Source organism: Pseudomonas sp. Pseusp16, assembly GCF_047324915.1.
GTDB classification, from domain to species: Bacteria; Pseudomonadota; Gammaproteobacteria; order Pseudomonadales; family Pseudomonadaceae; genus Aquipseudomonas; species Aquipseudomonas fluorescens_CD.
In genome coordinates this window covers 3525490-3581172 of the sequence record NZ_CP168522.1, presented here as the reverse complement: position 1 = coordinate 3581172, position 55683 = coordinate 3525490, and the positions used below count along the sequence as shown (strand labels likewise).

General features: G+C 59.6%; 54 protein-coding genes and 1 pseudogene (2 of these 55 cut by a window edge). 32 read left to right on the top strand and 23 right to left on the bottom strand.

What is annotated here, in order from left to right:
- Nucleotides 1-198, bottom strand: the beginning of a protein-coding gene (locus tag ACEN8Q_RS16270; protein ID WP_413423886.1) for a cyanate transporter. 987 nt of this gene lie to the left of the window's left edge; the window shows 198 of its 1185 coding nt (coding positions 1-198); the start codon lies at nt 196-198; its stop codon lies off the left edge, out of view.
- Between the two features lie 509 nt (nt 199-707).
- On the opposite strand from ACEN8Q_RS16270, the gene ACEN8Q_RS16265 reads away from it, so the two are divergent.
- From ACEN8Q_RS16265 to ACEN8Q_RS16240, 6 genes are all read left to right on the top strand, one after another.
- Entirely contained in the window at nt 708-2090 is a 1383-nt protein-coding gene (locus tag ACEN8Q_RS16265; protein WP_413423884.1) for a glutamine synthetase family protein, read from the top strand.
- Nucleotides 2091-2269: 179 nt separating this feature from the next.
- Nucleotides 2270-3919, top strand: coding sequence for a phosphoethanolamine transferase (locus ACEN8Q_RS16260; protein ID WP_413423882.1), 1650 nt, complete (start codon nt 2270-2272; stop codon nt 3917-3919).
- Between the two features lie 72 nt (nt 3920-3991).
- On the top strand, nt 3992-4642 hold the full coding sequence (locus ACEN8Q_RS16255; RefSeq protein ID WP_413423880.1) for a class I SAM-dependent methyltransferase: 651 nt from the start codon (nt 3992-3994) through the stop codon (nt 4640-4642).
- A gap of 123 nt (nt 4643-4765) precedes the next feature.
- Nucleotides 4766-5899 (top strand): ribonuclease D, encoded by a 1134-nt coding sequence (gene rnd, locus ACEN8Q_RS16250; RefSeq protein ID WP_413423878.1) that lies wholly within the window; start codon nt 4766-4768, stop codon nt 5897-5899.
- Complete coding sequence (locus tag ACEN8Q_RS16245; RefSeq protein ID WP_008015991.1) at nt 5896-6189, top strand: YcgL domain-containing protein; 294 nt, start codon at nt 5896-5898, stop codon at nt 6187-6189. The genes rnd and ACEN8Q_RS16245 overlap by 4 nt, the downstream gene beginning before the upstream one ends.
- Nucleotides 6190-6308: 119 nt before the next feature.
- Complete coding sequence (locus ACEN8Q_RS16240; protein WP_413423876.1) at nt 6309-7241, top strand: D-2-hydroxyacid dehydrogenase; 933 nt, start codon at nt 6309-6311, stop codon at nt 7239-7241.
- Nucleotides 7242-7365: 124 nt separating this feature from the next.
- Here ACEN8Q_RS16240 and ACEN8Q_RS16235 read toward each other — a convergent pair whose 3' ends face one another.
- Nucleotides 7366-7959, bottom strand: coding sequence for a nitroreductase family protein (locus ACEN8Q_RS16235; protein ID WP_007984791.1), 594 nt, complete (start codon nt 7957-7959; stop codon nt 7366-7368).
- Between the two features lie 164 nt (nt 7960-8123).
- Between ACEN8Q_RS16235 and ACEN8Q_RS16230 the strand changes: the two genes are divergently transcribed.
- The gene (locus ACEN8Q_RS16230; RefSeq protein WP_008015986.1) at nt 8124-8573 is read left to right on the top strand and encodes a YcgN family cysteine cluster protein; all 450 of its coding nucleotides are present in this window, start codon (nt 8124-8126) and stop codon (nt 8571-8573) included.
- Nucleotides 8574-8608: 35 nt separating this feature from the next.
- The gene (locus tag ACEN8Q_RS16225; protein WP_413703407.1) at nt 8609-9838 is read left to right on the top strand and encodes a hypothetical protein; all 1230 of its coding nucleotides are present in this window, start codon (nt 8609-8611) and stop codon (nt 9836-9838) included.
- Nucleotides 9839-9954: 116 nt separating this feature from the next.
- Here ACEN8Q_RS16225 and ACEN8Q_RS16220 read toward each other — a convergent pair whose 3' ends face one another.
- The 4 genes from ACEN8Q_RS16220 to ACEN8Q_RS16205 all read right to left on the bottom strand — a co-directional run bounded on the left by ACEN8Q_RS16220 (nt 9955) and on the right by ACEN8Q_RS16205 (nt 12174).
- Complete coding sequence (locus ACEN8Q_RS16220) at nt 9955-10317, bottom strand: DUF2892 domain-containing protein (RefSeq protein ID WP_413423871.1); 363 nt, start codon at nt 10315-10317, stop codon at nt 9955-9957.
- An 80-nt stretch (nt 10318-10397) separates the two neighbouring features.
- Nucleotides 10398-10868: an RNA methyltransferase gene (locus ACEN8Q_RS16215; RefSeq protein ID WP_007911337.1), complete on the bottom strand. Its 471-nt coding sequence runs from the start codon at nt 10866-10868 to the stop codon at nt 10398-10400.
- A 198-nt stretch (nt 10869-11066) separates the two neighbouring features.
- On the bottom strand, nt 11067-11438 hold the full coding sequence (locus ACEN8Q_RS16210; RefSeq protein ID WP_007898702.1) for a YajD family HNH nuclease: 372 nt from the start codon (nt 11436-11438) through the stop codon (nt 11067-11069).
- A 49-nt stretch (nt 11439-11487) separates the two neighbouring features.
- The gene (locus ACEN8Q_RS16205) at nt 11488-12174 is read right to left on the bottom strand and encodes a spermidine synthase (RefSeq protein WP_413703406.1); all 687 of its coding nucleotides are present in this window, start codon (nt 12172-12174) and stop codon (nt 11488-11490) included.
- A 95-nt stretch (nt 12175-12269) separates the two neighbouring features.
- Here ACEN8Q_RS16205 and ACEN8Q_RS16200 point away from each other — a divergent pair, with 95 nt between their 5' ends.
- Complete coding sequence (locus ACEN8Q_RS16200) at nt 12270-12560, top strand: hypothetical protein (protein ID WP_413423867.1); 291 nt, start codon at nt 12270-12272, stop codon at nt 12558-12560.
- Here the strand turns inward: ACEN8Q_RS16200 and ACEN8Q_RS16195 are convergent.
- Together ACEN8Q_RS16195 and ACEN8Q_RS16190 are read right to left on the bottom strand one after the other, a co-directional pair.
- Nucleotides 12557-13030, bottom strand: coding sequence for a cyclic nucleotide-binding domain-containing protein (locus ACEN8Q_RS16195; RefSeq protein ID WP_413423865.1), 474 nt, complete (start codon nt 13028-13030; stop codon nt 12557-12559). The genes ACEN8Q_RS16200 and ACEN8Q_RS16195 overlap by 4 nt on opposite strands.
- 232 nt (nt 13031-13262) lie before the next feature.
- Nucleotides 13263-15317 (bottom strand): S9 family peptidase, encoded by a 2055-nt coding sequence (locus ACEN8Q_RS16190; RefSeq protein WP_413703405.1) that lies wholly within the window; start codon nt 15315-15317, stop codon nt 13263-13265.
- 214 nt (nt 15318-15531) lie between these two features.
- On the opposite strand from ACEN8Q_RS16190, the gene ACEN8Q_RS16185 reads away from it, so the two are divergent.
- Genes ACEN8Q_RS16185 through ACEN8Q_RS16175 form a run of 3 tightly spaced genes read left to right on the top strand, consistent with a single transcriptional unit; the run spans nt 15532 to nt 17392 of the window.
- Entirely contained in the window at nt 15532-16029 is a 498-nt protein-coding gene (locus ACEN8Q_RS16185; RefSeq protein ID WP_413423862.1) for an MFS transporter, read from the top strand.
- Nucleotides 16030-16061: 32 nt separating this feature from the next.
- Nucleotides 16062-16838, top strand: coding sequence for a class II glutamine amidotransferase (locus tag ACEN8Q_RS16180; RefSeq protein WP_413423860.1), 777 nt, complete (start codon nt 16062-16064; stop codon nt 16836-16838).
- An 11-nt stretch (nt 16839-16849) separates the two neighbouring features.
- Nucleotides 16850-17392 (top strand): DUF2937 family protein, encoded by a 543-nt coding sequence (locus ACEN8Q_RS16175; RefSeq protein WP_413703404.1) that lies wholly within the window; start codon nt 16850-16852, stop codon nt 17390-17392.
- Between the two features lie 44 nt (nt 17393-17436).
- On the opposite strand, the gene ACEN8Q_RS16170 is transcribed toward ACEN8Q_RS16175, so the two are convergent.
- The 4 genes and pseudogenes from ACEN8Q_RS16170 to ACEN8Q_RS16155 all read right to left on the bottom strand — a co-directional run bounded on the left by ACEN8Q_RS16170 (nt 17437) and on the right by ACEN8Q_RS16155 (nt 20991).
- Nucleotides 17437-19548, bottom strand: a complete 2112-nt coding sequence (locus ACEN8Q_RS16170) for a TonB-dependent receptor (protein ID WP_413703403.1) — start codon at nt 19546-19548, stop codon at nt 17437-17439.
- A 15-nt stretch (nt 19549-19563) separates the two neighbouring features.
- Nucleotides 19564-19802 (bottom strand): annotated as a pseudogene (locus ACEN8Q_RS16165) (MFS transporter); the annotation flags it as partial.
- Complete coding sequence (locus ACEN8Q_RS16160) at nt 19751-19951, bottom strand: hypothetical protein (protein ID WP_413705531.1); 201 nt, start codon at nt 19949-19951, stop codon at nt 19751-19753. The gene ACEN8Q_RS16160 and the pseudogene ACEN8Q_RS16165, both read right to left, overlap by 52 nt.
- A 110-nt stretch (nt 19952-20061) precedes the next feature.
- Nucleotides 20062-20991: a LysR family transcriptional regulator gene (locus ACEN8Q_RS16155; RefSeq protein WP_413423855.1), complete on the bottom strand. Its 930-nt coding sequence runs from the start codon at nt 20989-20991 to the stop codon at nt 20062-20064.
- Nucleotides 20992-21138: 147 nt separating this feature from the next.
- Between ACEN8Q_RS16155 and ACEN8Q_RS16150 the strand changes: the two genes are divergently transcribed.
- From ACEN8Q_RS16150 to ACEN8Q_RS16135, 4 genes are all read left to right on the top strand, one after another.
- Complete coding sequence (locus ACEN8Q_RS16150; RefSeq protein ID WP_057715993.1) at nt 21139-22425, top strand: MFS transporter; 1287 nt, start codon at nt 21139-21141, stop codon at nt 22423-22425.
- Nucleotides 22426-22498: 73 nt separating this feature from the next.
- Nucleotides 22499-23251, top strand: a complete 753-nt coding sequence (locus ACEN8Q_RS16145; protein WP_413423852.1) for a 5-oxoprolinase subunit PxpA — start codon at nt 22499-22501, stop codon at nt 23249-23251.
- Nucleotides 23248-23952, top strand: a complete 705-nt coding sequence (gene pxpB / locus ACEN8Q_RS16140) for a 5-oxoprolinase subunit PxpB (protein WP_413703402.1) — start codon at nt 23248-23250, stop codon at nt 23950-23952. The genes ACEN8Q_RS16145 and pxpB overlap by 4 nt, the downstream gene beginning before the upstream one ends.
- A complete protein-coding gene (locus tag ACEN8Q_RS16135; RefSeq protein ID WP_413703401.1) occupies nt 23949-24875 on the top strand; it encodes a biotin-dependent carboxyltransferase family protein in 927 nt (308 codons plus the stop codon). The genes pxpB and ACEN8Q_RS16135 overlap by 4 nt, the downstream gene beginning before the upstream one ends.
- Nucleotides 24876-24991: 116 nt before the next feature.
- Here the strand turns inward: ACEN8Q_RS16135 and ACEN8Q_RS16130 are convergent, their stop codons facing one another.
- The gene (locus ACEN8Q_RS16130) at nt 24992-26170 is read right to left on the bottom strand and encodes a vWA domain-containing protein (RefSeq protein ID WP_413423846.1); all 1179 of its coding nucleotides are present in this window, start codon (nt 26168-26170) and stop codon (nt 24992-24994) included.
- Between the two features lie 12 nt (nt 26171-26182).
- On the bottom strand, nt 26183-27028 hold the full coding sequence (locus tag ACEN8Q_RS16125; RefSeq protein ID WP_413423844.1) for an AAA family ATPase: 846 nt from the start codon (nt 27026-27028) through the stop codon (nt 26183-26185).
- A gap of 205 nt (nt 27029-27233) precedes the next feature.
- On the opposite strand from ACEN8Q_RS16125, the gene ACEN8Q_RS16120 reads away from it, so the two are divergent.
- The 6 genes from ACEN8Q_RS16120 (at nt 27234) to ACEN8Q_RS16095 (ending at nt 31538) form a co-directional block, all read left to right on the top strand.
- Nucleotides 27234-27464, top strand: a complete 231-nt coding sequence (locus ACEN8Q_RS16120) for a DUF4160 domain-containing protein (RefSeq protein ID WP_413423930.1) — start codon at nt 27234-27236, stop codon at nt 27462-27464.
- On the top strand, nt 27452-27952 hold the full coding sequence (locus tag ACEN8Q_RS16115) for a DUF2442 domain-containing protein (protein WP_413703400.1): 501 nt from the start codon (nt 27452-27454) through the stop codon (nt 27950-27952). The genes ACEN8Q_RS16120 and ACEN8Q_RS16115 overlap by 13 nt, the downstream gene beginning before the upstream one ends.
- A 127-nt stretch (nt 27953-28079) precedes the next feature.
- Nucleotides 28080-29054, top strand: a complete 975-nt coding sequence (cysK, locus tag ACEN8Q_RS16110) for a cysteine synthase A (RefSeq protein WP_413423842.1) — start codon at nt 28080-28082, stop codon at nt 29052-29054.
- 193 nt (nt 29055-29247) lie between these two features.
- The gene (locus tag ACEN8Q_RS16105; protein ID WP_413423840.1) at nt 29248-30186 is read left to right on the top strand and encodes an aspartyl/asparaginyl beta-hydroxylase domain-containing protein; all 939 of its coding nucleotides are present in this window, start codon (nt 29248-29250) and stop codon (nt 30184-30186) included.
- Nucleotides 30187-30413: 227 nt separating this feature from the next.
- Nucleotides 30414-30578, top strand: a complete 165-nt coding sequence (locus ACEN8Q_RS16100) for a hypothetical protein (RefSeq protein ID WP_162842363.1) — start codon at nt 30414-30416, stop codon at nt 30576-30578.
- 96 nt (nt 30579-30674) lie between these two features.
- Complete coding sequence (locus ACEN8Q_RS16095) at nt 30675-31538, top strand: DMT family transporter (RefSeq protein ID WP_413423838.1); 864 nt, start codon at nt 30675-30677, stop codon at nt 31536-31538.
- A gap of 157 nt (nt 31539-31695) precedes the next feature.
- Here ACEN8Q_RS16095 and ACEN8Q_RS16090 read toward each other — a convergent pair whose 3' ends face one another.
- Entirely contained in the window at nt 31696-32604 is a 909-nt protein-coding gene (locus ACEN8Q_RS16090; protein WP_413423836.1) for a DMT family transporter, read from the bottom strand.
- Nucleotides 32605-32785: 181 nt separating this feature from the next.
- Between ACEN8Q_RS16090 and aceK the strand changes: the two genes are divergently transcribed.
- From aceK to ACEN8Q_RS16075, 3 genes are all read left to right on the top strand, one after another.
- The gene (aceK, locus tag ACEN8Q_RS16085) at nt 32786-34498 is read left to right on the top strand and encodes a bifunctional isocitrate dehydrogenase kinase/phosphatase (protein WP_413423835.1); all 1713 of its coding nucleotides are present in this window, start codon (nt 32786-32788) and stop codon (nt 34496-34498) included.
- Nucleotides 34499-34722: 224 nt separating this feature from the next.
- Nucleotides 34723-38634, top strand: coding sequence for an ATP-dependent RNA helicase HrpA (hrpA, locus tag ACEN8Q_RS16080; protein WP_413703399.1), 3912 nt, complete (start codon nt 34723-34725; stop codon nt 38632-38634).
- Nucleotides 38635-38956: 322 nt separating this feature from the next.
- Complete coding sequence (locus ACEN8Q_RS16075; RefSeq protein WP_413703398.1) at nt 38957-40078, top strand: beta-ketoacyl-ACP synthase III; 1122 nt, start codon at nt 38957-38959, stop codon at nt 40076-40078.
- 177 nt (nt 40079-40255) lie between these two features.
- On the opposite strand, the gene ACEN8Q_RS16070 is transcribed toward ACEN8Q_RS16075, so the two are convergent.
- Nucleotides 40256-41587 (bottom strand): putative porin, encoded by a 1332-nt coding sequence (locus ACEN8Q_RS16070; RefSeq protein ID WP_413703397.1) that lies wholly within the window; start codon nt 41585-41587, stop codon nt 40256-40258.
- A gap of 279 nt (nt 41588-41866) precedes the next feature.
- On the opposite strand from ACEN8Q_RS16070, the gene ACEN8Q_RS16065 reads away from it, so the two are divergent.
- Entirely contained in the window at nt 41867-42991 is a 1125-nt protein-coding gene (locus tag ACEN8Q_RS16065; RefSeq protein WP_413703396.1) for a GNAT family N-acetyltransferase, read from the top strand.
- Between the two features lie 18 nt (nt 42992-43009).
- On the opposite strand, the gene aqpZ is transcribed toward ACEN8Q_RS16065, so the two are convergent.
- The 5 genes from aqpZ to ACEN8Q_RS16040 form a co-directional block, all read right to left on the bottom strand.
- Nucleotides 43010-43708 carry an aquaporin Z gene (aqpZ, locus tag ACEN8Q_RS16060; RefSeq protein WP_057400663.1) on the bottom strand — a complete coding sequence of 233 codons (699 nt, stop codon included), beginning with the start codon at nt 43706-43708 and terminating at the stop codon, nt 43010-43012.
- Between the two features lie 298 nt (nt 43709-44006).
- Nucleotides 44007-45839, bottom strand: a complete 1833-nt coding sequence (locus ACEN8Q_RS16055) for an ABC transporter ATP-binding protein (RefSeq protein WP_413423823.1) — start codon at nt 45837-45839, stop codon at nt 44007-44009.
- A 94-nt stretch (nt 45840-45933) separates the two neighbouring features.
- Nucleotides 45934-46497, bottom strand: a complete 564-nt coding sequence (locus ACEN8Q_RS16050; protein WP_413423821.1) for a peptidylprolyl isomerase — start codon at nt 46495-46497, stop codon at nt 45934-45936.
- A 3-nt stretch (nt 46498-46500) separates the two neighbouring features.
- On the bottom strand, nt 46501-47304 hold the full coding sequence (locus ACEN8Q_RS16045) for an alpha/beta fold hydrolase (protein ID WP_008018222.1): 804 nt from the start codon (nt 47302-47304) through the stop codon (nt 46501-46503).
- Nucleotides 47305-47318: 14 nt separating this feature from the next.
- Complete coding sequence (locus ACEN8Q_RS16040) at nt 47319-48242, bottom strand: LysR family transcriptional regulator (protein WP_413423817.1); 924 nt, start codon at nt 48240-48242, stop codon at nt 47319-47321.
- A 49-nt stretch (nt 48243-48291) separates the two neighbouring features.
- Between ACEN8Q_RS16040 and ACEN8Q_RS16035 the strand changes: the two genes are divergently transcribed.
- The 4 genes from ACEN8Q_RS16035 to ACEN8Q_RS16020 all read left to right on the top strand — a co-directional run bounded on the left by ACEN8Q_RS16035 (nt 48292) and on the right by ACEN8Q_RS16020 (nt 52264).
- Nucleotides 48292-48606 (top strand): 3-phosphoglycerate kinase, encoded by a 315-nt coding sequence (locus ACEN8Q_RS16035; RefSeq protein WP_413703395.1) that lies wholly within the window; start codon nt 48292-48294, stop codon nt 48604-48606.
- Nucleotides 48607-48849: 243 nt separating this feature from the next.
- Complete coding sequence (locus ACEN8Q_RS16030; RefSeq protein WP_057400658.1) at nt 48850-49449, top strand: FMN-dependent NADH-azoreductase; 600 nt, start codon at nt 48850-48852, stop codon at nt 49447-49449.
- A gap of 344 nt (nt 49450-49793) precedes the next feature.
- Nucleotides 49794-50660 (top strand): carboxylate/amino acid/amine transporter, encoded by an 867-nt coding sequence (locus ACEN8Q_RS16025; protein WP_413423813.1) that lies wholly within the window; start codon nt 49794-49796, stop codon nt 50658-50660.
- 143 nt (nt 50661-50803) lie between these two features.
- Nucleotides 50804-52264 (top strand): S41 family peptidase, encoded by a 1461-nt coding sequence (locus ACEN8Q_RS16020; protein ID WP_413705503.1) that lies wholly within the window; start codon nt 50804-50806, stop codon nt 52262-52264.
- Between the two features lie 61 nt (nt 52265-52325).
- Here the strand turns inward: ACEN8Q_RS16020 and ACEN8Q_RS16015 are convergent, their stop codons facing one another.
- A complete protein-coding gene (locus ACEN8Q_RS16015) occupies nt 52326-53213 on the bottom strand; it encodes a LysR substrate-binding domain-containing protein (protein WP_413703394.1) in 888 nt (295 codons plus the stop codon).
- 159 nt (nt 53214-53372) lie between these two features.
- Here ACEN8Q_RS16015 and ACEN8Q_RS16010 point away from each other — a divergent pair, with 159 nt between their 5' ends.
- Nucleotides 53373-54017 carry a hydrolase gene (locus ACEN8Q_RS16010; RefSeq protein WP_413703393.1) on the top strand — a complete coding sequence of 215 codons (645 nt, stop codon included), beginning with the start codon at nt 53373-53375 and terminating at the stop codon, nt 54015-54017.
- A 135-nt stretch (nt 54018-54152) separates the two neighbouring features.
- On the opposite strand, the gene ACEN8Q_RS16005 is transcribed toward ACEN8Q_RS16010, so the two are convergent.
- Nucleotides 54153-55451, bottom strand: coding sequence for a mechanosensitive ion channel family protein (locus tag ACEN8Q_RS16005; protein ID WP_413427299.1), 1299 nt, complete (start codon nt 55449-55451; stop codon nt 54153-54155).
- Between the two features lie 191 nt (nt 55452-55642).
- Here ACEN8Q_RS16005 and ACEN8Q_RS16000 point away from each other — a divergent pair, with 191 nt between their 5' ends.
- On the top strand, nt 55643-55683 hold the 5' portion of the coding sequence (locus tag ACEN8Q_RS16000) for a DEAD/DEAH box helicase (protein WP_008018231.1). It continues 1300 nt past the right edge of the window; 41 of the gene's 1341 nt are visible here — the first part of the coding sequence; its start codon is at nt 55643-55645; its stop codon lies beyond the right edge, outside the window.

Genomic DNA, 55683 nt, shown 5'->3' with positions numbered 1-55683 from the left:
AAACATCGCCAGTCCCATGGCCATGACCGGCAACAGGGTCAGCAGTGAAGCCAGGCTGAAGCTCAGGGGGATTTCGACGCGAATTGCCGAGAGCAGAGGCCCGACAGCGGCCATGGAGGGGCGCAGGTTCAGGGCAACCAGGACAATGCTGAACATCAGCCACAGGGCAGGGCGGGCGGTGGCGCGAGTGTTTTCCATGATCGGACCTTGAACAGTAGGGGTCCGATTAGGCGCGCGAGTCCTGGAGGCCGCAAATCAGAAAGTCTGGTGTGGTATTTAGAAATTAAATACAAGTCACTGCAATGCAGCCCCCCACACGGGGGGCATCACTGAACAGCCAAATGTTTAGCCAGACTACATCCAAGGTTCTTCAAATCCTGATTTAACGACTTGATCCATCGTGTGAGGCTGCGGGTCATCTGTTTTCTGCGGTTCTCCCTATGGACGGTTGGCCAGTCGCAATCCACTTCAAGGCATCCACCGACGCTCGAGCGTCGAGCCTTGGTCGTCGATTCACGCCCGCCATCGCCCCCAACCTCTCTGCACTTCCTTCTGAACTGGCCTTCTGGGCGCTGTGGCATTGCCGCCATGCGCGCCCGCCGGATTCCTGCTTTTTCCGCTGATTGTCCCTACCTGTTCCGGTTGATGCCGGGATTGACGATCGGGTGCTTTTGCGTACCCGTCTGACACGGAAAAAGAGAACTCCCATGAGCAGTGCCACCCCCTCGTTTGCCACCAGGCTTGAAGCCCTGACCTTTCTGGAACAGAACCCGGATATCGAAATGTTCGAGCTGTTCATCCTCGACAACAACGGGGTGCCGCGGGGCAAGTTGCTGCACCGTGACGAGTTGCTGGCGGTGTATGAAAGCGGGCGGCCTTTGCCGAGTACCATCCTCGGGCTGACCATCAACGGTGATGACGTGGAAAACTCAGGGCTGGTCTGGGACGTCGGTGATATCGACTGCCGGGCCTACCCGATCAGCGGCAGCCTCACGCGTATGCCGTGGCGTCTGATACCGACTGCGGCCGTGCAGGTGAGCATGCACCCGACGCAAGGAATGCCCGCCACCATTGCCGATCCCCGTCATTTGTTGGCGAAAGTCATCGAAGGTTTGCAGGCTGACGGCTATTACCCGGTCATGGCGGCGGAACTGGAGTTCTACCTGCTGGATCAGCAACGCGACGGCAATGGCCGGCCTCAACCGGCACGGGATGTCGATGGCGGACGTCCGCGCGGCACTCAGGTCTATGGTTTGCGCGAGCTTGAACAGATCGAACCGTTCCTGGCCGATCTTTATAGCGCCTGCAAGCTCCAGGGGATTCCTGCACGCACGGCCATTTCCGAATACGCACCGGGGCAAGTGGAAATCACCCTGGAGCACCGCACCGATGCGTTGCTGGCGATGGACGAAGCCGTGCGCTACAAGCGTCTGGTCAAGGGTGTGGCGCACAAGCACGGCATGACAGCCTGCTTCATGGCCAAGCCTTTCGATGACCTGGCCGGTACCGGGATGCACATGCACGTGAGCCTGGCGGACAAGGACGGCAACAACCTCTTTGCCAGCGAAGCCCCGGATGGAACGCCACTGCTCAAGCAGGCTGTCGCCGGCATGCTCGGTACCTTGCTCGATTCGCTGTTGCTGTTCTGCCCCAACGCCAATTCCTATCGTCGATTCCAGGCCAACAGCTATGCGCCTCTGGCGGCCACCTGGGGCGTGGACAATCGCACCGTGAGCCTGCGCGTACCCGGCGGGCCGGCGTATTCCCGGCACATCGAGCATCGTATTTGTGGCGCAGATGCCAATCCCTATCTGGCGGCTGCGGCGATACTGGCCGGTATTCATCGCGGTATCCGCGAACAACTCGACCCTGGTGCGCCGGTGGAAGGCAATGGCTACGCCCAGGCTGCGAAACTGTTGCCGACAGACTGGCTGACCACATTGCGCTCGCTGGAAGGTTCCGGTTGGGCCCGGGAAGCGTTCGGCGGGGAGTTCCTCGGAGTCTACCTGGCGGTGAAACGCGCCGAATATCGCCAATTCATGGGAGAGGTCGGTGAGCAGGACTGGCGCTGGTACTTGCACCAGGCTTGAGTCGAAGCTGAACCATTCTCAAACAGTCTGAAAGTTTCAGGCTGGTTTTATAAGCCAACTAATTGTTGGCTTCTTTTTCACAAAAAATTGATGGTTGGCTACCTAAAATTAGAGCTGCCTCGGTAAATGAAATTTTCACATTTACCGAAGGCACTTCTTTTCAGGACCCGCCGAACCTCATGCTCAAGATTAAAGCCGTGCGCCCCGAATGGGTGACACTGATTGCCAGCGCATTTTTGTTAGTTGGCTTCAATTTTGTACTCTGGCAACACCTGTTCGAAATCACCGCATCCGATGGTAAAGGCATCGTCATGCGCGTGGCCTTCGGGGTGATGATCTTCGCGGCCTTCAACATTGTGCTGACCCTGCTGGCCTTCCGGCCGGTGCTCAAGCCGGTCCTGACCCTGCTGTTCATGATCAGCGCGGGCGTGGCGTATTTCATGAGCCAGTATGGTGTCCTGATCGACACCGGCATGTTGCGTAACTTTGCGGAAACCAATGCTACGGAAGTGCGCGACTTACTGTCGCTCAAGTTGTTTGTTTATATCGTGCTACTTGGTGTTTTACCGACTTGGCTGTTGTGGAAGACACCGATTGATTACCGTCGTTGGCACCGTGAGCTACTGAGTAAAGTCCTGGTGGCTTTTGCCTCGGCAGCGGTCATTGGTGGTGTTGCACTGGTTAACTACCAGGGCCTGTCCTCGCTGTTTCGCAATCACCACGAATTGCGCCTGATGGTGGTGCCAAGCAACTACATTGGTGCCTCGGCCGGTTTCTTGCGTGAAAAAGTAGCCACTGCACGACAGCCCTTTGTCAAAATTGGGGAAGATGCCCAGCGCAATCTGGCCTGGCAAACCCACGGGCGCAAATCCCTGACTGTTCTTGTCGTGGGTGAAAGTGCCCGGGCAGAGAACTTCGGTATCCTTGGCTATAGCCGTGACACCACGCCGAAACTGAGTAAGGAAGACGGCCTGATCGCCTTCACCGATGTGCACTCCTGCGGTACTGAAACTGCTGTATCGGTGCCTTGCATGTTCTCCAACATGGGACGCAAGGACTACAACGCCAGCAAGGCAAAGAACGAAGAAGGCCTGCTGGACGTGCTCAAGCATGCGGGTATCGACGTGATCTGGCGTGACAACCAGTCAGGCTGCAAGGGTACGTGCGATCGCGTCACCGTTGAAGACGTCAGCAATCTGAAAGATCCGGCGCTGTGTGCCAACAGTGAATGCCGCGACGAAATCCTGCTGCAAGGACTGCAACATTTCATCGATACCCTCGACAAGGACACGGTATTGGTACTGCACCAGATGGGCAGCCACGGTCCGGAGTACTTCAAGCGTTATCCGAAAGAGTTCGAGCGCTTCACCCCGGTTTGCGAGAGCAATGCCCTGAACAATTGCAGTCGCGAAAGTATCGTCAATGGCTACGACAACACCCTGGTATATACCGACCATGTGCTGTCTACCCTGATCGATCTGTTGCGCAGTAACCAGGACAAAGTGGATACCGCGATGCTGTATCTGTCGGACCACGGCGAGTCTCTGGGCGAATACAACTTGTTCCTCCACGGCACGCCTTACATGCTGGCACCGGAGCAGCAAAAGCATGTAGCCATGTTTGCGTGGTTCTCCGACAGCTTTAAGAAGTCGTTTGCGGTAGATACCCACTGCCTGCAACAGAGTCGTGAAAAGCCCTTGAGCCAGGACAACCTGTTCCATTCGATGCTCGGGCTGCTGGAGGTCAACAGCAAGGTCTACAACCAGGATCTGGACATGTTTGCCGGATGTCGTGGTCCAGTGGCCGACGGTGTGTTGGCCAAAGATTGAGTGCTCCGGTTTTGTTTCACGCGGCGGCCGCGGACCTGCGGCCTGTAGAACTTTTATCAAGAGCCATTGCACATGTCCGCTCAACCCCCATCCGCCATCGAGCTTGAGATTGCCCGACGCTACGATCAGGAGCACGCGCGCGTCTGCCTTCAGCCGCAAGCGCCGGGCCTGGCCGGGCGTCTGGCGCTCTGGCGTGAGGAGCGTTTGGTGCGCAATGCACTCAAGGTCGCCGGCGAGCCGGGGTTGATCCTCGACGTGGCCTGCGGTGTGGGGCGTTTCTGGGCGGTGCTGGCCGAACATGCCAATCGGGTGATTCTCGCGACGGATCCGTCCCAGGACATCCTCGATCATGCCCGCACACATCACCCGCAGAGTCTGTTGAAGCGGATCAAGACCTTTCAAAGTTCCGCGTTCTCGATTGGCTTGTCGGAGAACGCGGTTGACAGCATTTTTTGCATGCAACTGTTTCAGTACCTTGCCAATCCGGAACATCGACTGGCGATGCTTGGCGAATTTTACCGGGTCAGTCGCGATACGGTGATTGTCGCGGTGCGCCTCGACAGTCGTTTCAAGGGCGCGCGTTCAGGCGTGGAGGGGCCGTTCCCGAGCAAGGCCGAGGTGGAAAGCGAGTTCAGGCAGGCGGGTTTCCGTTTGCTCAGCCATCAGGACTTTTTGCCCGGCTGTGCGCGGATGCGGATCTACGTGCTGGGTAAGACCAGCTAGCCCGACGTTGTCGGACTATTCTTCATGTCACGCAGTAATTTTCGCTAATGCTCTTGTTCAGTGGATGCGCGGAAATCGCCGGGGGCGATATATACTGCGCGCCATTCTTCAAGGGAGAGCCGTGTGGCCATCGATATTCACTGGATTCGCGACAACGATAGCCTCGGACGGTTGTGTGCCGAGTGGCAGCAGTTGCCATTCGTTGCCCTCGACACCGAATTCATGCGGGTCGACACCTTCTACCCGATCGCCGGCCTGCTGCAGGTCGGTGATGGCGAACGCGCCTACCTGATTGATCCGCTGACCATCGACAACTGGCAACCCTTGGCCGCGTTGCTGGAAAACCCGGCCGTGGTCAAAGTTGTCCACGCGTGCAGCGAAGACCTCGAAGTCCTGCTACGCCTGACCGGCAGCCTGCCGGCGCCACTGTTCGATACGCAGCTGGCTGCCGCTTACCTGAACCTCGGTTTTTCCATGGGCTATTCGCGACTGGTGCAGGAAGTGCTCGGCATCGACCTGCCCAAGGGTGAAACCCGCTCCGACTGGCTGCAACGCCCGCTTTCCGAAACCCAGATCAGCTATGCGGCCGAAGACGCCGTGCATTTGGCTGAAGTCTTCGTAAAGCTGCGTCCAAAGCTGTCTGACGACAAATACGTCTGGGTCCTGGAAGACGGTGCCGAACTGGTGGCCAACCTGCGCCGCGAGATCGACCCTAACGAGGTCTATCGCGATGCCAAGCTGGCCTGGAAGCTGTCCCGCGCCCAGCTCGCCGTTTTGCGTGAGCTCTGCGCCTGGCGCGAAAAGGAAGCTCGCGCCCGTGACCTGCCTCGCAACCGGATTATCCGCGAGCATTCGCTGTGGCCATTGGCTCGCACGCAACCGGACAACCTCGGTGCCCTGGCGAAAATCGAAGACATGCACCCGCGTACCGTGCGTCAGGACGGCCAGTTTCTGCTTGATCTGATCAAGCGCTCTGGCAGTGTGTCGCCTGATCAATGGCCGCCAGCCGTGCCAGAGCCATTACCGGTTGACGCTGCCGTGCTACTCAAGCAGCTCAAAGCCATCGGCCAGGCCGAAGCCGAGCGCCTGAGCATTGCGCCGGAACTGATGCTGCGCAAGAAAACCCTGGAAGCGCTGCTCAAGAGCGGCTTCCCCAATGGTCCCTACCAATTGCCTGATTCGCTGCGTGGCTGGCGCCGCGAATTGATGGGCCAGGCGCTGCTCGACAGCCTGGCCACCGCCGGAGAACAGCCTTGAAACGTATTTGCTCCATCTACCGCAGCTCGAAGAAAAACGAAATGTACCTGTATGTGCTCAAGAGCGATGCTCTGGAGCGCGTGCCGGATGCCCTGATGGCAGCCTTCGGCAAGGCCATCCACGCGTTCGACATGGTGCTGACCCCCGAGCGCAAGCTGTCGCGTGAGGACATCGCGGTCGTACTGGAAAACCTCGAAAAACAGGGTTATCACCTGCAAATGCCGCCTGCCGAAGACGAGTACATCGAGCACTTGCCGGAAGAGTTGTTGCGTCGCAACGATCCGGTGTGAGCGGCAGACAGGCTCTGTTCAGAGTGGTTATGAAACACTGATTGATTTTAGCGATGGCAGCATCGATGGAGCACAGCTCTGTCGGCGGCCGTCTGCACCGTTTTTGAAAGGTTTGAAGCATGCGCGTCCTGATTGCTGAACACGACCACCCTGTGTACGCCCGACTGTTGCGCGAGGCGGCACCGGATCTGGAGGTGCTGACCAGCGGTGACTCCGCCGAACTGGCCAGCCAGGCCGCCGATTGTCCGGTGTGGCTCGGCCAGCCTGATTTACTGGCGACCCTGTTACGCCAGGGCCATCAGCCGCAATGGCTGCAATCGACCTGGGCCGGCATTACGCCGCTGCTGGCCGATGGTTTGCCGCGGCACTATCGGCTGACCCGTGCAGTCGGCATCTTCGGCCAGGTCATGGCCGAGTACGTGCTCACGTATATGCTCGGTCACGAGCGTGAAGTGCTGGCGCGACTGGTCAGCCAGGTCGAGCGCAAATGGGACAGCCGCCATGGCCAGAGCCTGGCGGGGCGCAAGGTGTTGATCGTCGGCACGGGTGACATCGGTCAAAGTGTCGCGCAGTTCCTCGTGCCGTTTGGCGTCGAGTTGTATGGCGTTGCCAGCAGCGCGCGTCAGCAGGCACCGTTTATCGAAGTCGGTTCACTGGCGGACCTGCCGCGGCTGGTCGGTGAGGTCGATTACGTGGTCAATCTGCTGCCGAACACGCCGGACACCCACGATATCTACGATGCGGCGCTGTTCAGGCAATTCAAGCCGACCGGGTTGTTCATCAATGCCGGGCGCGGTGTGGCGGTGGTCGATGCGGAACTGGTGGATGCCTTGAAGGAAGGGCATCTGGCGGGTGCGGTGATCGATGTATGCCGTCAGGAACCATTGCCCCAGCGTCATCCATTCTGGACGGCCTGGGGCCTGCTGCTGACCGGCCACAGTTCGGCACCGACTTCGCCGTCGATGATGGTGAAGCTGTTTGTCGAAAACCTGCGGGCGTATCAGGCGGGAGAGGCGTTGCGCGGGGAAGTGGATTTCGATCGCGGGTATTGATTCGCCGCAATCAAAAATGTGGGAGCGGGCTTGCTCGCGAAAGCGTTGTGTCATTCAACATATCTTTGTCTGACACGGCCTTTTCGCGAGCAAGCCCGCTCCCACATTGGTTTTGCAGTGTGGCTTAGAGGGTGAAGTCGCCTTCAGCCGCCAACTCGCTCAATGGACGACGCGGGCTGGGTTCTTCACGGGCTTGCAGGTAGTCCGCCAGGCTTGCCTTGTCCCCCAGCTTGCCCACCGCGACGGCGGCGTGCAGGGCGTAGCCTTCAGGAATGTTCAGCTCCTTGCGGGTCAGTTCCTGGTCGAAACCGGCCATCCCGTGGGTGTGCCAGCCGCTCAGGCTCGCTTGCAAGGCCAGGTGGCCCCAGGCGGAACCGGTGTCGAAGGTGTGCCACAGGGCCGGGGTTTCTTCGGTGGCGCCAGGCACGGCGAAGGTGGTTTTCGAAATCACGATCACCAGGGCCGAAGCGTGTTGCGCCCAGCTGCGGTTGAACTCGTTCAGCAGGCCCAGGTAACGCTCCCAGTTCGGCGTGTCGCGACGTGCGTAGAGGAAGCGCCACGGCTGCGAGTTGTAGGCCGAGGGTGCCCAGCGGGCGGCTTCGAAGAAGCTCAGCAGGGTTTCCTCCGGAATCGTTTCGCCAGTGAAGGCACGGGGCGACCAGCGATCGGTGAACTGAGGGTGAATGGCGTAATCGGCAACGCGTGGGTTGGCACTCATCAAGAGATTCCTTGCTACGTTTGAAAGTGGGAGCGACGCAAAACCCTACTTGGCAGCGCGAAAACTGACAAGCCCGTTCTACCGACAGTCGCCAATGCTTGGCCCAAGGGGCTTCGGGCACTAGACTGGCGGCCTTTTCACCACCTGATGTCGATGCTCGAACCATGGCCGCCAAAGTAGAACCGTTCTGGATACGCAAAACCCTCGATCAACTCGATCAGGAGGAATGGGAGTCGCTGTGCGACGGCTGTGGATTGTGCTGCCTGCAAAAGCTTGAAGACGAAGACGACAACAGCGTTTATTACACGCGCATCGCCTGCAAATTGCTGGACCTGAAAACCTGCCAGTGCACGGACTATCCTAACCGTCGTGACTCTGTGCCGGACTGTATCCAGCTCACGCCGGGAAAGGCCGACGAATTCAAATGGCTCCCGCCGACCTGCGGCTATCGCCTGGTCAGTGAAGGCAAGGACCTGCCGTTGTGGCATCACCTGGTGTGCGGTGATCGCGATGCCGTACATCACGAGCGGATTTCCCAGTCCGGGCGCATGCTCGCCGAAGGCAGCGTGCCGGAAGACGATTGGGAAGATCACCTGATTTTCCGCGCCGGCTGACAGCCTGACGGTTAACGTTTCACGAAGGAGTGTGTATGGCTGTGGGATGGCGGCAGGCGTGGTTCATTGGATTACTGACCGTGAGTTCGCCCGTATGGGCAGCGAACAAGGTCAATCTGGATTATCACGTGCACCTGTTGCCGCAGAGCGATCAGGCCGAAGTGCGCCTGACGCTCGCCCAGGGTTCGGCGGTGCGCAGCCTGGATTTTGACCTCGGCGATGGCAGCCGCTACAGCGATTTCAAGGCTGACGGCCAATGGCAACTGACCCCCGGCAAAGCGGCGCGAGGAGTCTGGCGTCCGACTGCTGACAAGGCCAGCCTGACCTACCGCGTGAATATCAGCCACGGGCGCAAGAGCGGCAGCTTCGACACGCGCATGACGCCAGACTGGGCGTTGATGCGCGGCGAAGATCTGGTGCCGGCGGCCAAACTCGATCAACAGGATGGCATCGAACTGGTTTCACGCCTTGAGTTCGAGCTGCCCGGTGGCTGGAAAAGCGTTGAAACCGCGTGGCCGCGCATTGGTCAGAACAAATTCCGTATCGATAACCCCTCCCGACTGTTCGATCGGCCCACGGGCTGGATGCTCGCCGGCCAGCTTGGCAGCCGCCGCACGCGTCTGGGCGAGACGGAAGTCACCGTCGCCTCGCCACAGGGGCAGGGGATGCGCCGTATGGATGTACTGACGCTGCTGACCTTCGTCTGGCCGCAAGTGCAGGCGCTGTATCCGCGTCACCCTGGCAAACTGCTGATCGTCGGGGCCAATGATCCAATGTGGCGCGGCAGTCAGTCGGCGCACGAGTCGATCTATCTCAACAGTCACCTGCCGCTGGTCAGCGAAAGTGGCAGCAGTGCCCTGGTCCGTGAGTTGGCCCAGATGTTCGGGCGGATCAACGGCACGCAGCGCAGCGACTGGATCAGTGAAGGCTTTGCCGAGTATTACGCTATAGAACTGGTACGCCGGGCCGGCGGCATGAGCGATGAACGCTACGAGAGTCTGCACGGCAAGCTGGTCATGATCAGCCAGAAAGTCACCACGCTGCGCGGCGAGCGGATCAACCCGGCGCAGCTGGCCAGGGCAGTGGTGTTGCTGCAGGAGCTGGATCGCGAAATTCGCCTGAAAACCCATAACAAGCGTTCGCTGGACGATGTGTTGCGCGGGGCGATGCGGCAGGGGGATATCGATACCAAGGTGTTTGTTCAGCTCAGCGAGAGCGTGATCGGTGGTTCTTCAAAAGTGCTCAGTACCGAGTTGATTCAGTAACACCGCCATTCGCGAGCAAGCCCGCTCCCACATGGATTGCGCTGAACCTGTGGGAGCGGGCTTGCTCCGGGCGGCGTTCCGACGAAGAGGCCGGTTGCCTCAGCGCAAATCCGGATTCAAACCCCGGCTTTCGGCTTGCCGGTAACGTTGGCGGTTTTGGTCGCCGCCTCGGCATTGGCCTTCAACTGGCTCAGTTCTTCACCCGCCCGCTGGATTTTCGCCCGCACGTTGTTCATGTCCTGGCGGCCTTTCTCCAGCAGGCTTTTCGCCGAACTGTGGCCGGTAACGCCGCGCGCCAGGGCGACGCCGCCGATGGCCACCTGGATCAGGCCAAAGATCCCGCCACGACGCAGGCCCTTGCCCACCATCACCACGCCGCCGGCCAGGGAGCCGATGCGTTCCCAGCCCTGCACGTTTTGCCCGGAGGGGCCCTGGAACGGGGTGGATTCGATACGCTCGACGGGTTTGAGTTCGCTCATGGTCTGTCTCCAGGCTTCAGTGATCGATAGACAAGCTGACTGCCCGGGCAGGCAGCTCGTTCAATCGGATGTGCGGCGATTCAGCGGAATTTTGGCCCGGAGCGGGTATTGAGCCCCTTGGCCATGCGGTCGTAGAGCACGACGTTGACCGTGGCGGCCAGGTTCATGCAACCGGTGGTCGGAATGTAGACCACGTCTTCACACCAGTCGCGAATCTCTTTGTCCAGCGATCCGTCTTCCGGGCCGAAGATGTATAGCGCGCGATCCGGGTGGGTGTATTCCGGCAACGGGCGAGCGCCTTCGACCAGTTCCACGGCGACGGGCACACAATTGAGGGGCAGGATTTTCTTCAGGTCGTCGATGCCGATCAGCGGGATGTCGTAGTGCACGCGCTTGGTATCGGTGACGAAGTCGGCGGCGCGCTCATAGCGCTTGCCGGTGTAGAACACCGATGCCACGCCATAACAGCCAGCGGCTCGCATCACCGAACCTACGTTTTCCGGTGATTTGGGGTTATACAAACCAATGCAGCTGTACCGTTTGTCTGCCACGAGCGGGGTGCCTTTCGGGAAAAAAGCGCGATTATACGGGGATTGGGGCGGGGGTGTTCGGTTTGAGATTGGCGGTGTCGAGGCGATTGTTTTCGCGAGCAAGCCCGCTCCCACAGTTGACCGAGGAGCCCATACGGACGCGGATCAATGTGGGAGCGGGCTTGCCCGCGAAGAGGCCAGTTCAGGCGCTGAAGAGTTTCAGTCTTCCTTTTTCATCAACCCGGCGAGCGCCGCAAATGGATTATGCGTGGCCTTGGCGATTTTCGGCGTGCTGAGGGAGCCTTCGTCGAAATACTGCTGGTCGGTATACCGCGAGTGTTCGTTATCGTGGCAGTACAGGCACAACAACTCCCAGTTCGAGCCGTCCTGCGGGTTGTTGTCGTGGTTGTGGTCGCGATGGTGCACCGTCAGTTCGCTCAGGCGCTTGCCGGAGAACTCACGGGCGCAGCGGCCACAGACGTGCGGGTACATCTTCAGGGCCTTGTCGCGGTAGCCCATTTCCTTGTCGCGCTGGTTGTCGGCGAGGATGCGATCCAGCTTGGACGTGTTGGTCGGGGTGGACGAACTCATGGGTTCACCTTTGCAGAAAGACTAATGACGGTATTAAGCGAAGTTTAGCTCAGCCCTTGAGCTTCTCGGCAATCCAGATGGTGTGGCGGGTGCCCTTGTTGCCATGGGCGAAGACCTGCACTTCGTCAGCCTTGAAGCCGGCTTTCTTCAGTTTGTCGGAAAATTGCCGGTCAGCGCTGGCCGACCAGACCGCCAGTACACCTTTTGGTCTCAGGGCCTTGGCGCAGGCACTGAGGCCACCGGCGGAGTACAGCCAGCTGTTGGCTCTCTGGGTCAGGCCTTCGGGGCCGTTGTCGACGTCGAGCATGATGGCATCGAAGCCCTGGGGTTCGGCTTGCAGGACTTTGGCCACGTCTTCCATGCGAATCACCGTCCGCGGGTCGAGCAGCGGATTGCCAGCCTTCTCGCCCAGCGGTCCACGGTTCCACTCCACGACACCGGGGACCAGTTCGGCGACCACCACTTCAGCGGTCTTGCCCAGGTGCTTGAGCGCCGAAGCGAGGGTGAACCCCATGCCCAGGCCGCCGATGAGCACCCGTGAGTTTGGTCGACCGGCGACTTTGCGACACGGGATCTCGGCCAGGGCATCTTCGGAGCCATGCATGCGCGTGTTCATCAATTGTCCGCCATCGCCACCCTGGATCTTGATGACGAAATCCTCGCCGTATTCGAACAGGCACAGGGCACCGCCGTTTTCAGGAATGGGAGTGGTGTCCAGCAGAACGAAACGTTTCATGGGGCTCACTTGAAGAAAATTGGCTGCACAGGGGAGGGCAAACAGACGCAGTTGGGAGTAGCCTGTTCATGACGACAAGGCCAACGGAGCCATTGATGAAGCGCACTATTCTAACGGCCATTGCCCTGGCTGCGCTCTCGATAACTGCAGTGCAGGCTCAACAGTTGCAATCGATTCCCGTAAGCCCCGCACCGGTACCCGGTTCACCCGGCACTGCGACACCCACGCCGTACCCGCAAATCAGCCCGGTGCCTTTGCCTAAAGTCGGCCCTGGCAGTAGCGGTCCGCCGTTGGTGCCGATTGAAATGCCGAGCCCGCCGGCCAAGGACCAGCCGATACCGGGCCTGGAGCCCAATCCGCCGAAAATCAAGTCGCCGGGTGGCTAGACCTGCTGCGAAAGCAGTTGGCCGTCGGCCATGCGCAGGCGTTTGGAAAGGGACACGGCGAGGGCGCGGATGATCTTGGCGGCGATTTTCGGTGCGTCGTTGAGCATTTTTTCCAGCGAGTCCTTGCCCAGGTTGAGCAACTGGCAATTGCTTGCGGCCACGCAACTGGCCGAGCGCCGTTCGCCGTCGAGCACGGCCATTTCGCCGAACGAGCGGCCGCTGCGCAACGTGGCGATGGTGACTCGCTGCCCGTCAGCGGTGGTTTTCTGCACAGCCACCTGACCGGTATGGATGATGCACATGAAACTGCCGGCATCGCCCTCCTGGAAGATCTCCTCGCCCTGGGCAATGCTGCTGATACTGAAGTAGCCCGAAGCCGCGGCAAGGTCCGCCGGCAGCAGTTGATTGAACAGGCCGCAATCCATCAGCCAGTCGCGAATTTCGTTGTTCAGAAAAGTTGGTTCAGACATGTCGTCACGGTCTTTATTGTTGTGTCTGTTACTGGCTCGAATTTGAAGTCACCGCAAATCCCCTGTGGGAGCGGCGGTGCGGCGATCCGACTTGCTCGCGAAGGGGCAGTAACATTCAGCAGAGATGTTGACTGACACACCGCCTTCGCGAGCAAGCCCGCTCCCACATGGGTTTTGTGTTATATCGGCCGCCGGTGTACGCAATTAAGACCGGCACACCGCGCCAGGTTCCTCAGGCAATGCCCAAAACCTTGAACAAAAATGCATATTCGAGTGCTACGTCACGCAATCCCTGATATCGACCGCTCATCCCGCCATGCCCGGCACCCAGTTCTGTCTTGAGCAGTAGTGGATGGCTGTCGGTTTTGGTCGCGCGCAGTTTCGCCACCCACTTGGCGGCTTCCCAATACTGCACACGGCTGTCGTTGTAACCGGCGATCACCAGGGTCGCCGGATAAGCTTGTGCGGTGACGTTTTCGTAAGGGGCATAGGCCTTGATCCGGTCATGGACGTCCGGCTCTTCAGGGTTGCCCCATTCGTCGTATTCCGTAACGGTCAATGGCAGGTCAGGGTCGAGCATGGTGTTGAGTACGTCGACGAACGGCACTTCGGCGATGGCGGCGCCAAACAGCTCCGGCCGTTGATTGAGCACTGCGCCGATCAGCAAGCCACCGGCGCTGCCGCCGCTGATCGCCAACTGCGCTGCAGTGGTAAAGCCTTGGGCGATCAGGTGCTCGGCGCAGGCGATAAAGTCACTGAAGGTGTTGTGCTTGTGCTCCTGCTTGCCGGCGCGATACCAGGCTTCCCCCAGTTCGCCACCGCCACGCACGTGGGCAATGGCGAACGCCATGCCGCGATCCAGCAGGCTCAGGCGCGCATGGGAAAACCATGGGTCGAGGCTTTCGCCATAGGCGCCATAGCCGTAGAGGTACAGCGGCACGGGTTTGCCCAGGTCTGTGCGCTTGATCACCAGGCTGATGGGCACTTGCGTACCGTCCGGGGCGGTGGCCCACAGACGCTGGCTGACGTAGTCGTCGGCATCGAACGGGCCGAGCACCGGGGTTTGCTTGAGAACTTTCTGCTCGCCGGAAGCCAGGTCCAGTTGGCGGATTTGCGCCGGACGGTTCAACGCTTCGTAGCGCAGGCGAATCCGCTGGCTTTCGAATTCCAGGCTGTTTTGCACATGCAGGCTATAGGCCGCATCCGGCAGTTGCACGCGATAAGGCGCCAGGCCTTGCGGATGAACCTCGATGACCGGCAAGCCGCCGACCCGCAGGCTCAGGGTCATGGCCCCGGTGTTCAGGCTGATGCCGTCGATCATCACCGTGTCGCTGTGGGGGATCAGGTTCTGCCAATTGGCTACGGTCGGCGCGGCGCCGGTATCGACGGCCGTGTACAAGGCGAAATTGATACCGTCACGGTTGCTGCGAATGAACCAGGTCGATTGACCGTCGAGTGCACCGTGGTCGACGTCGTACTCATGATCCTCGACCCGTGGTGCCAGGCAGGTGAACGCCTGCTGGGGCTGGGCGGCATCGAGGACCCAGACTTCGCTGGTGGTCTTGCTGCCCACGGACAGCAGCAATTGCTGCTCGGAGCTTGAGCGGTAGCAATGCATGAAGAAGCGACCGTCCGGTTCATGGAACACTTCTTCGGCCGCCGTGCCGTCCAGTCGATAGCGATACAGCTTGTGCGGGCGATGGGTGTCGTCCAGTTCGCCAAAGAACAGCGTCAGGCTGTCGTTGGCCCAGGTCATGCTGCCGTCACAGTCCTGGAATTCCAGCTCGCTGACGCGGCCGTCGGACAGTTCCTTCACGAACAGCGTGTAAATTTCGTCGCCACTGGAGTCGACGCTGTAGGCCAGGCGCTGATGATCCGGGCTGATGCTGAACGCCCCCAGGGAAAAGAAGCCGCCGTTGGCCAGTTCGTTCGGGTCCAGCAGCAGTTGTTCGCGGCTTTCGTCGAGGGTCAGGCTGTCATCGGCCGGACGCGGGCAGCGGTAGTGCCGGGCGTATTCATCGCCCGCCATGGTGCGGGTGTAGTACAGATACGGTCCCCATGGCGAGGGCAGGGACAAATCGGTCTCGAGAATCCGCCCCTTGATCTCCTCGAACAGGGTTTCGCGCAGCCCGGCCTGGTCGGCGGTCTGCGCTTCCTGATAGCGGTTTTCGGCTTTCAGGTAGTCGAGCACTGCATCGGTGTCGCGCTCTTGCAGCCAGGCATACGGGTCGGAGCCATCAGCCTTGTGGGCAATCGGAGCGTCGCAAGTGTTGGCGGATAGGGGCATGAAGGGCTCTCGAGCAGTGTACGGAATAGGGGCTTGGCAACCTGTGGGAGCAGGCTTGCTCGCGAAGGCGTCGGGTCAGTCAATATCATTGTTGAATGATAAGCCGCATTCGCGAGCAAGCCCGCTCCCACAGGGCCGCGCTTAACTGTCAGGCATTGATGCAGCCTGATGGGCGAAAAGCCGTTATCATAAGCGCCTCTTTGCCTGCCTTGCCATGGACACCATGACCGAGAACGACTATCTGATCGCTTGGGGCCTCTACGCCTTTGCCGCTTTGGGCTGCCTGTTGGTGTGGATGCGCTTGACCCGCTGGATGTGGCGTTGGCTGCGTGAGCCGCTGCGGCTGGCGATGGCAGTGTTGCTGTTCAGCCCGACCATCATCGATCCGGTCAAGGATAAAATCGCACCGGCCGTCGCCATTACTGCGCTCGACCTGCTGTTCAAGGTCGGCAATAACGCCTGGCGGGCGATTTCCGATCTGTTCATGTACGGCATGATCGCGTTCGGCCTCTATCTGGTGCTGGTGGCGATCCGTTTCCCCATCGAACGTGCCTCCAATGCCCGCAAGGAGCGCGAGGCTGCCACCAAAGCCGCCGTCCGTGCCGACGAGCCTGAGCATGATCAACCGTTCGGCGGTGCCGGCGATGATCGTTACGGTCGTCCACCCGTGCCGAGCAATCCTCAGCGGATGCGAGTCGAACCCCGTTTGTAACCTTGCCCCTGCGATTGAGCGAGAGTCCGAGCATGTGTGAGTTATTGGGCATGAGTGCCAATGTCCCGACCGATATCGTGTTCAGCTTTACCGGGCTGATGCAGCGCGGCGGACGCACCGGCCCACACCGCGATGGTTGGGGCATTGCCTTCTATGAAGGCCGTGGGCTGCGGTTGTTCCAGGACCCGGCGGCAAGCTGCGAGTCGGAAGTCGCGAACCTGGTGCAGCGTTATCCGATCAAGAGCGAAGTGGTGATCGGGCACATCCGCCAGGCCAACGTCGGCAAGGTCTGCCTGTCCAACACACATCCGTTCGTCCGTGAGTTGTGGGGACGCAACTGGTGTTTCGCCCATAACGGCCAGTTGGCGGACTTTCAGCCCGCGGCCAGTTTCTATCGCCCCGTGGGTGACACCGACAGTGAAGCGGCGTTCTGCGATTTGCTCAACCGCGTGCGTGGGGCATTCCCCGAGCCGGTCGAGGTCGAAGCACTGTTGCCGGACCTGGTCGCCGCCTGCGCCGAGTACCGCAGCAAAGGTGTGTTCAACTGTCTGCTCAGCGACGGCGACTGGCTGTTCTGCTATTGCTCGACCAAATTGGCGCAGATCACCCGTCGTGCACCGTTTGGCCCGGCACGCTTGAAAGATGTCGACGTGATCGTCGACTTTCAGGCCGAAACCACGCCTAACGATGTGGTCACCGTCATCGCCACCGAACCCCTGACCGAAAACGAAACCTGGACCCGTTACGAACCGGGTCAATGGAGCCTGTGGCGACGCGGCGAATGCGTCAGTCAGGGCACGACCGAATAAGGACTCCTTGCATGTTGCTCAGTTATCTACGGCTGGTGTTGTTTGCGGCGGGCCTGTTGATCGGTGTCCAGGTGCCGGGCTTCATCAGCGATTACGCCAAGCGGGTCGAAGCCCATCTGATCGAGGCGCAAGCCGGATTGAGCGGCTTTCAGAGCACCGCCAATCAGTTCTTCAAAGGTGACATGCAGGCCCTGGTGGCCCATTACCGTGCCAGCGAAGACCCGATCTTTCGCAGCGACGCCGACAGCCTGAGCAACCTGCTGACCCGCCAACTGGCGCTGGACAAGCAATTCCAGGCGATGCAAGGACCGTGGTACATCCGCTTCCTGCAAGTGGTGCTGGCCGCTGATCCGGACATCCGCAAGGAAACCTGGAATGGCTACAGCTACCAGATCCTGTTGACGCCCGAAGCGATGGCTTGGGGCATGAGCGGCGCCTTGCTGCTGTCGTTTGGCCTGGAGTGCCTGTTCCGCCTGATTGACTGGGTGGTGCTGGGCGGCAAGCGTCTGCGTCAGAGTCGGCCGATCGAAGAGCGGGATTTGCGGGGGTTGTAACACCGTCGAACGTCAAGGAGCCGGCAAGCCGGCTCCTTGCTTGATTACCAATCTATCGAATAGGTCAGGCTCAAGGTACGGCCTTCGGCGTTGGGGAATGGCGCTTTGGCGTTGGCCTGGGCGAACAGGTTGACGTACGTTCGGTTGGTCAGGTTGTACACCCCGCCTTCCAGGCGACCGACAGGCAAGTACACGGAGCCGAGCAGGTCCACCAGCGTATAGCCTTCAATGTCACGCCCGTTGTTGTCCTTGGCGGCAGCGTCGTAACTGGCCAGGTGCATGCCTTGCAGGCGCAGGCTGTAGTCGTCTTCGGTGTAGCCGACGAACAGCGTGGTTTTGGCCGGTGAAATGCGTGTCGCCGGCAGATCGATCCATTTCCCGTTCTGCTGGGTCTCGCCCTTGGCCCAGGCATAGGTGCCACCCACCGACCAGTGATCGGTCGCGCGGTAGGTCAGGCTGTTTTCGATGCCGCGAACCCGCTCCTTCTGATTGATCAGACGCAAGACACGGCTATTGGCATCGTAGAACTGGGTCACGTCCGAGGTGTTTTCATAGACGGTGACGTCGGCCTGCCATTTGTCCCAGTCACCGCGCCAGCCCAGCTCGTAGCTGTCGACCTTGATGGCCTGGGCGTTGAGGCTCTGGATGTCGAAGGTGCTGCTCACGTCACGCAAGAAGCGCTGGATGTCCGGCAGCGAAAAGCCCTGGCTGTAATTGGCGAAGACGTCCTGATGTTCACTCAGGTGATAGACCGCGCCCAGGTTATAGAGCGTCGCGTCGTATTTGAGGGTGTCCCCGGGCAGGATGGCGCGTACGCCGGTCTGCACGATCTGACCGTAAGCGATGCTGTCGGAGACCTCGCTTTCGATCCATTCACGGCGCACGCCGCCACGCAAGGTCCAGTCTGCGATGTCCCAGGACATCTGCCCGAACAGCGCCTTGGTGGTGGTCTCGATATCCGGGCCCATCTCGTAAGTGGTGCCGGTCTTGGTGTAGGTCAGCCCTTTGAGGGTGTATTGGTCACCGCGTTGGCGGGAGCGTTCGTGATCATAGTCGGCGCCCCAGACCAGGTTGCCTGTGGCACTGCCGATGGCCGGCAACGGCGTGTCGATGGCCGCACGCAACCCATAGACATCCTGCACGCTGTTGTTGTCGGCGATCCCGGCCTTGCCCCGCGAAAGGTCCGGGAAGAACAGCGCGTCGGCCCGGCGCCAGTAGCTTTCCAGTTGCAGGCCCTGGCCGTAGAAGTCGTTATCGGTGTAGTTGAGGTTGGCCGCCTGGTTATGGGTGTAGGGCTGGTCGTCGAGTTTCAGTCCCTTGACCGCCACGGCCTGTTGCAGGTTTTTCGGGTCTTTTGTGTAGCCGGTGTCCTGCTGGTCCTTGTAGTCCTGCAGCGACAGGCTGAGTTTTTTGTCGGCATCCAGTTCGTAACCGAAACGACCTTGCAGGTCATAGGTTTCGGTGTCCATGTTGCTGCCCTGGGAGGTGTCCTGAGGGATGCGATTGCCATTGCCGTCGAACTGATCGTTGCGCTGGGTCAGGTCGGCGGACACGTACCAGTCCAGGGCATCCTTGCGCCCGGTCGCACTCTGAAAGGCCTCGTAGGCGAAACCCTTGCTGTTGAGGTTGTTGCCGCTGGTCAGGCCCAGTTTGCTGCTGTAGGCAAGGTCCTGACCCTGATTGCGCTTGGTGATGATGTTGATGATGCCGCCCGAAGCACCGGCACCATAAATGCTGCTGGCGCCGGAAACCACCTCGATGCGTTCGATACTGGCCGGTGCGATGCTGTTGAGCTGGCGGAAGTTGTCACGCGTGGCGTTCTGCGACACGCCGTCGATCAACACCAGCATGTTGCGCCCGCGCAGGGTCTGGCCGAAGTTGCTCATCCCGCCGCTGGACGGCGCCAGGCCAGGAACCAGTTGTCCCAGGATGTCGGAGACCCGACGTCCCGCGCCACTCTGTTGGCGGATCTGTTGTTCGTCGATCACCTGGACCGAACCTGGGATCGAGGCAATGGTCGCTTCGCTACGAGTCGCGGAAACGACGGTGGCTTGCATGTTCAATGTTCCGGGCTGCTGGTCGGTGTCCTCGGCCCAGGCCTGGACGCTGACGGAGCCGAGCAGCGGAATCAGCAAGGAAAGTTTGGTTCGGGTCATGAGTTGGTCTTTTTTTTAGTCGTGATAAGTGTGGGTAGATACGATTGCCGGGCGGGGTGTGGTGGTGAACGAGCGCACCCGGCGGATCCCGGCGGCGGCCAGTGCGTAAGCGACAGGGAGCAGTGCGCCTTGCCAGATGCCCAGAGCAACCGGCTGATGAGAAAACCCAACTATTCGTTAGCCCGTGCCGTGGCTGCCAGCGTCAGGGGGCAGAGCCAGGCAACGCCCTCGATGAGACGCAAGGTGTAAGCCGGATCAGGCGTTGGAAGCAGCGCTGGGCGGCGGGCTCCAGGGCATTGCTCAAAGGGTCGAGGGTGATGCGGTGGGACTGGAAGGCAGGAGTGCCGAGGGCTTCGCTCCAGTGCGAGAGCAATTGCTGCTGTTTTTGCGTGTAAGCGCGCATCAAGTCCGATTCCTTCTGGACAGTGGTTTAGCTGAATGCGCGCAGAGAATACATTTTCAAAATATTAATGCAAATGATAGTGATTGCTACTTGTGCAGTGAGGGGCCTTTTCAGAGGCTGGCCAGGGGTTTGCTCAAGACCATGTAGTGCTCGCCCACCTTCTGCGCATAGTGCTCCACTACGTGCTGACACAACGTCACGATCTCTTCGACCCACTCTGCGCCGACCCGCCATGACACCACCACTTGCAGGTTGGGCGGGCGTTGCTCAATGTCCAGCAAGGTCAATTCCCCTCGCTCCAGTTCCTCGGCCACCAGCACCGGTGGCAATGCGCCGATGCCGAAACCGTCGCGCAACAAACGGGTAATCGCCGACACCGAATTCACGCAGTTCAACCGTGGCGCCATCACGCCATTGGCCTGCATCAGGGCGAGCACTTCCTGATGCGGATGGGAGTTTTTCGAGTAGGTGATGATTCGCTCGTTCGCCAGATCGGCGACGCCTGAATACTCGCGGTTGTACAGGGAATTGCTGGCGACGATCCAGCCCATGGGGTGGCTGGCCAGTTCCAGGCTGCGCACGCTTTCATGGCGCAGCAGGTCGGTTTGCAGGATCACATCGAGAAAGCCTTTTTGCAGCTGATCGCAGAGGTTGAGCGAGGTATCGGCCACCAGCTCGATTTCCACCAGCGGGTAGTGATCGGTCATCTGCGCCACCAACGGGCTGAGCCAGGTATGGATCACCGTGTCCATCACGCCGATGCGCACCCGTCCGGCCTTGCTCGAACGGGTCTCGATCGACTGCTTGAGCGCCTGCATGGTGTCCATCATCTGCTCGGCGTAATCAAGCACTTTGAGACCTTCGGGCGTCAGGCTCACGCCGCGCGAGTCCCGCAGAAATAGTTTTACCCCGAGCTCACCTTCAAGCACGGCGATGCGGCTGGAGATCGAGGCCTGAGTGGTGAAGAGCTTGTCGGCGGTCAGGCGGAAACTCTTGAGTCGGGCGACCCAGACAAAGGTCTCGAGAAACTTCAGGTTCATGGGATAAGGATTTCTTATGTCTAGGGCGGGTTTTTATTAGTTGGACGCAGCAGGGGCGCGCATCCAAGAATCGACGCATCCGGTTCCCAACGATAGGCGTCGTCGGGGCTCAGAACAATACCAATAAAATCAGCGCGGAGATTTGCCATGAGTGCGCCCGACACCACCGCCATTCCGAAAGCCTCGGCCCGCCCGGGACCTTTCGACTGGTATCGCAACATCAATCAGCAGGAACGCCGCACCTTCTGGAGCTGCAAGATCGGCTATGGCCTGGACGGCATGGACACGCAGATGCTCAGCTTCGTGGTGCCGACCCTGATTGCCATGTGGGGCATCACCACCGGTCAAGCCGGGCTGATTCATACCAGTACGCTGATCGCTTCGGCCATCGGTGGTTGGGTGGCAGGGATTCTGTCCGACCGCATCGGTCGTGTACGCACGCTGCAACTGACGGTGTTGTGGTTTGCGTTCTTCACCTTTCTCTGCGGCTTTGCCCAGAGCTACGAGCAACTGCTGATCGCACGAACCCTGATGGGCTTCGGTTTCGGTGGCGAGTGGACGGCCGGGGCGGTGCTGATCGGTGAAGTCATTCGTGCCAAGGACCGTGGCAAGGCCGTTGGCATGGTGCAGTCCGGCTGGGCGCTGGGTTGGGGGCTTACCGCGATTCTGTATGCGCTGCTGTTCTCGGTATTACCACCGGAAGACGCCTGGCGTGCGCTGTTCATCCTCGGCATCGTGCCGGCAATCTTCGTGATATTCGTCCGCCGTCTGGTCAAGGACCCGGAAATCTATCGTGAAGCCAAGGCCAGACAGGAACCGAGCAACCCGTCGAAGTTCTACGAGATCTTCGCCCCCGGCATGCTGTTCACCACGATTCGCGCTTCGTTGCTGACCACTGGTGCGCTGGGTGGCTACTACGCCATCACTTCCTGGTTGCCGACTTTCCTGAAGAATGAACGCGGTTTGAGCGTACTCAATACCAGCGGTTATCTGGCGATGGTGATTGTCGGGTCCTACGTCGGTTATGTCATCAGCGCCTATTTGACCGACATTCTGGGACGCAAAAAGAACTTCATCCTGTTCGCCGTCGGCTCGTTCACCATTGTGTTGCTGTACACGCAACTTCCGGTCAGCAACGGCGTGATGTTGTGGCTGGGCTTTCCGCTGGGTTTCTTCGCCTCGGGGATTTTCAGTGGCATGGGCGCATTCCTGACCGAGTTGTTCCCTACACGCATTCGTGGTTCCGGCCAGGGTTTTTGCTACAACATCGGCCGCGCGCTGGCGGCGTTGTTCCCGCTGCTGATCGGCTTGCTCAGCCAGACTGTGCCGCTGAGCGTGGGCATCGGTGCCTTTGCGGCGGTTTCCTATGGCGTGGTGATCCTCGCGGCCTTGAGCCTGCCGGAAACCCGTGGCAAGCAACTCGACGCTCAGTAACTGATAACCTGCGGGCGTGTCTTATAGATATGTCCCGCAGCAAAAAAGAATAAAGCCTACAGGAGTGTTCAGCGTGAGCCGCCTGCTATTGAACTGCGACATCGGCGAGAGTTTCGGCAGCTGGACCATGGGTCTGGACGCAGAAATCATGCCCTTCATCGATTGCGCCAACATCGCCTGCGGTTTTCACGCCGGCGACCCGAGCGTCATGCGCAAGACCGTCAGCCTGGCCCTCAGCCACGGTGTGCAAGTTGGCGCGCATCCGGCCTATCAGGATCTGGTGGGGTTTGGCCGCCGCTCCATGGCGTATGCCACCCAGGAACTTCAAGACATTCTGCATTACCAGATCGGCGCCCTCGACGGCATCTGCCGGGCCCAGGGCGGCCGGGTCAGTTATGTCAAACCCCATGGCGCGATGTACAACGACATGATGGCCAACCCGGTGCAGTTGCGCGCCGTCTTGCAAGCGGTGGCGTCCTACGACCGCAATCTGCCATTGATGTTGATGGCGACCAAAGACAACAGCGCCGCCCAACAAGTGGGCGATGAATACGGCATCACGCTGTGGTTCGAGGCCTTCGCCGATCGGGCTTACGACAGCGCGGGCAGGCTGGTCTCGCGCCAACTGCCGGGAGCGGTGCATCACGACCCGGAAAAGATTATCGAGCAGGCGCTGACCATTGCCCGTGGCGATCAGCTCACCGCCAGCGATGGCAGCGCCCTGCTTTTGCAGGCCAACACCCTTTGCGTGCACGGCGACAACGCCAGTTCGGTCGCTGCCGTGCAACGCATCCGTGAAGCCTTGAACCGGCAGAGTGCGTCATGAAGCTGCGGGTGGAGGTGGTGGCGCTGGATTGCCTGATGGTGCGCCTGTTCGATGAAATTGCCGAAGCCAACATGCCGTGGATGCTGGCGGCCAGTGAAAGTCTGCGTACGGCATTCGGTGCGCATCTGATCGACCTGGTGCCGTCCTACACCACACTGATGGTGCATTACGACTTGACCGCACTGAGTCCTGCCCAGGCCCGGGAGTTGATTGCCATGGCGCTGATCGATCTGTCGCCCAATGCGCGTACTCGCGGTACCTGTCATGTGTTGCCGGTGTGGTATGACTTGAGCGTCGGACCGGAGTTGAGCCTGTTGGCGCAACGCAGCGGATTGGCGGTGGAGGAGGTGATCCGTCGTCACAGCGAGCACGAATATCAGGTGTTCGCCCTGGGTTTTGCGCCGGGCTTCGCCTTCATGGGGCTGGTGGAAGAGGTGCTCGCTGCGCCGCGTCTGAGCACGCCACGCAAGAAAGTCGCCGCCGGAAGTGTCGGCATCGCCGAACGGCAAACGGCGGCTTACCCGGTGGTGTCGCCAGGCGGCTGGAATCTGATTGGCCGCACGCCGGCCAGATTGTTCGATCGCAACCGCGACGGCTACAGCCTGATGCAACCCGGCGACACCGTCCGGTTCGAAGCAGTCGGCCATGCCGAGTTCATTAACCTGGGCGGTGACGACACGCCATTGGAGGCGCAGGCATGAGCCGTCTGACGATTGAAACAAGTACGCCGCTGTGCCTGTTGCAAGACGCTGGTCGATTCGGCGTGCGGCATCTGGGCGTGACCCAGGGTGGCGCGGCCGATTGGCGTTCGATGTCCTGGGCCAACTGGCTGTTGGGCAACGGACTGGATGCGCCGGTGATCGAAATCACCCTCGGCGGGTTTACCGTCGTTGCCGAGGAAGAATGCGTGCTGGCCTTGGCCGGAGCGGATCTTGGCGCGCAGGTGGACGGCGAGGCGCTGGCACCGTGGCGCAGTTTCAGGCTGCATAAAGGTCAGCGTCTGCAATTCACTCAACCGTTGCTCGGCGCCCGAGCCTATCTGGCGGCGCCGGGTGGGTTTGATGCACCGAAAGTACTGGGCAGCATCGCGACGGTAGTCCGTGAGGAGCTTGGCGGCCTGGACGGAATGGGTCATGCGCTGGGTAAAGGTGCGTGTTTGAGCTACTCGGGCAATTCGGTGATGTTGCTGCGCGAAATGACCGCAGACCAGCGGCCGGACCTGAACCTTGATACTCCGTTGGACCTGGTCCTCGGTGCACAGATTGGCGAGTTCAGCGGGCAGAGCCTGTTCGATGCGTTCAACAGCGCGTGGAGCCTCGACAGCCGTGCCGACCGAATGGGCATTCGCCTGTTGGGCCCGGCGTTGCAGTACCAGGGCAAGCCGATGATTTCCGAAGGCATCCCGTTGGGCGCGGTGCAGGTACCGCCGGACGGGCAGCCGATCGTGCTGCTCAATGATCGGCAGACCATTGGCGGTTATCCGCGTCTGGGAGCATTGACGCCGCTGGCGCTGGCGCGCTTGGCGCAATGTTTGCCGGGCGCGCGGGTGCGGTTGCGGCCGGTGGTGCAGGAAGTGGCGCATCGCGAACAGGTCGAGTATTTGCGGCGCTTTTTGAACGGCTAAAAGCTTCGTCGGAACGCCGCCCGGAGCAAGCCCGCTCCCACAGGAGTCTTGTGTACAACAAAGATCCAATGTGGGAGCGGGCTTGCTCGCGAAGGCGTCTGAACAGACAGCAGAGATTATTTGGAAAGAAACCGCATCCCTTCCTCAAGCCCGCGCAATGTCAGCGGATACATCTGGTCCTCGATCAAGTCCCGCACGATATTGGTCGAAGAGGTGTAGCCCCAGGTGTCCTTCGGATACGGGTTGATCCAGATGAGCTTCTTGTACTTCTCCTTGAACCGCTGCATCCACACGTAACCGGCTTCTTCGTTCCAGTGCTCGACGCTGCCGCCCGGCTGGGTGATTTCGTAGGGCGCCATGGCGGCGTCGCCGATGAAGATCACTTTGTAGTCGGCACCGTACTTGTGCAGCAGGTCCATGGTCGACGTGCGCTCGGAGGTGCGGCGCATGTTGTTCTTCCACACCGATTCATAAATGAAGTTGTGGAAGTAGAAGTACTCCAGATGCTTGAACTCGGTCTTGCAGGCCGAGAACAACTCCTCGCAAATCTTCACGTGGGCATCCATCGAGCCGCCGATGTCGAACAGCAGCAACAGCTTGACGGTGTTACGCCGCTCCGGCCGCATCTGGATGTTCAGCAACCCCGCATCCTTGGCGGTGTGATCGATGGTGCCATCGATGTCCAGCTCTTCCGCCGCGCCCTGACGGGCGAACTTGCGCAGGCGGCGCAGGGCGACCTTGATGTTGCGGGTGCCCAGCTCGACTGAGTCGTCGAGGTTCTTGTATTCGCGCTGGTCCCAGACCTTGGCCGCCTTGCCCTGGCGCTTGCCGGCGTCGCCGACCCGAATGCCTTCCGGGTTGAACCCCCCGGAGCCGAACGGGCTGGTACCACCGGTGCCGATCCACTTGTTGCCACCGGCGTGGCGTTCCTTCTGTTCTTCCAGGCGTTTCTTGAACTCTTCGATCAGCTTGTCCAGGCCGCCGAGGGACTGGATCGCCGCCCGCTCTTCATCGGTCAGCGAGCGCTCGAACTCCTTGCGCAACCAGTCTTCGGGAATCAGCGCTTGCAGGTGGTCGTCGAGTTTTTCCAAGCCATTGAAGTAGGCTCCGAACGCCCGGTCGAACTTGTCGAAATGCTTTTCGTCCTTCACCAGGATCGTCCGGGACAGGTAATAGAACTCGTCCATATCGGCGAAGGTCACGCGCTTTTTCAGCGCATTGATCAGGTCCAGCAGCTCGCGCACCGAGACCGGTACCTTGGCTGCGCGCATTTCATTGAACAGGTTGAGCAGCATGGCATCAGCCTCTTAGCGGGTGCCGCGCCGGCTCATGAACGCCAGACGCTCCAGCAGTTGCACGTCCTGTTCGTTTTTCACCAGCGCACCGGCCAGCGGCGGGATGGCCTTGGTCGGATCGCGCTCGCGCAGCACCGCTTCGCCGATGTTGTCGGCCATCAGCAGTTTCAGCCAGTCGACCAGCTCGGAGGTCGAAGGCTTTTTCTTCAGGCCCGGCACCTTGCGCACATCGAAGAACACGTCCAGCGCTTCACTGACCAGGTCTTTCTTGATGTCCGGGTAATGCACGTCGACGATCCGCTGCATCGTGGTGCGATCCGGGAACGCGATGTAGTGGAAGAAGCAGCGGCGCAGGAACGCATCCGGCAGCTCTTTCTCGTTGTTGGAGGTAATGATGATGATCGGGCGTTTTTTCGCCTTGATGGTCTCGTCGATCTCGTAGACGTAGAACTCCATCTTGTCGAGTTCTTGCAGCAGGTCGTTGGGGAATTCGATGTCGGCCTTGTCGATTTCGTCGATCAGCAGGATCACCCGCTCTTCGGATTCGAAGGCTTCCCAGAGCTTGCCCTTTTTCAGGTAGTTTCGAACGTCGTGGACCTTTTCCGTGCCCAGCTGCGAATCGCGCAGGCGGCTGACCGCGTCGTACTCGTACAGGCCCTGGTGAGCCTTGGTGGTGGACTTGATGTGCCAGGTGATCAGCCTGGCGCCAAAGGATTCGGCCAGTTGCTCGGCGAGCATGGTCTTGCCGGTGCCCGGTTCGCCCTTGACCAGCAGCGGCCGCTCCAGGGTGATGGCGGCGTTGACCGCCAGCTTCAGGTCATCGGTGGCGACGTAGGCCTGGGTGCCTTCGAACTTCATCTGCTAATCCTCGAACGGTAACGCCGACCTGAACGCGGCAGGGCGGGGGCGCAATAAAAGAGTCAGCCCCGACTATAACGCGGTGTCCGGTCGACTGTGAACGCAGACGGCTTATTCAGTCTCTGAATGGAGCGTCACATCTTGACTCAGTCTCGACTGCTGGCCAGTATGTTGGTATCGCCAAGTTGGCGATACCATGCCAGGCATGTCTACTAAATACCGATTTCGAGATACGTATCGCATTCAGTTGCGTGAAAAGGATCATCCGCCGCCACACGTTCATCTGACGGGTGGCGGGCTGGACGTCATGCTGAGCCTGGAAACTGCCGAAGTGATGGTGGGCAAGGCGCCGCCACTGATTCTCAGGGAAGCTCTGGACTGGGTCAGAGCCCACCAGACTCAATTGCTGGAGGATTGGAAACGATGCTACCCATGAAACGACCACGGCTATCGGCAGTGCAAGCGCTGTCGGATTATCGTTTGGCGCTGACGTTTATCAATGGTCAGCAGCTGATGCTCGATTTGAGCTGCGACCTGCATGCCTATCCAGGCCTCCAACCTTTGCAGGGAGTCGCCTTTGATCATGCTGCGCTGGGTGACGATGGCTGGAGTGTCGAATGGCCTGAGCTTGATATCCAGATTGGCGCGGACACTCTCTACCTGGATGTCTTGGCACAAAATGCCGTCGACGAAAACACCCGGATCTTTATTGATTGGCGTGCTCGCACCGGGTTACCGCTTCATCAGGCGGCTGAAGCACTGGGGGTCAGTACCCGCAGCATCACCCGATACAGCAGTGGTCGCGAAAAGGTGCCGCGATCGTTAGCCTTGGCCTGCCTGGGCTGGGATTTCCTGCAACTGCAAGCGAATTCGCCCCGTGCGGCAGAAGGCGCTGGCCGGTACATCGTCACGCGCAAAAATTAGCCTGCATCCGGCTTCGATCCAAAGCCATAGACCGCACTGATAAGCGGACGTCCGACCTGACTGGACGCCTGCTGGCAAGAGGCTTACCTTGATGCCCTATTTCAATGCTGTCGTTAAGGACCCAGCCATGAGCCGCATTTTCGCTGACAACGCCCACTCCATCGGCAACACGCCGCTGGTGCAGATCAATCGCATTGCGCCGCGTGGTGTGACCATCCTGGCCAAGATCGAAGGGCGCAACCCCGGTTACTCGGTCAAGTGCCGGATCGGCGCGAACATGATCTGGGATGCCGAGAGCAGTGGCAAACTCAAGCCGGGCATGACCATCGTCGAACCTACCTCCGGCAATACCGGTATCGGCCTGGCCTTCGTGGCTGCCGCCCGTGGCTACAAACTGATGCTGACCATGCCGGCGTCCATGAGTATCGAGCGCCGCAAGGTGCTCAAGGCACTGGGGGCCGAACTGGTGTTGACCGAGCCGGCCAAAGGCATGAAGGGGGCCATCGAGAAAGCCGGTGAAATTGTTGCCGGCGACCCGTCGAAGTACTTCATGCCGGCTCAGTTCGACAACCCGGCCAACCCGGCCATCCACGAAAAGACCACCGGCCCGGAAATCTGGAACGATACCGACGGTGCGGTCGACGTGCTGGTGGCAGGCGTCGGAACCGGTGGAACCATCACTGGAGTTTCACGGTATATCAAGAATACCCAGGGCAAACCGATACTCTCGGTGGCAGTGGAGCCGGCGGTGTCGCCGGTGATCACCCAGGCCCTGGCCGGTGAAGAAATCAAGCCGAGCCCGCACAAGATCCAGGGCATCGGTGCCGGTTTTGTGCCGAAGAACCTCGATTTGTCGATGGTCGATCGGGTGGAGCTGGTCAGCGACGAAGAGTCCAAGGCCATGGCCTTGCGCTTGATGCAGGAAGAAGGGATTTTGTCCGGGATTTCTTGCGGCGCCGCCATGGCAGTGGCCGTAAGATTGGCGGAAACCCCGGAAATGCAGGGCAAGACCATTGTCGTGATCCTGCCGGACTCCGGTGAGCGTTACCTGTCGAGCATGCTGTTCAGTGATCTGTTCACCGAACAGGAGAATCAGCAGTAAGTGCTGAACATTGCTGATCTGCATCAGCCCGCGTTCAGGCGTTTTATGTTAAGAAATGCTTTGTTGCACATTCATTAACATTGAATGTTGAAAAGTGCAGGTTTTTCATCGGGTCGGTAGTGTTTATCATGCCAGCAGCCATGTCGGACAATGGACGTGGCGCACGTGTCGCTTATCTTCAAAGGAGTTGTTGATGACCTTATCGTTTGCCGCGAAGGCCTCGTTGTTGCTGCTGTTTCTCGGCAGCACCCTCTATGTGCATTTACGCGGCAAGGCGCGTCTGCCGGTTTTGCGCCAGTTCGTGAACCATTCGGCGCTGTTCGCTCCCTATAACGCCTTGATGTACCTGTTTTCCGGTGTGCCTTCGAAACCGTATCTGGATCGCAGCAAGTTCCCGGAACTGGATGTGCTCAGGGACAACTGGGAGGTGATTCGCGACGAAGCGATGCACTTGTTCGACGAGGGGTATATCCGTGCGGCGGCAAAGAACAACGACGCCGGTTTCGGCTCGTTCTTCAAGAAGGGCTGGAAGCGGTTTTATCTCAAGTGGTACGACAAACCGCTGCCTTCGGCCGCAGCCTTGTGCCCGAGAACCGTGGAATTGGTCAGCAGCATTCCCAACGTCAAAGGCGCCATGTTCGCGCTGCTGCCGGGCGGCAGCCATCTCAACCCGCATCGCGATCCGTTTGCCGGTTCCCTGCGTTATCACTTGGGCCTGTCCACCCCCAATTCCGATGATTGCCGCATCTTTGTCGACGGTCAGGTTTACGCCTGGCGCGATGGCGAGGACGTGATGTTCGACGAGACCTACGTGCACTGGGTCAAGAATGAAACGGAAAAGACCCGGGTCATCCTGTTCTGCGATATCGAGCGTCCACTGAGCAATCGCTTCATGACCCGCATCAATCGCAGTATCAGCGCCTGGCTGGGTCGCGCCACCGCTCCTCAGAACCTGGACGACGAGCGTGTGGGCGGGATCAACCAGGCCTATGCCTGGAGCAAGAACTCCAGCGACAAATTCAGTGGTGTGGTCAAGCAATGGAAGCGGCGCAATCCCAAGGCCTACCGTGTACTACGCCCGGTACTGGCGGTGGCGGTGCTGACGTTGTTGGGGTATTGGCTGTTTGGCTGACAGGCGCTCCTGGAAACAAAAAAAACCGCTCGTAGTGAGCGGTTTTTTTATGATTCTTCACGGAATCCAGAGCCCCCCCAAAAAAAAGCTGCACAATGCGGACTCTGAGCCGACTGTCGTTACTGGCCTGTTGGCCAAGTCGTTGCAATCCATGTCGAACGCTGGTTATAGTCGGCGCACGGTGAGTTCGGACTCACGTTTTTATCCCTCGAGCAAAGATCAGCCCAATGCCTGCATCCCTCATCAACGCGGTAGTCGATTCAGCGGTCAACGCTGGCGTCGTGCCGTGCGGGAATCAGCAGCCCGGGCAGATCAGTCATTACCCCCCTCCTGTCAGTCGCACGCCAGTGTGCGCGGTGGTCTCGCCGCCAGGCGTTGGCATTTCGGGCTGATCAGCTGCTTTCTGCTGGTCCCCTGCCTGCCTGAAAAAAACGACTGAATTTCAGCTTCGGCTGAGTTGGCTTTTTGCCTGACTACAGGTGGTATTCATGCTTGTCCTTTCGAAAAAGTCCGCGCTCGCGGCGGCGTCCACGAGCCTGTTCGTTCTGCTGTGGAGCAGCGGGGCGATTTTCTCCAAATGGGGCCTGGCCCACGCGTCGCCCTTCGCCTTCCTGATGTTCCGTTTCGTCATTGCGCTCTGCGGCCTGGTGTTGCTGGTGCCGTTGCTCAAGCTGAAGCTGCCCAAGGGCGGCAAACCGATGATGTATGCGATGGCCACGGGCGTGGTGTTGCTGGGGGCTTATCAGATTTTCTATCTGCTGGCCCTCGACCTCAAGGTCACGCCCGGGGTGATGGCGACCATCATGGGCGTGCAGCCGATCCTCACCGTGGTGCTGATGGAGCGTCAGCGCTCCTGGAGCCGGATGTTCGGTCTGGCCCTGGGGCTGAGCGGGTTGATCATGGTGGTTTATCAGGGCATCGGACTGGCCGGGATGTCGCTAGCCGGGATGCTTTTCGGTTTGCTCGCGCTGGCGAGCATGACGTTCGGTTCGATCATGCAGAAACGCATCACCGACAATCCCCTCGGCACGCTGCCGGTGCAATACCTCGCGGGGCTGTTGTTATGCGGGGTCTTCGTACCCTTCCAGCCGTTTCACTTCGAACACGGCAGCGGTTTCATCCTGCCGGTGCTGTGGATGGGGCTGGTGGTGTCGGTGCTGGCGACGTTGTTGCTGTACCGCTTGATCGCTCGAGGCAATCTGGTGAACGTCACCAGCCTGTTTTACCTGGTGCCGGCGGTAACGGCAGTGATGGACTATCTGATCTTTGGCAATCGCCTGGCGATGTTGAGCCTGTTCGGCATGCTGTTGATCATCGTCGGTCTGGTATTCGTCTTCCGTAAAACCGCTTAATTGCGGACAAACTTTGTGATTTTTGGCGTCTGATCGGCCGTCTTCGCGAGCAAGCCCGCTCCCACAGGTTCAAGTGCTGAACACAAAATTTGTGTACGACTCGAATCACTGTGGGAGCGGGCTTGCTCGCGAAGGCGTCATAAGCAGCACTATAAAACTATCGGTCAGTCACCAAACCCGGTTTCACGGCAGCCGGCTTCAACACCAACCACAACGCCAGCGCAATCAACACCCCGCCATAGATATGCGCCATCGACAGCGGCTCGTCGAGAAACATCGCCCCCCACAACACCCCGAACAGCGGAATCAGGAAGGTCGTGGTCATCGATTTCACCGGACCAATCGAGCTCAGCAGCCGGAAGTAAATAATGTAGGCAAACGCCGTGCAGCCCAGACCCAAGCCCAGCAACGACAGCCACACGCTCCAACCGCCCCAGCTCGCCGGTGGCTGGCTGATCACGCTGTAACCGAACAGCGGCAGCAGGAACAGCGTCGCGCCAAGCATGCTGCCCAGTGCCGACAAACGGCTGTCGAGACCACCGGCCTGATCGAGCCAGCGCCGGGCCAGGAAACCGGCAAAACCGTAGCACGTGGTGGCGAGCAGGCAGGCTACGGCGCCCATCAACAACCCGATATCGAACGCCACCGGGCCCGCGCGGGTCAGCACGCCGACCCCGAACAGCCCGAGAAAAACTCCGCCGAGCTTGGCGGCGGTGAGCTTTTCATGGAAAAACAGGCCGCCGATCAGCACGCCCATCAGCGGCGTGGTGGCGTTGAAAATCGACGAATAACCGGCGGGCAGTACTTGGGCGGCAACGGAGTACAGGGTCGCCGGGATGCCGGAGTTGATCACCCCGAGCAGCATCACGGTCTTGAGTTTGCCTTTGAAATCCCAGCTGGTGCGCATCAGGCCAAGAATCACCAACAGCCCGACCGCGGCAATCGACACGCGGAAAAACGCAGTAGGCAGGGAGCCGATCACCGGGGCGATGATGCGCATGAACAGAAAACTCGCACCCCAAATGGCCGCCAGGGACAGTAAACGGAAAATATCGACGGGGTTCACAGTGCGTTCCTTCCTTGAGGGAGGGGCGAAAGTGTTGCTGAGTGTGAGATCGATGGCAACCGAAAACCGGACGTTGAACTCTTCAGGGCGTCGATGACGCGGCGGCCGGAAAATTACGCTTCTCCTGCACCCGGTTCACTGGCTAAGCTCAAGCCTTCCGAATTCCCGCAGAGGTCTCAACATGCCGCAGCAATGGCCAGCCGCCGACATCGCCCGCTTGATCCTCGATGGCTTTGACGATTACCGCGAGCATTTTCGCCAGATCACCGACGGCGCCCGGGCCCGTTTCGAGCAGGCCCTGTGGCAAGAGACGCAATCGGCGTCGGCGGCACGAATCAATCTGTACGAAGACAAAGTCGGTGAAACGGTGGAGCGGCTGCGCACCGCGTTTGACGCCGACACGCTGGACGTCAGCTGCTGGCCGCTGGTCAAAAGCGCCTACATCAGCCTGATCGACCTGCGTTTCGACGATGAGCTGTCCGAGACCTGGTACAACTCGATCTTCTGCGGGCTGTTCAGCCATGACCTGATCAGCGACGGCTGCATGTTCATCCACACCACCCGGCCGAGCCTGCGTCGCGCCCGGGCTGCGCAAACCCGCACCTACAAGCCGCAAGGCCAATTGTCGGCAATGCTCGCCAGCATTTTTGACGACTACCGCTTCAGCGAAGAATACGCCGACCTGCCCGGGGACCTGCGCCGCCTCGAAGCGCAACTGCGCGAGAACCTGCCGGATTGGGTGTGCAAGGACCCGGAGTTGAGCGTCGAGCTGTTTTCCTCGGTGCTGTACCGCAATAAAGGCGCGTACCTGGTGGGGCGCATCTACACCGCCGACGAGCAATGGCCGCTGGCAATTCCATTGCTGCACCTCGAAGGGCGCGGCATCCAGATCGATGCGCTTATCACCGACGAGGCGGACGTGTCGATCATTTTCTCCTTCACCCGCTCGTATTTCATGGTGGATGTGCCGGTGCCGGCGGAGTTTATCGGCTTCCTGCGGCGTATCCTGCCGGGCAAGCACATTGCCGAGCTGTACACCTCGATTGGCTTCTACAAGCACGGCAAATCGGAGTTCTACCGGGCCCTGATCAATCACCTGGCCAATACCGACGACCAGTTCATCATGGCCCCCGGTGTGCGCGGCATGGTCATGAGCGTGTTCACCCTGCCGGGTTTCAACACCGTGTTCAAAATCATCAAGGACCGTTTCTCGCCGTCGAAAAACGTCGACCGCGCCACGGTGATCGAAAAGTACCGTCTGGTGAAGAGCGTCGACCGGGTCGGGCGCATGGCCGATACCCAGGAGTTCGCCGACTTTCGTTTCCCGTTGAGCAAGTTCGACCCGGCGTGTCTGGAGGAGTTGCTGGAAGTCGCGCCGTCCACGGTGTCGGTGGAAGACGACACGGTGCTGATCCGTCACTGCTGGACCGAGCGACGCATGACCCCGCTGAACCTCTACCTGGAAAACGCCAACGAGGCGCAGGTGCGCGAGGCCCTGGAAGACTACGGGCTGGCGATCAAGCAACTGGCGGCGGCCAATATCTTTCCCGGCGACATGCTGTTGAAGAACTTCGGCGTCACCCGTCATGGCCGGGTGGTGTTCTACGACTATGACGAGATTTGCTTCCTTACCGAGGCCAACTTCCGGCACATCCCGCAACCACGCACCCCGGAGGACGAAATGGCTTCCGAACCCTGGTATTCGATCGGGCCGCTGGACGTGTTCCCGGAAGAGTTTCCGCCGTTCCTGTTTGCCGATTCCGGGCAGCGCCGGTTGTTCGACCAACTGCATGGCGAGTTGTACAACGCCGATTACTGGAAGAGCCTGCAAGAAGCGATTCGGGCGGGGAAGGTGATTGATGTGTTCCCGTATCGGCGCAAGGGCCTGGATTAAGAGTAGCGCCGGTACGCATCCCCTGTAGGAGCGAGCTTGCTCCGGGCGGCGTTCCGACGATGGTCGTTAACGGTGACGCGGGAAACCTGACACCCCGTGGCGTTCTTGAGTTCATCGTCGGAACGCCGCCCGGAGCAAGCTCGCTCCTACAAGGGATCTCGCTTGTCCTTTAAATCTGCGACAATCTGCCTTCTGCGCCACTAGACGACCGAATTGCGTACCCGATGACCGACGAATCGCCCTCCATCGACAAACTGCTGAAAAACCTCGATCACGCCATGCTCGCCGACCGCCACCGGCTGCGGCGGCAGTTGCTTGAGCTGCGCAAGAAACCCGACGAGGCCAAGCTGGCCCAATGGGTGACTCGCACGCAGGCGTCCTGTGATCAGGTGCTGGCGCGCAAGGCCAGCCTGCCGGTGATTCGTTACGACGACAGCCTGCCGATCGCCGCCAAGCGCGACGAAATCAAGAAAGCGCTGGAACAGCACCAGGTGCTGATCATCGCCGGCGAAACCGGTTCGGGTAAAACCACCCAGTTGCCGAAGATCTGCCTGGAAATCGGTCGCGGCCAGCACGGCCTGATCGGGCACACCCAGCCGCGCCGAATTGCTGCGCGCAGCGTCGCCAGCCGGGTGGCTGAAGAGCTCGGCACGCCGCTGGGCGCGCTGGTCGGCTATCAGGTGCGTTTCGAGGATCAGAGCGACTCCAACACCCTGATCAAGCTGATGACCGATGGCATCCTGCTGGCGGAAACCCAGAACGACCGCTATCTGGAACGCTACGACACGATCATCGTCGACGAAGCCCACGAACGCAGCCTCAACATTGACTTCCTGCTCGGCTACCTGAAAACCCTGCTGCCGCGTCGCCCGGACCTGAAGGTCATCATCACCTCGGCGACCATCGACCTGGAGCGCTTCTCCAAGCACTTCGACGATGCGCCGATTGTCGAAGTGTCCGGCCGTACTTTCCCGGTGGACACCTGGTATCGCCCGCTGACCCTGGAGCAGGACGAAGAGGGCAACCGCGTCGAGGACGACTTGACCGTGGACCAGGCGATCCTCGCCACTCTCGACGAAATTGCCGCCCATGAGCGCAGCGAGCGCCGCAGCCCCGGTGACGTGCTGGTGTTCCTGCCGGGGGAGCGCGAGATTCGCGACGCCGCCGACATGTTGCGCAAGGCCCAGCTCAAGCACACCGAAATCCTGCCGTTGTACGCGCGCCTGTCACCGGCCGAGCAGCAGCGAATTTTCCAGTCGCACCCAGGCCGTCGCGTAGTCTTGGCGACCAACGTCGCGGAAACCTCGCTGACCGTGCCGGGCATCCGTTATGTGATCGACAGCGGCACCGCGCGCATCAGCCGTTACAGCTACCGGGCCAAGGTTCAGCGTCTGCCGATCGAGGCCATTTCCCAGGCCAGTGCCAACCAGCGCAAGGGCCGTTGCGGACGGGTCGAGCCGGGCATTTGCGTGCGCCTGTACAGCGAAGAGGATTTCCTCGGTCGCCCGGAGTTCACCGATCCGGAAATCCTGCGGACCAACCTCGCAGCGGTCATTTTGCAGATGTTGCATCTGCGTCTCGGCGAGGTCAGCGCGTTCCCGTTCATCGAGCCGCCGGATGGCAAGGCCATCAGCGACGGTTACAACCTGCTGCAGGAACTCTCGGCGGTGGACCGCAACAGCCAATTGACGCCACTCGGTCGTCAACTGGCGCGGCTGCCGGTGGACCCGCGCATGGGGCGCATGTTGCTCGAAGCGGCGAAGCTCGGCAGCTTGCAGGAAGTGCTGATCGTCGCCAGCGCCATGTCGATCCAGGACCCGCGCGAGCGTCCGCCGGAGCGTCAGCAAGCGGCGGATCAGGCCCACGCCCAATGGAAAGACGCCGACTCGGACTTCGCCGGGCTGGTCAATCTGTGGCGCGGTTTCGAGGAGCAGCGCCAGGCACTGAGCGCCAGCCCGTTGCGCAACTGGTGTCGCAAGAACTTCCTGAATTACCTGCGCCTGCGTGAATGGCGCGACTCCCATCGTCAGCTGAGCCTGATCTGCCGCGACATGCAGTTGAGCCTCAATAAAGAGCCGGCGGACTATCCGAAATTGCACAAAGCGGTGCTGGTGGGGTTGCTGAGCCAGATCGGCCAGAAAACCGAAGAGGGTGATTACCTCGGTGCACGCCAGCGGCGGTTCTGGATTCATCCGTCGTCGGGTATCGGTAAAAAGCGTCCGCAGTGGCTGATGACTGCCGAACTGGTGGAGACCACCAAGCTCTACGCGCGCATGGTGGCGAAGATCGATGCCGACTGGATCGAGCCGCTGGCCGGGCACCTGATCAAGAAAAACCACTTCGAACCCCACTGGGAGAAGAAGCGCGGCCAGGTCGTGGCGTTCGAGCAGATCACCCTGTTCGGGTTGATCGTGGTCGGCCGTCGGCCGGTGCATTACGGCCCGGTGGACCCGGTGGTGTCTCGCGAATTGTTTATCCGCGAAGCACTGGTGCGCGGCGAGATCCAGTCGAAGGCCAAGTGCCTGACCGCCAACAAACAGTTGCTGGAACAACTCGACGAACTGGAAGCCAAGGCCCGTCGTCGCGACATCCTCGCCGACGAAGAAACCCTGTTCGCCTTCTACGACGCGCGACTGCCGGCGGAGATCCATCAGACGGCGACCTTCGACAGCTGGTATCGGATCAACAGCCAGAAAGACCCACAGTTGCTGATCATGCGCGAAGAGGACGTGCTGGCCCGCGAAGCCAGTGAAGTCACTGCCCAGCACTATCCGGATACGCTGCACATCGGCGACCTGGAACTGGCGCTCGGCTACCACTTCGAACCCAACCATCCACGGGACGGCGTGACCCTGCGCGTGCCGGCACCGCTGTTGCCGATGCTGCCACCGGAACGCCTGGAATGGCTGGTGCCGGGTGTCATCGAAGCCAAGTGCATTGCGCTGGTGCGCAACTTGCCCAAGGCCTTGCGCAAGAACTTCGTACCGGTGCCGGACTTCGTCAAGGCGGCCTTGCAGCGCATGAGCTTTGCCGAGGGTTCGCTGCCCCAGGCCCTGGGGCGCGAGCTTTTGCGCATGACCGGTGCGCGGGTCAGCGATGAAGCCTGGACCGAGGCGGCGCAGCAGGTCGAAAGCCATCTGCGGATGAACCTGGAAATCGTCGACGGCCAGGGCAAGTTCCTCGGTGAAGGTCGCGATCTGGCCGAGCTGACTGCGCGTTTCGCCGAAGCCAGCCAGGCTGCGCTGGCCGTCCCGCAATCCGCGAAAAGCCAGCAGCCCGTCGAGCCGAAAGTATTTGCCGCCGTCGCCGAGAAAACCCAGCAGAAGATCGCCGGGCTGTCGATGACGGTGTATCCGGCACTGGTGGAAGAGGCGGGCACGGTCAAGGAAGGACGTTTCTCGACGCCGGCCGAAGCCGAGTTCCAGCATCGCCGTGCGCTGCAGCGCCTGCTGATGCAGCAACTGGCCGAATCGGCGAAGTTCCTGCGTGGCAAGTTGCCGGGCCTGACCGAATTGGGTCTGTTGTATCGCGATATGGGGCGTGTCGATGCGTTGGTGGAAGACATTCTGCTGGCCAGCCTCGACAGCTGCATTCTTGAGGGCGAACACCCGCTGCCTCGTGACGGTGCGGGTCTGGCGTCCCTGGCTGAACGCAAGCGTGGCGCCTGGACCGAGCACGCCGAGCGCGTGGCGAAGCTGACCCTGGAAATCCTCAAGCTCTGGCACGGCTTGCAAAAGCGCTTCAAGGGCAAGATCGATCTGGCGCAAGCCGTGGCTCTGAACGACATCAAGCAACAGCTCAGCCACCTGGTCTATCCGGGGTTTGTCCGGGAAACGCCGATGCAGTGGCTCAAGGAGTTGCCGCGTTACCTCAGGGCCATCGAGCAACGCTTCGAAAAAATCGGTGCCCAGGTGCAGCGCGACCGGGTCTGGAGCGGCGAATTGAGCGGCCTGTGGACGCAATACCAGACCCGCGCCAGCAAACACGCCCAGGAAGGCAAGCGCGATCCGCAGCTGGAGTTGTATCGCTGGTGGCTGGAGGAATACCGGGTTTCGCTGTTTGCCCAGCAACTGGGAACCAAGGTGCCGATCTCCGACAAGCGGCTGAACAAGCAGTGGAGCCAGGTAGAGGCCTGACACACCCCTGTAGGAGCGAGCGCGCTCGCGATGGTCGTCAACGATAACGCTGGGTGTCTGACACCCCGCGGCGTTCTTTAATCCATCGCGAGCGAGCTCGCTCCTACAAGTGCGGCGTCGCTCTCGCAAAAGGGGCGAAAACCCAAGGTTTATGGCAAACTTCGCGACCATAAACGCCGGTTTCGCGACCCAGAGCCTTCGACCCGGTTGCGAGCAGGAATAAAGCGATTCCAGGTTTGCGTCCCCCGGATGGGAATAGACCCTTTGTGTATTGGTACGACGGTGCCAATGCTTTCTGCCTGAACAGATTAGAGACACGACCATGCATAAAGTCGTCATCAGTGGCACCGGCCTGTACACCCCGGCCAACAGCATTTCCAACGAAGAGCTGGTCCAGTCTTTCAATACCTACGTCGCGCAATTCAACGCCGACAACGCCGATGCCATCGCGCGCGGTGAAGTGGAAGCGTTGACCGAATCCAGCGCCGCATTCATCGAAAAAGCCTCCGGCATCAAGAGCCGCTTTGTCATGGACAAGGACGGCATCCTCGACCCGCAACGCATGGCCCCACGCCTGCCGGAGCGTTCCAATGACGAGTGGTCGGTGCTTTGCCAGATGGCCATTGGTGCGGCCGAACAAGCCTTGCAGCGCGCCGGCAAGACCGCGGCGGACATCGACGGCGTGATCGTCGCCTGCTCCAATCTGCAACGTGCCTACCCGGCCATTGCCATCGAAGTCCAGGAAGCGCTGGGCATCCAGGGGTTCGGTTTCGACATGAACGTGGCGTGCTCTTCGGCGACCTTCGGTATCCAGACCGCCGCCAACAGCGTGCAACTGGGCCAGGCCCGGGCGATCCTGATGGTCAACCCGGAAGTCTGCACCGGCCACCTGAACTTCCGTGACCGCGACAGCCACTTCATCTTCGGCGATGCCGCCACCGCGGTGATCATCGAACGTGCGGACCTGGCGACGTCCAAATACCAGTTCGACATCGTCAGCACCAAGCTACTGACCAAGTTCTCCAATAACATCCGCAACAACTTCGGCTTCCTCAACCGCGCGGCGGAAGAGGGTGTCGGCGCCAGGGACAAACTGTTCGTGCAGGAAGGCCGCAAGGTGTTCAAGGAAGTCTGCCCGATGGTGGCCGAACTGATCGGTGAGCATCTGCAGGAAAACCAGCTCAACGTCAGCGACGTGAAGCGCTTCTGGCTGCACCAGGCCAACCTCAGCATGAACCACCTGATCGTCAAGAAACTGCTGGGCCGCGATGCCACCGAACAGGAAGCCCCGGTGATTCTCGACACCTACGCCAACACCAGTTCCGCCGGTTCCGTGATTGCGTTCCACAAGAACCAGGACGATCTGCCCGCCGGCTCGCTGGCCGTGCTCAGTTCGTTCGGCGCCGGTTATTCGATTGGTAGCGTGTTGCTGCGCAAGCGCTGAAATTGTTCGCGGTAAAAAAAATCGCAGCCAATGGCTGCGATTTTTTTTGCGCAAGTACAACGAGAAAACAGAAACAGCCTGGCGTTGTTATATCGGAGGATGATGGGGACCGAGATAACAATGACAGGCTGTAAAGGCGTCCCGGGCTTCCTTGCCCGAGTCGTGTAGCGGGGTGAATCAGAACTTCGCTTCGGCATCCAGTTGCAGGGTGTTGATGTCCGAATCGGTTTTCTTGATGTTGGCGTTGGTCTGGTCCGAGGTCGCCATGAAGTAGGTCGCGCCCAGGGCGAAGTTCTTGTCCAGGTCGTAGCTCACTTTCAGCTTGCTGCCGCGCGAACCGGTGAAGCCGTTGGCGAAGTCGGAGTCGGTGAAGGCACCCACCACAGCGTTACGCTGCACGTCGCGGTAGTTGTAGTCCAGGTTGAAGCCGTAGACCTTGGACTTCACACCGGCCAGCCAGCCAGTGTCCTGGTCGTTGCTGGCATCTTTGTTGTTGACGTACTGACCATACAGCGACAGCGGTACTGGCAGGTTGGTGAAGTCCAGCTGACCAAAACCTTCGTACAGTTTGAAGGTTTCGTTCGGGCTGTTGCCGTTGACGGCCAGTGCGCATGGAGCGGTGACGGTGCCGGAGGTAGGGCAGGCACTGTTCTTGTCGTTGTCGTAGGAGTAGATACTGCCGCCCAACGTCATTTTCATGCTGTCGGTGATGGCGAAGCGTGCGCCCAACTGGCCAGCGTACAGACGCAGGTCGTGCTTGAACTGCACGCCTTCACCGTCGACGTTGTCCTTGAGGGTGTAGTGGCCGGCGCTACCGAACAGCTCGGTGCTGCCGCTCAGCGGGTATTTGTAGGTGACGGCCAGACCTTCAGGGTTGATGTCGCTGTCCCAGATGATGTCGCCCATGCTCACCCATTGTTGTGGCATCTTGCCGCCAACCAGGTGCAGGTTCTTGATCGCGTCAGGGTGGTAGTCGATGTAACCCTGGTCCAGCCAGATCTGCTTCTTGTCGAAGTAGTTGTTCAGGTCCTGGTTGGTCGAGCGAGCGTCGTCGTTGCTGCCGGTGGCGATGCGGATACCGGTGTCGACTTGCGGGTTGATTTCGCTGTAGGCACCCAGGCGGGCACGAATGCGCTGACGGTCCTGGTCCTTGTTGTTTGGCACGCCATCGTTGTGCACGGTTTCTTCACGGAAACGTACGTCACCCTTGAACTGGGTCTTGGCGGCCCACGCCAGCTTCTGGTCGAAGGTGCTCAGTGCGTCGGTTTTCTTCGCGGTGGCCGCGATTTGCTCGTTAGTCTCTTGCTGAGCCTGACGGGCGATCTGCTGGTCTTTCTGATCCCTGGCCAGCTCGGCTTGCAGTTCGCTGTACTGCGCGTTGGTAATCGAGCCGTTAGCCTTGAGCATGTCGAGCAGTTTGGCGTCGACTGCGGCACTGGCCGGAACACTCATGGCCAGCAACAGGCCGCCGCACAAGGCCGCCGCAGTTTTCGTGGAAGCAAGACGCATATCAATCTCCGAAGATGAGAGGGGATGACAGAGCCATCCGGGACACACCGACCGTAAGGGGCGGAAAACAGTGGCCGGGTATAACCCGGCGCTCTAAAAACAGGCGCCAGTATCGCGATGGTTTATGACAGAGCGGTGGCAATGTGATGTCATGTCGGTGACGATACAAAGTCGCCGTGAACTATTGAGTTAGAGCACTGTCGTCGTTTTGCCCGTGTGCATTGCGCAGCGATAGGCGATACTCGCGGGGCTTTCACGCCATGAAGAGTGAGGACGGTGATGCCGTTGCAACGCCTGCAAAGACTGTCAGAAATCGCCCCGCAGACCTGGGACGCCCTGGTTCCGGAAAGTCAGCCTTTTCTGCGTCACGCTTTCTTGAGCGCACTGGAAGACAGCGGCAGCGTCGGCCCCCATTCCGGTTGGCAGCCCGAGCATTTGCTGCACGTTGAAGGTGAGCGCCTGATTTCCGCGCTGCCCAGTTATCGCAAGTGGCACTCCTACGGCGAGTACGTGTTCGATCACGCCTGGGCCGATGCCTGTGCCCGCGCCGGCATCGATTACTATCCCAAACTGTTGACCGCGGTGCCGTTCAGCCCTGTCAGCGGGCCGCGGCTGTTGGCGGCCACGGTAGAAGACGGCTTCGAATTATTGAACAGCCTGCCGGGCTACCTTGAGATAGAACAACTCTCCAGCGCCCACATCAACTTCACCGATCCGTTCACCGACGCGGCGCTGAGCGAGCAGCCCGGCTGGTTGCAGCGCGTTGGCTGTCAATACCACTGGCAGAATCGCGGTTACCGGGATTTCCAGGACTTCCTCGACGTGCTGAGTTCGCGCAAGCGCAAACAGATGCGTAAGGAGCGTGAGCAGGTGACAGGGCAGGGCTTTGAGTTCGAATGGCTGGAGGGGCGGGAGCTGAGTCAGGCGCAATGGGATTTCGTCTATGCCTGCTACGCCAATACGTACGCGGTGCGCCGGCAAGCGCCGTATCTGACGCGGGCGTTTTTCAGCCTGTTGGCCGAACGCATGCCGGAGTCGATTCGCGTGGTGCTGGCCAAACAGGGTTCACGGCCGGTGGCGATGGCGTTCAGCCTGGTGGGGGGCGACAGCTTTTATGGGCGTTACTGGGGATGCCTGTCGGAGTTCGATCGCCTGCATTTCGAGACCTGTTTCTACCAGGGTATGGACTATGCCATTGCCAACGGTTTCCAGCGTTTCGATGCCGGGGCCCAGGGCGAGCACAAACTGATTCGTGGATTCGAGCCAGTCATTACGCATTCCTGGCACTACCTGCGGCATCCGGGGTTGAAAGCGGCGGTGAAAGACTTTCTGGAGCAGGAGCGGCTGGGGGTGATGGCTTATGCAGAGGATGCGAAGTCAGCCTTGCCTTATCGACAAGGCTGATCTTCACCTTATGGCGTGTCAGTTGTCTTCCTTGCCCAGCCAGCGATACAGCACGCCGCCGACGACTGCACCGAGTAGCGGCGCGACCCAGAACATCCACAGTTGTTGAATCGCCCAGCCGCCGACGATCAGCGCCGGGCCAGTGCTGCGCGCCGGGTTGACCGAGGTGTTGGTGACCGGGATCGAGATCAGGTGGATGAGCGTCAGCCCCAGGCCGATGGCAATCGGTGCCAGTCCGGCCGGTGCACGTTTATCGGTGGCGCCGAGGATGATCAGGATGAACATCGCGGTCATCACCAGTTCACAGACGAACCCTGCCGCCATCGAATAGCCGCCAGGCGAGTGTTCGCCGTAACCGTTGGACGCCAGGCCTCCCGCCAGTTCGAAACCGGGTTTGCCGCTGGCAATGAAGTACAGCAGGGCGGCTGCAATCACGCCGCCAATGACCTGGGCAATGATGTAGGCCGGCAACTCATTGGCCGGAAACCGCCCACCCACCACCAAGCCGAGGGACACCGCAGGGTTGAGATGACAGCCGGAAATATGGCCGATGGCGAAAGCCATGGTCAGCACTGTCAGGCCAAACGCAAAGGACACCCCGAGCAGGCCGATTCCCACCTGCGGAAACGCCGCCGCCAATACCGCACTGCCGCAACCACCCAACACCAGCCAGAACGTACCTACCAACTCAGTAGCCGAACGTTTTAACAGAGACATGAGAGAGTGCCTTTTCGAGATTATGCTGCCTTGTGCATCCAGCCGATGGACTGCAGAACCACCTCCAGAAGGTTGAAGTGAGTACAGCACGGTTTTTTCAGAATTCCAGCAGGCATAAAAAACCGCCAGGCCCCGTTGTTGGCGGGCTCTGGCGGTTATCTAAAATTTTTCGGCTGTAGGAGCGAGCTTGCTCGCGATGGTCGTCAACGATAATGCTGGGAGCCTGACAGCCCGCGGCGTTCTCCAGTTCATCGCGAGCAAGCTCGCTCCTACACAGGTTCGGTGGCCATCTTCAGGATCAATCGATCCCGACAAATCCACCGGTCTGGTGTTGCCACAACCGTGCATACAAACCGCCGTGGGCCAGCAGTTCGGCGTGGGTTCCGGTTTCGGCGATGTTGCCGTTTTCCAGCACCACCAGCCGGTCCATCCGGGCGATGGTCGAGAGCCGGTGAGCGATGGCGATCACGGTCTTGCCCTGCATCAGGGTTTCGAGGCTTTCCTGGATCGCCGCTTCGACTTCCGAATCCAGTGCCGATGTGGCCTCGTCCATGATCAGGATCGGCGCGTCCTTGAGCAGCACACGGGCAATGGCGATGCGCTGGCGCTGGCCGCCGGAGAGTTTCACTCCGCGTTCACCGACGTGGGCATCGAAACCGGTGCGGCCTTCGGCGTCCGAGAGTGAAGGAATGAAACCGTCAGCCCGGGCCTTGTGCACCGCTTCCCAGAGTTGCGCGTCGGAGGCGTCGGGTTTGCCGTACAGCAGGTTGTCACGGATCGATCGGTGCAGCAGCGACGTGTCCTGGGTGATCATGCCGATGCGTTCGCGCAGGCTTTCCTGGCTGACGTGGGCGATGTTCTGGCCGTCGATCAGGATGCGTCCGCCTTCGACGTCGTACAGGCGCAGCAGCAGGTTCACCAAGGTCGATTTACCAGCACCGGACGGGCCGATCAGGCCGATTTTTTCACCAGCCTTGATGGTCAGGTTGAGGTCGCCGATGATCCCGCTCTGCTTGCCGTAGTGGAAGTCCACCTGTTCGAAGCGCACTTCGCCACGGGCCACCGCCAAAGGCTTGGCCTGGTCGCGGTCGGTGACGGTGACCGGTTGCGAGATGGTCTGCAGACCGTCCTGCACCATCCCGATGTTTTCGAAGATGCCGGTCACCACCCACATGATCCAGCCGGACATGTTGACGATACGGATCACCAGGCCGGTGGCCAGGGCAATCGCCCCCACGCTGATCAGCGACTGCGTCCACAACCACAGGGCCAGGCCGGTGGTGCAGACGATCAGCAAGCCGTTCAAGCTGGTGATGACCACGTCCATGCTGGTGACCACGCGGCCAGCCAGTTGCGCCTTTTCGGTTTGCTCCTTGATCGCTTCGCGGGCGTATTGCTGTTCGAAGTTGGTGTGGGCGAACAGCTTCAGGGTGGTGATGTTGGTGTAGCCGTCGACAATCCGCCCCATGAGTTTGGAGCGCGCATCAGACGCCACCACCGAGCGATCCTTGACCCGTGGCACGAAGTGATAGAGGGCGCCGATGAAGGCGAAGATCCACGTCAGCAGCGGAATCATCAGGCGCCAGTCGGCTTCGGCGAACAGCACCAGCGAACTGATGGCGTAGATCAGCACATGCCACAATGCATCCACGGCTTGCACGGCGGAATCGCGCAGTGAGTTGCCGGTTTGCATAATGCGTTGGGCGATGCGCCCGGCGAAGTCGTTCTGGAAGAAATTCAGGCTCTGCTTGAGCACGTAGCTGTGGTTCTGCCAGCGGATCATGCTGGTCATGCTGGGACTCAGGGTCTGGTGCACCAGCAGGTCATGCAAGCCCACGAAAATAGGGCGCAGCACCAGCGCGACCACCACCATCCAGGTCAGCTCGAGGGCGTGCTCGCGGAACAGATTGGCGTTCGGCGTGCCTTGGGCCAGGTCGATGATGCGGCTCAGGTAGCTGAACAGCGCCACCTCGATCAATGCGCCAATCAGGCCGACGATCAACAGGGCGGCGAAGCTCGGCCAGACCTGCTTGAGGTAATAGGTGTAGAAAGGGAAGACCCGGTCCGGCGGAGACGCCGTCGGTGCTTCACGGAAAACATCGATCAGTTTTTCGAAGCGGCGATAAAGCATCGGTTGTTCGCCCGCGAACGGGCTCTCCTTTTAACGGTTTGAGCGTTGCCGGCAAACACCGGCAACGGCTCGGACATCCTTGTCCAGCTTAGTCTCAGTCGATGCGCTTGGCGGACTTGATGAGCACCGGGTCGATAGGCACATTCTGCATGCCTTGCTTGGTGGTGGTTTGGGAGTTGACGATGATGTCCACTACATCCATGCCCTTGACCACCTTGGCGAATACGGCATAACCGGCATCACGGCCCGGATCGAGGAAGTCGTTGTCCTTGACGTTGATGAAGAACTGGCTGGTGGCCGAATCCGGATCGGAAGTGCGCGCCATCGACAGCGTGCCACGCACGTTATGCAGGCCGTTGCTGGCTTCGTTCTTGATCGGATCCTTGGTCGGTTTTTGCTGCATTTGCTGGGTGAAACCACCGCCCTGGGCCATGAATCCCGGGATCACCCGGTGGAAAATGGTGTTGTTGTAGAAGCCGCTGTCGACGTACGCAAGAAAGTTCCTGGTACTGATCGGGGCCTTGACCGGGTCCAGTTCGATTTCGATCTGGCCGTTGGTGGTGTCCAGCAGCACATGCGGGGCCTTTTCCGGCGTAGCGGCCATCAGGTTGGCGGCAAACAGGACGGAGCCTGCGGCGAGGGCGATTTTTTTCAGCATGGGTCAGTGATCCTGAGTGGTGGTGTCGACTGCGGTCAGAAACTCCAGCAGCGTCTGGTTGAAGTGTTCCGGCTGGTCCAGCGGCGTGGCGTGGCGTGAATCGGCGATCACCACCAGCCGCGCGTCGGGCAGCAGTTTTACGTAGTTTTCCTTCAGTGCCACCGGTGTGTAGTCACGGTCGGCACTGACGATGAGGGTTGGACAGGTGACCTTCGAAAGTCGTTCCTGAACCCCCCAGCCCACAATGGCATTGAAGCTGGCGAGATAAGCATGTTTGTCGTTTTTTGCCCAGCGCTCGGCCATCTTTTGTCGCAAGTCGGCCTGCCCGGGCTTCGGGAACAACTTGTCGCCCAACGCCTTGCCGATGGTGCCAAGGCTGAGGGCGCGCATCAGGCTCCAGCGCTTGAACCACTGCCAATAGTCATCGCGGCTGCGCAGTTTGACCTCGGGCGCGCTGTTGACGATGCACAGGCTCTTGAGCAGTTGCGGCTGATCCACAGCCAGCTGGAAGCCGATCATGCCACCCATCGACAGGCCGACATAGTGTGTCGGCCCGAGATTGAGGTGTTCGACCAGTGCAATCAGGTCAGCGCTGAACCCGGCAATGCTGTAGCGCTCCCGGGGTTTGTCCGAACGGCCGTGACCGCGCACATCCGGGACGATCACCCGGTAACGGGTGGCCAGTGCCGGGATCTGTTTTTCCCAGTCCAGCGTGCTGGAGCCCAGACCGTGGACCAGCAGCAGCGGCGTGCCGTGACCATATTCCTCATAGTGCAGGTTGCAACCTTCGTGTTCGAAATAGGCCATGCATACACTCCGTGTCAGGCTTGTTCGGGGGCGGCGAACGGTGCGTCCAGTGGTGCGGTGTCAAACGTACGCAGCAGTTCGATAAGAATCTGCGTGGCCGGCCCGAGTGGTTTGTCCTTGTTCGAATACAGGTAAAAGCTCGGGTTACGACTGCCGCCCTGATCCAACGGTAGCAGTTTGAGCGTCCCCTCCTTGAGCTCTCGTTCGATCATGTGCCGGGGCAGCCACGCAAACCCCAGACCGCTGCTGACGAACGTTGTGGCGGTGGCCAGGCTGCCGACGGTCCAGCGCTGTTCAGCACCGAGCCAGCCGACGTCCCGTGGTTGCTGGCGGCCCGAGTCGCGGATCACCACTTGCATCTGGCTTTCCAGGTCCTGAAAGCTCAGTTCGCGGTTGAGACGGTGCAAGGGATGCTCCGGGTGGGCAACGGCGACAAACTCGACATCGCTCAATTCTGCGCCCAGGTAACCGGGAATACTGAACCCGGTGATGGCCAGGTCGGCCACGCCTTCGAGCAGCACTTCCTCCACACCCGACAGCACTTCCTCACGCAAGCGCACCCGGCAGCCACGGCTTTGCGGCATGAACGCGGTCAAGGCGCGGACGAGGCGGGCACTCGGGTAAGCGGCATCGACCACCAGGCGCACTTCGGCTTCCCAGCCCTGCTCCATGTGATGGGCCAGGTCTTCGAGTTGACTGGCCTGTTTCACCAGTTGCCGGGAGCGGCGCAACAGCACGCCGCCGGCTTCGGTCAGCACGGCTTTGCGTCCGTCGATGCGCAGCAAGGGTACACCGAGCTGATCCTGCATGCGTGCCACGGTATAGCTGACCGACGATTGCGAGCGATGCAGTGCCTCGGCGGCCTGGGCGAAACCGCCGTGATCGACCACGGCTTGCAGCGTTCGCCATTGATCAAGGGTCACGCGGGGCGCTTTCATGTTGAGCTCCTCTTGTCCTAAGCTGGCAGCCCTTACTGGAGGCTGCTGAATGAAAAAATTCTGTTGTGTGCTGCTGGCGCTGCTGCCGCTGACGGCGATGGCTTACCCGATCGATGTAAAAAAAGACCTCAACGGCATGAAGATCGATTACCAGACCTACGACACGGATAACGACATCGGCTCCATCCAGGTGGCCAACTACGGCGACGTCGATGCGAGCTGCAAGGTCGTTTTCATCAATGGCCCGGAAGCACCGCGTAGCCGCAAGATCGATGTACCCGCCGGCAAGCACAAAAATGCCACCGCCAAATTCACCCGCAGCATCATCAAGCTGCGCATCGAGCTGACCTGCACCCCGAAATGACAGCAATCTCCTGTGGGAGCGGGCTTGCTCGCGAAGGCGGTGTGTCATTCAACGTTGATGTCGACTGACACGGCCTATTTGTCGGAACGCCGCCCGGAGCAAGCCCGCTCCCACAGAGTATGTTGAGCTTATAAACGAATTTATTGATGGGTTATAGCAGTTATTTGCGCTTTTTCATCGATATGACTCTGTTTAACCTTCACTCCATCGACCTACAGCATTCTCAGATGGAGGCTACATCCCATGTCCCGCGTTCTGATCATCGAAAGCAGTGCCCGTCAGCAAGACTCGGTTTCCCGCCAACTGACCCAGACGTTCATCAGCCAGTGGAAAGCCGCTCACCCGAATGACCAGATCACTGTCCGGGACCTGGCCGTCAAGCCGGTGCCGCATCTGGACATCAACCTGCTGGGTGGCTGGATGAAACCCGCCGAGCAGCGCAGCGACATCGAACAGGCGTCCCTGGAGCGCTCCAACCAGTTGACCGACGAATTGCTCGCCGCCGATGTGCTGGTCATGGCCGCACCCATGTACAACTTTGCGATCCCCAGCACCCTGAAAGCCTGGCTCGACCATGTACTGCGTGCCGGTGTGACCTTCAAGTACACCGAAACCGGTCCGCAAGGCCTGCTCAGCGGCAAGCGCGCCTTTGTGTTGACGGCTCGCGGCGGCATCTATGCCGGCAGCACCGCCGATCACCAGGAACCGTACCTGCGTCAGGTCATGGGCTTCATCGGCATCCACGACGTGACGTTCATCCACGCCGAAGGCATGAACCTGGGCGGTGACTTCCAGGAGAAAGGCCTGAACCAGGCGAACGCCAGGCTTTCGCAAGTGGCCTGACCGGTTAATCGCCAGATAATCGCTGGATGGTCTAGTGACCTGGCGCAACCCTTCAAGTCTGTACGCGCATCGAACCTCCCTTCGCACTTGTTGCTCCTGAGTGCTCTGGCCCGATTGAACGCTTTAGCGAGATCGGGCTTTTTTTTGCCTGCGATTTGACGAACACCTACAAAACCTTGTGGGAGCGGGCTTGCTCGCGAAGGGGGACTGTCAGTCCACATAAATGTTGGATGACATATCGCTTTCGCGAGCAAGCCCGCTCCCACAGAGGTTTTGCGTCATGGCTACTGTCGCGATAAGTGGCAAAACCCGCTATCGTCGCCGCCATTCGAAATGAGGCGAGCATGGGCTATCTACTTATTGTCACGCTGATCCAGGCGTTTTCCTTCAGTTTGATCGGCGAATACCTGGCCGGTCATGTCGACAGTTACTTCGCCGTGCTGGTACGCGTGCTGCTGGCGGGGCTGGTGTTCCTGCCCCTGACCCGCTGGCGCTCGGTGGAACCGGCATTCATGCGTGGCATGCTGTTGATCGGCGCGTTGCAGTTCGGCGTGACGTACGTCTGCCTTTACTTGAGCTTTCGCGTACTGACGGTGCCGGAGGTGCTGCTGTTCACCATCCTTACGCCGCTGCACGTGACCCTGATTGAAGATGCATTGAATCGTCGCTTCAATCCCTGGGCGCTGGTCGCGGCACTGGTGGCGGTGGCGGGGGCGGCGGTGATCCGCTTTGACCGGATCAACCCGGACTTCTTCATGGGTTTCCTTTTGCTGCAACTGGCCAACTTCACCTACGCCGCCGGCCAGGTGCTCTATAAACACCTGGTCGCGCGCCATCCGAGCGACCTGCCGCATTACCGCCGTTTCGGTTTCTTCTACCTAGGCGCACTGGCGGTGGCGTTGCCGGCGTTTCTATTGTTCGGCAAACAGAACTTCCTGCCCGAAGCACCGCTGCAATGGGGCGTGCTGCTGTTCCTCGGCCTGGTCTCGACCGCTTTGGGGCTCTACTGGTGGAACAAAGGTGCGTGCCTGGTCAATGGCGGCACCCTGGCGGTGATGAATAACCTGCATGTGCCGGTAGGCTTGCTGATCAATCTGCTGATCTGGAACCAGCATGAAGAACTGGGGCGGTTGTTGCTCGGTGGTTCGGTGATTTTGCTGGCGGTGTGGATCAGTCGGTTGGGTATCCGGCGCGCAGCCAGATTCGTGTAGGAGTTGCCGCAGGCTGCGATTTTTTGACGAAGAGCTGCTCGCATTCGGTTAGCAGCGAGTGTTGGCATACTGGTGCGCAATGCTCGGATGACATCTATCTGAGCATCATTTGCCTGGTTTTTTAAATGACGTGTAATGCTAATGTGTTTCTCTTGAAACGTTTATGCTTAATGCTTCTTTTGTTTGTTGTTCTGCCGTCTTTCGTGTTGGCTGATGAGGCACATGCAAAAGACTGGAGAGAGATTACTGTTAATGATCTTTCTGTCATTCGACAACTGGTAGTTACTTCTCATCCAGGCGCTATAGACAGTGAAAATGAGTCTTTTTCAGACTGGGTTGAACGGGGTTATCTGGATGCCAGTCAGCTGTCCAGACGCGTCAACTCAAGGAAAGACTCCCTGGCCGTGCTAAATTTTTACATTGCAGGCTTCAAGGACGGACACGTAGGGCTGAATCAACCTGATAAAGGAAGTTCGTCCTGGGCAGGTTTCATTCTGGATATGCGAGGTCGGAGTTTTGTTGTAAGGCACGTCGCTGAAAATTGGCCTGTACCGCTGCCGCCGATAGGCTCCGAGGTTATATCGTGTGATAACAAATCGGTCCGCGAGAGAATTGAGAATGAAATATCTCCATATATTGATCGCAGACTTGATCTACAGTCCACCTGGTTGCATTTGGCTCAGCAGTTAACTCTCGATGATGCCAGTTATCCCGTACTGTCGAGAGACTTGTCAAAAAACTGTCTGGTTGCTCTTCCAAATGGAGAAAGACAAAACTTTGCGTTGCTGTGGCAAGAGGATTCCGGGCAGCTGAAGGCTTTCCTGCGCCGACCCCGGCCTCCTCAATCGCTCCAGAGTTTGGGAGAAGGGCGATATTGGATACATGTATCAAATTTCATGCCGTCAGCAGCCGAGAATGCTTCCCTGGATAAAATGCTTGAGGCCATCAAGCGTATTAACGATGCCAAGCTGGTTGTGCTTGATACAAGAGGCAATCGCGGTGGTAACAGTTTGGTCGGTGCTGAAATACTTTCTGCACTGTTAGGCTCGCAAAGGGTAAAAAACCTGAGTGAGCCATCTCGTGCGTATGCGATGTGGCGTGTCTCTCCTTTTGCACTCTCAACGCTCAATAATGCTCTAACCACCATGGGGAGTGACTATGGAAAAGACAGCGAAGCTTATAAGTTTGTTCTTGGTCTGACCGGATCGATGGAGTTCGCGCTTCACGAGAAGAAAGACTGGTTACGACAGCCGAGCGCATCCTCGGTCCTCCAAGAAGGAGCGAGAGAATCCAATGCCCAAGGTTTTAAAGGCAAGCTTGCACTGGTTACTGACTCTTTTTGCGCGAGTGCCTGTCTAGACTTTGCGGACGTTGTTCTTGCAGTTCCGGGGGTTGTCCATCTAGGGTTACCAACCAGCGGCGATACACTGTATATCGACATAGGCTCTCAAACTCTGCCGAGTGGTGCTCAGTTCTGGCTGCCGTTAAAGGTATGGAGAGGCCGAGCTCGAGGAAACAATCAAAGTCATGATCCGCCATTTGTTTTTAATGGCGATATAAACGATACACCTGCAGTTCAAAAATGGGTTCTTGATCATTTTTGATCGGATCGGCGCCATTTCTGAAGCACGCCGCAACACGCCAACCTTGTGGGATGCCCAAAAGTCATTTGGGCGCCAATTGATCCACCAGAAACCCGATAAACGCCCGGGTCTTCTGCGGCACTCGCCGTGCCGACGAATACACCGCGTTGATGGTGATCGCCGGGGCCTGCCATTCGCACAGCACCGGCACCAGTCGCCCGGCTGCCAGCGCATCCTCGACGATGAAGTCGGGCAGCAGGGCGATGCCCATGCCGGCTTCGGCGGCCTGGGCGAGCAAGTCGCCGTTGTTGGCGTGCAACGGGCCGGTGACGTTTACCCGCTGGGTTTCCTTGCCATTGCACAGTTGCAGGCTGACTCCACTCTGTAGATACCCGTAGTTCAGGCATTGATGGGCGCGCAGATCCTGCGGAGTCTGCGGAACGCCCGCGCGCTCGAGATAAGCCGGGGATGCCACCATGATGCGCGGTGCGGGCGTCAGTTGCCGGGCGATCATCGTCGAGTCCGGCATGCTGGCGATGCGGATGGTTACGTCAAACCCGCCCCGCACCGGGTCGACTTGCTGGTCGCTGAGCACCAGTTGCAACTCGATGTTCGGGTGCAATTCATGAAACAACGGAATCAACGGCCCCAATCGCCGTAGACCGAACGACATCGGCGCATTGACCCGCAATACACCGCGTAACTCGCCGATGCCGTCACGGGCGCGTTGCTCGGCTTCGTCCAGCGCCGCCAATACCTCCCGTGCTGCTTCGAAATACTCGGCTCCGGCCTCGGTCAGGTGCAGGCTGCGGGTGGTGCGTTGCAGCAATTGCACGCCGATGGCTTCTTCCAGTGCCTGAATCTGTTTACTGACTTTCGAGCGCGGCACGTCCATGGCCCTGGCGGCTGCGGCGAAGCCGTTCTCGCCGACCGTGACGACGAAGGCACGCATGCATTCGATGCGATCCATATTGTCCCTATTTTGGAATCAATTATTCTCGATTTTAGGTAATTGTCCCTTTTATAGCCAGCCCCTAAAGTGACATCCAAGCCGACAGCAAAGCCTCTTGCGGCAACGTCGACTAACCCTGAACTCATTCGAAAGTATCGACATCAAAAGGAACGCGCCATGTCTATCCGTGAACTGCTCAACCCAACCAACTCCGCCCTGATCCTGATCGACCACCAGCCGCAAATGGCATTCGGCGTTCAGTCCATCGACCGTCAGACCCTGAAGAACAACACCGTGGGCCTGGCCAAGGCGGCGAAGATCTTCAATGTACCGACCATCTACACCTCGGTCGAAACCGAAAGTTTCAGCGGTTACATCTGGCCGGAATTGTTGGCTGTGCACCCGGATCAAAAGCCGATCGAACGCACTTCGATGAACTCCTGGGAAGACAAGGCACTGGTTGACGCGGTGAAAGCCACCGGGCGCAAAAAACTGATCATCGCGGCACTGTGGACTGAGGTCTGCCTGACGTTCCCGGCATTGGAAGCCCTGGCTGAAGGCTACGAGGTCTACATTGTCACCGACGCTTCCGGTGGCACCAGCAAAGAGGCCCACGACATGTCGGTGCAACGGATGATTCAGGCCGGCGCGGTACCGGTGACCTGGCAGCAGGTGCTGCTCGAATACCAGCGTGACTGGGTGCACAAGGACACTTACGAGGCGGTCATGGAACTGGTGCTGGAACACAGCGGCGCGTACGGCATGGGTGTGGACTATGCCTACACCATGGTGCACAAGGCACCGCAGCGGCAGGTCAAGTAACCCGCAAATTCTGAAAACGATGTAACCCTTGTGGGAGCGGGCTTGCTCGCGAATGCGGTGGGTCATTCAACATTGATGTCGACTGACACTCCGTTTTCGCGAGCAAGCCCGCTCCCACATTTGTTTTTTGTGGGGTTACATCATGCGTTTTTCGGCTTCGGGAATGTGACTCGCACCCAACACCGCCGGCAGCAGCCCGGCCCGTAAATCCGTACCACTCGGCTGCTGGTACAGGCTCAACCCGAACTCCGGCAGCACCGCCAGCAGGTAGTCGAAAATATCCCCCTGAATCCGCTCGTAATCGGCCCACGCCGTGGTGCGGGTAAAGCAGTAGATTTCCAGCGGAATACCCTGGGCCGTGGTCTGCATCTGGCGGACCATGCAGGTCATGTTCGTCTGGATTTCCGGGTGACTCTTCAGGTAGGCCAGCGCATAGGCGCGGAACGTGCCGATATTGGTCATCCGCCGGCGGTTGGCCGACATGGCCGCGACGTTGCCCTGGGCTTCGTTCCAGGCCTTGAGTTCGGCCTGTTTGCGGGTGATGTAGTCAGTGAGCAGGTGCACCTGGGACAGTTTCAGTTCCTCGTCGTCACGCAGAAAGCGTACGCCGCTGGCGTCGATGAACAGGCTACGTTTGATTCGGCGGCCACCGGAAGCCTGCATGCCGCGCCAGTTCTTGAACGACTCGGACATCAGGCGCCAGGTCGGGATCGAGACGATGGTCTTGTCAAAGTTCTGCACCTTGACCGTGTGCAAGGTGATGTCCACCACATCGCCGTCGGCGCCCACCTGGGGCATCTCGATCCAGTCGCCGACCCGCAGCATGTCGTTGCTGGTCAACTGCACGCTGGCGACGAATGACAGCAGCGTGTCCTTGTAGACCAACAGAATCACCGCCGACATGGCGCCCAGACCCGACAGCAGCAACAGCGGCGAGCGGTCGATCAGTGTGGCGACGATGATGATCGCGCCAAACACGTACAACACCATTTTCGCCAGTTGCACATAGCCTTTGATCGAGCGGGTGCGGGCATGTTCGGTGCGGGCGTAGATGTCGAGCAGGGCATTGAGCAGGGCGCTGACCGCCAACAGCAGAAACAGCAAGGTGAAGGACAGCGCCACGTTGCCCAGGAATTTCAGACTGGTTTTGCTCAGGTCCGGCACCAGATTGAGCCCGAACTGGATCACCACCGAAGGCGTGATCTGCGCCAGGCGATGGAACACCTTGTTCTGCAGGAAATCATTGACCCAGTGCAACGCCGGCTGGCGGCCGAGCATTTTGGTCGCGTGCAAAATGAGGTAACGCGCCACCCGTCCGAGGAACAGCGCCAGCGCCAAAAGCAACAGCAGCGACAGGCTGGAGTGCACGAGCGGGTGCTGGTCGAGGGCGCCCCAAAGGTCTTGGACGTTGATCCAGAGCTGTTTGATATCCATGGTTGAAACGATTCTTCTGTAGAGCGCGAGGGGCGATTAGAGCATTTAAGACGCTTTGTATTACGTTTGGGGCAAAATCAGGCAACAAAAAACCAACTCTTTACCGCCATTTGTATAAAGAAACTCGGCCTGAGCGCTCGAAACCGTTACCCTATGCAGCTGTTTTTTTGCATTTCTTCGAGGTAGCACCCGTGTTTTCCCAATTCGCCCTGCACGAACGCCTGCTCAAAGC

What these genes read in the sequence shown, in the direction of transcription:
- ACEN8Q_RS16265 (WP_413423884.1), top strand. Translation starts at nt 708, where the DNA reads ATGAGCAGTGCCACCCCCTCGTTTGCCACCAGGCTTGAAGCCCTGACC.
- ACEN8Q_RS16260 (WP_413423882.1), top strand. Translation starts at nt 2,270, where the DNA reads ATGCTCAAGATTAAAGCCGTGCGCCCCGAATGGGTGACACTGATTGCC.
- ACEN8Q_RS16255 (WP_413423880.1), top strand. Translation starts at nt 3,992, where the DNA reads ATGTCCGCTCAACCCCCATCCGCCATCGAGCTTGAGATTGCCCGACGC.
- ACEN8Q_RS16240 (WP_413423876.1), top strand. Translation starts at nt 6,309, where the DNA reads ATGCGCGTCCTGATTGCTGAACACGACCACCCTGTGTACGCCCGACTG.
- ACEN8Q_RS16235 (WP_007984791.1), bottom strand. Translation starts at nt 7,959, where the DNA reads ATGAGTGCCAACCCACGCGTTGCCGATTACGCCATTCACCCTCAGTTC.
- ACEN8Q_RS16230 (WP_008015986.1), top strand. Translation starts at nt 8,124, where the DNA reads ATGGCCGCCAAAGTAGAACCGTTCTGGATACGCAAAACCCTCGATCAA.
- ACEN8Q_RS16225 (WP_413703407.1), top strand. Translation starts at nt 8,609, where the DNA reads ATGGCTGTGGGATGGCGGCAGGCGTGGTTCATTGGATTACTGACCGTG.
- ACEN8Q_RS16220 (WP_413423871.1), bottom strand. Translation starts at nt 10,317, where the DNA reads ATGAGCGAACTCAAACCCGTCGAGCGTATCGAATCCACCCCGTTCCAG.
- ACEN8Q_RS16210 (WP_007898702.1), bottom strand. Translation starts at nt 11,438, where the DNA reads ATGAGTTCGTCCACCCCGACCAACACGTCCAAGCTGGATCGCATCCTC.
- ACEN8Q_RS16205 (WP_413703406.1), bottom strand. Translation starts at nt 12,174, where the DNA reads ATGAAACGTTTCGTTCTGCTGGACACCACTCCCATTCCTGAAAACGGC.
- ACEN8Q_RS16200 (WP_413423867.1), top strand. Translation starts at nt 12,270, where the DNA reads ATGAAGCGCACTATTCTAACGGCCATTGCCCTGGCTGCGCTCTCGATA.
- ACEN8Q_RS16195 (WP_413423865.1), bottom strand. Translation starts at nt 13,030, where the DNA reads ATGTCTGAACCAACTTTTCTGAACAACGAAATTCGCGACTGGCTGATG.
- ACEN8Q_RS16190 (WP_413703405.1), bottom strand. Translation starts at nt 15,317, where the DNA reads ATGCCCCTATCCGCCAACACTTGCGACGCTCCGATTGCCCACAAGGCT.
- ACEN8Q_RS16185 (WP_413423862.1), top strand. Translation starts at nt 15,532, where the DNA reads ATGGACACCATGACCGAGAACGACTATCTGATCGCTTGGGGCCTCTAC.
- ACEN8Q_RS16180 (WP_413423860.1), top strand. Translation starts at nt 16,062, where the DNA reads ATGTGTGAGTTATTGGGCATGAGTGCCAATGTCCCGACCGATATCGTG.
- ACEN8Q_RS16175 (WP_413703404.1), top strand. Translation starts at nt 16,850, where the DNA reads ATGTTGCTCAGTTATCTACGGCTGGTGTTGTTTGCGGCGGGCCTGTTG.
- ACEN8Q_RS16170 (WP_413703403.1), bottom strand. Translation starts at nt 19,548, where the DNA reads ATGACCCGAACCAAACTTTCCTTGCTGATTCCGCTGCTCGGCTCCGTC.
- ACEN8Q_RS16160 (WP_413705531.1), bottom strand. Translation starts at nt 19,951, where the DNA reads ATGCGCGCTTACACGCAAAAACAGCAGCAATTGCTCTCGCACTGGAGC.
- ACEN8Q_RS16155 (WP_413423855.1), bottom strand. Translation starts at nt 20,991, where the DNA reads ATGAACCTGAAGTTTCTCGAGACCTTTGTCTGGGTCGCCCGACTCAAG.
- ACEN8Q_RS16150 (WP_057715993.1), top strand. Translation starts at nt 21,139, where the DNA reads ATGAGTGCGCCCGACACCACCGCCATTCCGAAAGCCTCGGCCCGCCCG.
- pxpB (WP_413703402.1), top strand. Translation starts at nt 23,248, where the DNA reads ATGAAGCTGCGGGTGGAGGTGGTGGCGCTGGATTGCCTGATGGTGCGC.
- ACEN8Q_RS16135 (WP_413703401.1), top strand. Translation starts at nt 23,949, where the DNA reads ATGAGCCGTCTGACGATTGAAACAAGTACGCCGCTGTGCCTGTTGCAA.
- ACEN8Q_RS16130 (WP_413423846.1), bottom strand. Translation starts at nt 26,170, where the DNA reads ATGCTGCTCAACCTGTTCAATGAAATGCGCGCAGCCAAGGTACCGGTC.
- ACEN8Q_RS16125 (WP_413423844.1), bottom strand. Translation starts at nt 27,028, where the DNA reads ATGAAGTTCGAAGGCACCCAGGCCTACGTCGCCACCGATGACCTGAAG.
- ACEN8Q_RS16120 (WP_413423930.1), top strand. Translation starts at nt 27,234, where the DNA reads ATGTCTACTAAATACCGATTTCGAGATACGTATCGCATTCAGTTGCGT.
- ACEN8Q_RS16115 (WP_413703400.1), top strand. Translation starts at nt 27,452, where the DNA reads ATGCTACCCATGAAACGACCACGGCTATCGGCAGTGCAAGCGCTGTCG.
- cysK (WP_413423842.1), top strand. Translation starts at nt 28,080, where the DNA reads ATGAGCCGCATTTTCGCTGACAACGCCCACTCCATCGGCAACACGCCG.
- ACEN8Q_RS16105 (WP_413423840.1), top strand. Translation starts at nt 29,248, where the DNA reads ATGACCTTATCGTTTGCCGCGAAGGCCTCGTTGTTGCTGCTGTTTCTC.
- ACEN8Q_RS16100 (WP_162842363.1), top strand. Translation starts at nt 30,414, where the DNA reads ATGCCTGCATCCCTCATCAACGCGGTAGTCGATTCAGCGGTCAACGCT.
- ACEN8Q_RS16095 (WP_413423838.1), top strand. Translation starts at nt 30,675, where the DNA reads ATGCTTGTCCTTTCGAAAAAGTCCGCGCTCGCGGCGGCGTCCACGAGC.
- aceK (WP_413423835.1), top strand. Translation starts at nt 32,786, where the DNA reads ATGCCGCAGCAATGGCCAGCCGCCGACATCGCCCGCTTGATCCTCGAT.
- hrpA (WP_413703399.1), top strand. Translation starts at nt 34,723, where the DNA reads ATGACCGACGAATCGCCCTCCATCGACAAACTGCTGAAAAACCTCGAT.
- ACEN8Q_RS16075 (WP_413703398.1), top strand. Translation starts at nt 38,957, where the DNA reads ATGCATAAAGTCGTCATCAGTGGCACCGGCCTGTACACCCCGGCCAAC.
- ACEN8Q_RS16070 (WP_413703397.1), bottom strand. Translation starts at nt 41,587, where the DNA reads ATGCGTCTTGCTTCCACGAAAACTGCGGCGGCCTTGTGCGGCGGCCTG.
- ACEN8Q_RS16065 (WP_413703396.1), top strand. Translation starts at nt 41,867, where the DNA reads ATGCCGTTGCAACGCCTGCAAAGACTGTCAGAAATCGCCCCGCAGACC.
- aqpZ (WP_057400663.1), bottom strand. Translation starts at nt 43,708, where the DNA reads ATGTCTCTGTTAAAACGTTCGGCTACTGAGTTGGTAGGTACGTTCTGG.
- ACEN8Q_RS16055 (WP_413423823.1), bottom strand. Translation starts at nt 45,839, where the DNA reads ATGCTTTATCGCCGCTTCGAAAAACTGATCGATGTTTTCCGTGAAGCA.
- ACEN8Q_RS16050 (WP_413423821.1), bottom strand. Translation starts at nt 46,497, where the DNA reads ATGCTGAAAAAAATCGCCCTCGCCGCAGGCTCCGTCCTGTTTGCCGCC.
- ACEN8Q_RS16045 (WP_008018222.1), bottom strand. Translation starts at nt 47,304, where the DNA reads ATGGCCTATTTCGAACACGAAGGTTGCAACCTGCACTATGAGGAATAT.
- ACEN8Q_RS16040 (WP_413423817.1), bottom strand. Translation starts at nt 48,242, where the DNA reads ATGAAAGCGCCCCGCGTGACCCTTGATCAATGGCGAACGCTGCAAGCC.
- ACEN8Q_RS16035 (WP_413703395.1), top strand. Translation starts at nt 48,292, where the DNA reads ATGAAAAAATTCTGTTGTGTGCTGCTGGCGCTGCTGCCGCTGACGGCG.
- ACEN8Q_RS16030 (WP_057400658.1), top strand. Translation starts at nt 48,850, where the DNA reads ATGTCCCGCGTTCTGATCATCGAAAGCAGTGCCCGTCAGCAAGACTCG.
- ACEN8Q_RS16025 (WP_413423813.1), top strand. Translation starts at nt 49,794, where the DNA reads ATGGGCTATCTACTTATTGTCACGCTGATCCAGGCGTTTTCCTTCAGT.
- ACEN8Q_RS16015 (WP_413703394.1), bottom strand. Translation starts at nt 53,213, where the DNA reads ATGGATCGCATCGAATGCATGCGTGCCTTCGTCGTCACGGTCGGCGAG.
- ACEN8Q_RS16010 (WP_413703393.1), top strand. Translation starts at nt 53,373, where the DNA reads ATGTCTATCCGTGAACTGCTCAACCCAACCAACTCCGCCCTGATCCTG.
- ACEN8Q_RS16005 (WP_413427299.1), bottom strand. Translation starts at nt 55,451, where the DNA reads ATGGATATCAAACAGCTCTGGATCAACGTCCAAGACCTTTGGGGCGCC.